Annotated in this window: 59 protein-coding genes (2 of these 59 running past the window's edge); 29 read left to right on the forward strand and 30 right to left on the reverse strand. The window is 70.4% G+C overall.

From position 1 onward, the window contains the following. Positions 1–1,181: the 3' portion of an MFS transporter gene (locus DEI97_RS14115; RefSeq protein WP_111074460.1), read on the forward strand. The gene continues 112 nt to the left of window position 1, outside the view; 1,181 of the gene's 1,293 nt are visible here — the last part of the coding sequence; its start codon lies beyond the left edge, outside the window; the stop codon is at positions 1,179–1,181. Here DEI97_RS14115 and DEI97_RS14120 read toward each other — a convergent pair. Next, positions 1,081–1,413 (reverse strand): hypothetical protein, encoded by a 333-nt coding sequence (locus DEI97_RS14120; protein ID WP_111074459.1) that lies wholly within the window; start codon positions 1,411–1,413, stop codon positions 1,081–1,083. The genes DEI97_RS14115 and DEI97_RS14120 overlap by 101 nt on opposite strands. A gap of 82 nt (positions 1,414–1,495) precedes the next feature. Here DEI97_RS14120 and DEI97_RS14125 point away from each other — a divergent pair, with 82 nt between their 5' ends. After that, entirely contained in the window at positions 1,496–1,810 is a 315-nt protein-coding gene (locus DEI97_RS14125) for a DUF7882 family protein (protein ID WP_110904197.1), read from the forward strand. Beyond that, a complete protein-coding gene (locus DEI97_RS14130) occupies positions 1,807–2,106 on the forward strand; it encodes a hypothetical protein (RefSeq protein ID WP_111074458.1) in 300 nt (99 codons plus the stop codon). Before DEI97_RS14125 ends, DEI97_RS14130 begins: the two co-directional genes overlap by 4 nt. 23 nt (positions 2,107–2,129) lie before the next feature. Here DEI97_RS14130 and DEI97_RS14135 read toward each other — a convergent pair whose 3' ends face one another. Further along, positions 2,130–2,822 (reverse strand): alpha/beta hydrolase, encoded by a 693-nt coding sequence (locus tag DEI97_RS14135; RefSeq protein WP_111074457.1) that lies wholly within the window; start codon positions 2,820–2,822, stop codon positions 2,130–2,132. Between the two features lie 57 nt (positions 2,823–2,879). Further along, positions 2,880–3,458: a TetR/AcrR family transcriptional regulator gene (locus DEI97_RS14140; protein ID WP_111074456.1), complete on the reverse strand. Its 579-nt coding sequence runs from the start codon at positions 3,456–3,458 to the stop codon at positions 2,880–2,882. A 161-nt stretch (positions 3,459–3,619) separates the two neighbouring features. On the opposite strand from DEI97_RS14140, the gene DEI97_RS14145 reads away from it, so the two are divergent. Then, complete coding sequence (locus DEI97_RS14145; RefSeq protein WP_111074455.1) at positions 3,620–5,098, forward strand: MFS transporter; 1,479 nt, start codon at positions 3,620–3,622, stop codon at positions 5,096–5,098. Positions 5,099–5,594: 496 nt separating this feature from the next. Here DEI97_RS14145 and DEI97_RS14150 read toward each other — a convergent pair whose 3' ends face one another. Continuing rightward, positions 5,595–5,951 (reverse strand): hypothetical protein, encoded by a 357-nt coding sequence (locus tag DEI97_RS14150; RefSeq protein ID WP_146248100.1) that lies wholly within the window; start codon positions 5,949–5,951, stop codon positions 5,595–5,597. Between the two features lie 167 nt (positions 5,952–6,118). Beyond that, positions 6,119–6,877: a type 1 periplasmic-binding domain-containing protein gene (locus tag DEI97_RS14155; RefSeq protein WP_111074453.1), complete on the reverse strand. Its 759-nt coding sequence runs from the start codon at positions 6,875–6,877 to the stop codon at positions 6,119–6,121. A 176-nt stretch (positions 6,878–7,053) separates the two neighbouring features. On the opposite strand from DEI97_RS14155, the gene DEI97_RS14160 reads away from it, so the two are divergent. Both DEI97_RS14160 and DEI97_RS14165 read left to right on the forward strand, forming a co-directional pair. Next, the gene (locus DEI97_RS14160) at positions 7,054–8,289 is read left to right on the forward strand and encodes a HupE/UreJ family protein (RefSeq protein ID WP_258376669.1); all 1,236 of its coding nucleotides are present in this window, start codon (positions 7,054–7,056) and stop codon (positions 8,287–8,289) included. Positions 8,290–8,434: 145 nt separating this feature from the next. Beyond that, positions 8,435–10,567: an Ig-like domain repeat protein gene (locus tag DEI97_RS14165; RefSeq protein WP_111074452.1), complete on the forward strand. Its 2,133-nt coding sequence runs from the start codon at positions 8,435–8,437 to the stop codon at positions 10,565–10,567. Positions 10,568–10,646: 79 nt separating this feature from the next. On the opposite strand, the gene DEI97_RS14170 is transcribed toward DEI97_RS14165, so the two are convergent. Together DEI97_RS14170 and DEI97_RS14175 are read right to left on the reverse strand one after the other, a co-directional pair. Next, complete coding sequence (locus DEI97_RS14170) at positions 10,647–11,522, reverse strand: glycoside hydrolase family 16 protein (RefSeq protein WP_258376668.1); 876 nt, start codon at positions 11,520–11,522, stop codon at positions 10,647–10,649. A gap of 218 nt (positions 11,523–11,740) precedes the next feature. Further along, positions 11,741–13,282: an MFS transporter gene (locus DEI97_RS14175; RefSeq protein WP_220039188.1), complete on the reverse strand. Its 1,542-nt coding sequence runs from the start codon at positions 13,280–13,282 to the stop codon at positions 11,741–11,743. A gap of 285 nt (positions 13,283–13,567) precedes the next feature. Between DEI97_RS14175 and DEI97_RS14180 the strand changes: the two genes are divergently transcribed. Further along, positions 13,568–14,296 (forward strand): hypothetical protein, encoded by a 729-nt coding sequence (locus tag DEI97_RS14180; protein ID WP_111074450.1) that lies wholly within the window; start codon positions 13,568–13,570, stop codon positions 14,294–14,296. Positions 14,297–14,383: 87 nt separating this feature from the next. On the opposite strand, the gene DEI97_RS14185 is transcribed toward DEI97_RS14180, so the two are convergent. Continuing rightward, positions 14,384–14,905 carry a GNAT family N-acetyltransferase gene (locus tag DEI97_RS14185; protein WP_111074449.1) on the reverse strand — a complete coding sequence of 174 codons (522 nt, stop codon included), beginning with the start codon at positions 14,903–14,905 and terminating at the stop codon, positions 14,384–14,386. Between the two features lie 89 nt (positions 14,906–14,994). On the opposite strand from DEI97_RS14185, the gene DEI97_RS14190 reads away from it, so the two are divergent. The 4 genes from DEI97_RS14190 (at position 14,995) to DEI97_RS14205 (ending at position 17,747) form a co-directional block, all read left to right on the forward strand. After that, entirely contained in the window at positions 14,995–15,783 is a 789-nt protein-coding gene (locus DEI97_RS14190; protein WP_111074448.1) for a LamB/YcsF family protein, read from the forward strand. After that, the gene (locus tag DEI97_RS14195; protein WP_111074447.1) at positions 15,780–16,427 is read left to right on the forward strand and encodes a 5-oxoprolinase subunit B family protein; all 648 of its coding nucleotides are present in this window, start codon (positions 15,780–15,782) and stop codon (positions 16,425–16,427) included. The genes DEI97_RS14190 and DEI97_RS14195 overlap by 4 nt, the downstream gene beginning before the upstream one ends. Beyond that, positions 16,424–17,338 carry a 5-oxoprolinase subunit C family protein gene (locus DEI97_RS14200; protein ID WP_111074446.1) on the forward strand — a complete coding sequence of 305 codons (915 nt, stop codon included), beginning with the start codon at positions 16,424–16,426 and terminating at the stop codon, positions 17,336–17,338. Before DEI97_RS14195 ends, DEI97_RS14200 begins: the two co-directional genes overlap by 4 nt. Before the next feature lie 103 nt (positions 17,339–17,441). Continuing rightward, complete coding sequence (locus tag DEI97_RS14205) at positions 17,442–17,747, forward strand: putative quinol monooxygenase (protein WP_111074445.1); 306 nt, start codon at positions 17,442–17,444, stop codon at positions 17,745–17,747. A 13-nt stretch (positions 17,748–17,760) separates the two neighbouring features. Here DEI97_RS14205 and DEI97_RS14210 read toward each other — a convergent pair whose 3' ends face one another. The 3 genes from DEI97_RS14210 to DEI97_RS14220 are packed head-to-tail and all read right to left on the reverse strand — an operon-like array spanning position 17,761 to position 20,586. Continuing rightward, positions 17,761–18,834 carry a DUF2891 family protein gene (locus DEI97_RS14210; protein WP_258376667.1) on the reverse strand — a complete coding sequence of 358 codons (1,074 nt, stop codon included), beginning with the start codon at positions 18,832–18,834 and terminating at the stop codon, positions 17,761–17,763. Continuing rightward, positions 18,821–19,891 carry a DUF979 domain-containing protein gene (locus DEI97_RS14215; RefSeq protein WP_111074444.1) on the reverse strand — a complete coding sequence of 357 codons (1,071 nt, stop codon included), beginning with the start codon at positions 19,889–19,891 and terminating at the stop codon, positions 18,821–18,823. Before DEI97_RS14215 ends, DEI97_RS14210 begins: the two co-directional genes overlap by 14 nt. Further along, positions 19,888–20,586 carry a DUF969 domain-containing protein gene (locus DEI97_RS14220; protein WP_111074443.1) on the reverse strand — a complete coding sequence of 233 codons (699 nt, stop codon included), beginning with the start codon at positions 20,584–20,586 and terminating at the stop codon, positions 19,888–19,890. The genes DEI97_RS14215 and DEI97_RS14220 overlap by 4 nt, the downstream gene beginning before the upstream one ends. 106 nt (positions 20,587–20,692) lie before the next feature. On the opposite strand from DEI97_RS14220, the gene DEI97_RS14225 reads away from it, so the two are divergent. Further along, complete coding sequence (locus tag DEI97_RS14225; RefSeq protein ID WP_181439195.1) at positions 20,693–21,337, forward strand: GntR family transcriptional regulator; 645 nt, start codon at positions 20,693–20,695, stop codon at positions 21,335–21,337. A 107-nt stretch (positions 21,338–21,444) separates the two neighbouring features. After that, positions 21,445–21,696, forward strand: a complete 252-nt coding sequence (locus DEI97_RS14230; protein ID WP_111074441.1) for a hypothetical protein — start codon at positions 21,445–21,447, stop codon at positions 21,694–21,696. A 10-nt stretch (positions 21,697–21,706) separates the two neighbouring features. On the opposite strand, the gene DEI97_RS14235 is transcribed toward DEI97_RS14230, so the two are convergent. After that, on the reverse strand, positions 21,707–22,057 hold the full coding sequence (locus DEI97_RS14235; protein WP_111074440.1) for a hypothetical protein: 351 nt from the start codon (positions 22,055–22,057) through the stop codon (positions 21,707–21,709). A 215-nt stretch (positions 22,058–22,272) separates the two neighbouring features. Here DEI97_RS14235 and DEI97_RS14240 point away from each other — a divergent pair, with 215 nt between their 5' ends. Further along, positions 22,273–23,844 carry a phospholipase D family protein gene (locus DEI97_RS14240; RefSeq protein ID WP_111074439.1) on the forward strand — a complete coding sequence of 524 codons (1,572 nt, stop codon included), beginning with the start codon at positions 22,273–22,275 and terminating at the stop codon, positions 23,842–23,844. Between the two features lie 76 nt (positions 23,845–23,920). Here DEI97_RS14240 and DEI97_RS14245 read toward each other — a convergent pair whose 3' ends face one another. The 3 genes from DEI97_RS14245 to DEI97_RS14255 form a co-directional block, all read right to left on the reverse strand. Continuing rightward, the gene (locus tag DEI97_RS14245) at positions 23,921–24,739 is read right to left on the reverse strand and encodes an SDR family oxidoreductase (protein ID WP_111074438.1); all 819 of its coding nucleotides are present in this window, start codon (positions 24,737–24,739) and stop codon (positions 23,921–23,923) included. Between the two features lie 76 nt (positions 24,740–24,815). Then, complete coding sequence (locus DEI97_RS14250) at positions 24,816–26,369, reverse strand: MFS transporter (protein WP_111074618.1); 1,554 nt, start codon at positions 26,367–26,369, stop codon at positions 24,816–24,818. Positions 26,370–26,469: 100 nt separating this feature from the next. Beyond that, complete coding sequence (locus DEI97_RS14255) at positions 26,470–27,030, reverse strand: MOSC domain-containing protein (protein ID WP_111074437.1); 561 nt, start codon at positions 27,028–27,030, stop codon at positions 26,470–26,472. A 171-nt stretch (positions 27,031–27,201) separates the two neighbouring features. Between DEI97_RS14255 and DEI97_RS14260 the strand changes: the two genes are divergently transcribed. Beyond that, positions 27,202–27,816 (forward strand): NUDIX hydrolase, encoded by a 615-nt coding sequence (locus DEI97_RS14260; protein WP_111074617.1) that lies wholly within the window; start codon positions 27,202–27,204, stop codon positions 27,814–27,816. A gap of 50 nt (positions 27,817–27,866) precedes the next feature. On the opposite strand, the gene DEI97_RS14265 is transcribed toward DEI97_RS14260, so the two are convergent. After that, positions 27,867–29,387 (reverse strand): CitMHS family transporter, encoded by a 1,521-nt coding sequence (locus tag DEI97_RS14265; RefSeq protein ID WP_111074436.1) that lies wholly within the window; start codon positions 29,385–29,387, stop codon positions 27,867–27,869. A 153-nt stretch (positions 29,388–29,540) separates the two neighbouring features. On the opposite strand from DEI97_RS14265, the gene DEI97_RS14270 reads away from it, so the two are divergent. Then, the gene (locus DEI97_RS14270) at positions 29,541–31,295 is read left to right on the forward strand and encodes a sensor histidine kinase (protein WP_111074435.1); all 1,755 of its coding nucleotides are present in this window, start codon (positions 29,541–29,543) and stop codon (positions 31,293–31,295) included. Further along, a complete protein-coding gene (locus DEI97_RS14275) occupies positions 31,292–31,945 on the forward strand; it encodes a response regulator (protein WP_111074434.1) in 654 nt (217 codons plus the stop codon). Before DEI97_RS14270 ends, DEI97_RS14275 begins: the two co-directional genes overlap by 4 nt. A gap of 118 nt (positions 31,946–32,063) precedes the next feature. Here DEI97_RS14275 and DEI97_RS14280 read toward each other — a convergent pair whose 3' ends face one another. Further along, a complete protein-coding gene (locus DEI97_RS14280) occupies positions 32,064–32,819 on the reverse strand; it encodes a hypothetical protein (protein WP_146248098.1) in 756 nt (251 codons plus the stop codon). After that, on the reverse strand, positions 32,809–33,348 hold the full coding sequence (locus DEI97_RS14285) for an RNA polymerase sigma factor (RefSeq protein WP_111074432.1): 540 nt from the start codon (positions 33,346–33,348) through the stop codon (positions 32,809–32,811). Before DEI97_RS14285 ends, DEI97_RS14280 begins: the two co-directional genes overlap by 11 nt. Positions 33,349–33,634: 286 nt before the next feature. On the opposite strand from DEI97_RS14285, the gene DEI97_RS14290 reads away from it, so the two are divergent. After that, the gene (locus tag DEI97_RS14290) at positions 33,635–35,119 is read left to right on the forward strand and encodes an LCP family protein (protein WP_111074431.1); all 1,485 of its coding nucleotides are present in this window, start codon (positions 33,635–33,637) and stop codon (positions 35,117–35,119) included. A 90-nt stretch (positions 35,120–35,209) separates the two neighbouring features. After that, complete coding sequence (locus DEI97_RS14295) at positions 35,210–35,728, forward strand: hypothetical protein (RefSeq protein ID WP_146248097.1); 519 nt, start codon at positions 35,210–35,212, stop codon at positions 35,726–35,728. A 255-nt stretch (positions 35,729–35,983) separates the two neighbouring features. Here the strand turns inward: DEI97_RS14295 and DEI97_RS14300 are convergent, their stop codons facing one another. After that, complete coding sequence (locus DEI97_RS14300) at positions 35,984–36,397, reverse strand: DUF3592 domain-containing protein (RefSeq protein WP_181439194.1); 414 nt, start codon at positions 36,395–36,397, stop codon at positions 35,984–35,986. A 404-nt stretch (positions 36,398–36,801) separates the two neighbouring features. Between DEI97_RS14300 and DEI97_RS14305 the strand changes: the two genes are divergently transcribed. Next, the gene (locus DEI97_RS14305; RefSeq protein WP_111076503.1) at positions 36,802–37,485 is read left to right on the forward strand and encodes a hypothetical protein; all 684 of its coding nucleotides are present in this window, start codon (positions 36,802–36,804) and stop codon (positions 37,483–37,485) included. A 184-nt stretch (positions 37,486–37,669) separates the two neighbouring features. Here the strand turns inward: DEI97_RS14305 and DEI97_RS14310 are convergent, their stop codons facing one another. Further along, positions 37,670–38,611 carry a LysR family transcriptional regulator gene (locus DEI97_RS14310; protein ID WP_111076194.1) on the reverse strand — a complete coding sequence of 314 codons (942 nt, stop codon included), beginning with the start codon at positions 38,609–38,611 and terminating at the stop codon, positions 37,670–37,672. Between the two features lie 72 nt (positions 38,612–38,683). Here DEI97_RS14310 and DEI97_RS14315 point away from each other — a divergent pair, with 72 nt between their 5' ends. Then, the gene (locus DEI97_RS14315; RefSeq protein ID WP_111076193.1) at positions 38,684–39,643 is read left to right on the forward strand and encodes a putative oxygenase MesX; all 960 of its coding nucleotides are present in this window, start codon (positions 38,684–38,686) and stop codon (positions 39,641–39,643) included. 20 nt (positions 39,644–39,663) lie between these two features. Continuing rightward, positions 39,664–40,713 carry a methionine synthase gene (locus tag DEI97_RS14320; RefSeq protein ID WP_111076192.1) on the forward strand — a complete coding sequence of 350 codons (1,050 nt, stop codon included), beginning with the start codon at positions 39,664–39,666 and terminating at the stop codon, positions 40,711–40,713. Between the two features lie 136 nt (positions 40,714–40,849). Here the strand turns inward: DEI97_RS14320 and DEI97_RS14325 are convergent, their stop codons facing one another. Together DEI97_RS14325 and DEI97_RS17755 are read right to left on the reverse strand one after the other, a co-directional pair. Next, positions 40,850–41,680 (reverse strand): CPBP family intramembrane glutamic endopeptidase, encoded by an 831-nt coding sequence (locus DEI97_RS14325; RefSeq protein WP_111076191.1) that lies wholly within the window; start codon positions 41,678–41,680, stop codon positions 40,850–40,852. Between the two features lie 118 nt (positions 41,681–41,798). Beyond that, positions 41,799–42,014 (reverse strand): SdpI family protein, encoded by a 216-nt coding sequence (locus DEI97_RS17755; protein WP_349814973.1) that lies wholly within the window; start codon positions 42,012–42,014, stop codon positions 41,799–41,801. A 722-nt stretch (positions 42,015–42,736) separates the two neighbouring features. Here DEI97_RS17755 and DEI97_RS14330 point away from each other — a divergent pair. Together DEI97_RS14330 and DEI97_RS14335 are read left to right on the forward strand one after the other, a co-directional pair. Then, a complete protein-coding gene (locus DEI97_RS14330; RefSeq protein ID WP_111076189.1) occupies positions 42,737–43,090 on the forward strand; it encodes an SdpI family protein in 354 nt (117 codons plus the stop codon). Between the two features lie 94 nt (positions 43,091–43,184). After that, entirely contained in the window at positions 43,185–43,607 is a 423-nt protein-coding gene (locus DEI97_RS14335; RefSeq protein ID WP_111076188.1) for a PRC-barrel domain-containing protein, read from the forward strand. Between the two features lie 144 nt (positions 43,608–43,751). Here DEI97_RS14335 and DEI97_RS14340 read toward each other — a convergent pair whose 3' ends face one another. The 3 genes from DEI97_RS14340 to DEI97_RS14350 form a co-directional block, all read right to left on the reverse strand. Then, positions 43,752–44,213, reverse strand: coding sequence for a hypothetical protein (locus DEI97_RS14340; RefSeq protein WP_146248242.1), 462 nt, complete (start codon positions 44,211–44,213; stop codon positions 43,752–43,754). Continuing rightward, a complete protein-coding gene (locus DEI97_RS14345) occupies positions 44,210–44,719 on the reverse strand; it encodes a hypothetical protein (RefSeq protein WP_146248241.1) in 510 nt (169 codons plus the stop codon). The genes DEI97_RS14340 and DEI97_RS14345 overlap by 4 nt, the downstream gene beginning before the upstream one ends. 174 nt (positions 44,720–44,893) lie before the next feature. After that, positions 44,894–45,787 (reverse strand): serine hydrolase domain-containing protein, encoded by an 894-nt coding sequence (locus tag DEI97_RS14350; protein ID WP_111076185.1) that lies wholly within the window; start codon positions 45,785–45,787, stop codon positions 44,894–44,896. Between the two features lie 93 nt (positions 45,788–45,880). Between DEI97_RS14350 and DEI97_RS14355 the strand changes: the two genes are divergently transcribed. From DEI97_RS14355 to DEI97_RS14365, 3 genes are all read left to right on the forward strand, one after another. Next, entirely contained in the window at positions 45,881–46,366 is a 486-nt protein-coding gene (locus DEI97_RS14355; RefSeq protein WP_111076184.1) for a hypothetical protein, read from the forward strand. Between the two features lie 164 nt (positions 46,367–46,530). Beyond that, complete coding sequence (locus tag DEI97_RS14360; protein WP_111076183.1) at positions 46,531–47,157, forward strand: hypothetical protein; 627 nt, start codon at positions 46,531–46,533, stop codon at positions 47,155–47,157. After that, complete coding sequence (locus DEI97_RS14365) at positions 47,154–47,732, forward strand: hypothetical protein (RefSeq protein WP_111076182.1); 579 nt, start codon at positions 47,154–47,156, stop codon at positions 47,730–47,732. Before DEI97_RS14360 ends, DEI97_RS14365 begins: the two co-directional genes overlap by 4 nt. A gap of 210 nt (positions 47,733–47,942) precedes the next feature. Here the strand turns inward: DEI97_RS14365 and DEI97_RS14370 are convergent, their stop codons facing one another. Next, a complete protein-coding gene (locus DEI97_RS14370; protein ID WP_284158278.1) occupies positions 47,943–48,392 on the reverse strand; it encodes a hypothetical protein in 450 nt (149 codons plus the stop codon). A gap of 223 nt (positions 48,393–48,615) precedes the next feature. Here DEI97_RS14370 and DEI97_RS14375 point away from each other — a divergent pair, with 223 nt between their 5' ends. Continuing rightward, complete coding sequence (locus DEI97_RS14375) at positions 48,616–49,161, forward strand: GNAT family N-acetyltransferase (protein ID WP_181439358.1); 546 nt, start codon at positions 48,616–48,618, stop codon at positions 49,159–49,161. A 6-nt stretch (positions 49,162–49,167) separates the two neighbouring features. Here the strand turns inward: DEI97_RS14375 and nrdF are convergent, their stop codons facing one another. From nrdF to nrdH, 4 genes are all read right to left on the reverse strand, one after another. Continuing rightward, entirely contained in the window at positions 49,168–50,169 is a 1,002-nt protein-coding gene (nrdF, locus tag DEI97_RS14380) for a class 1b ribonucleoside-diphosphate reductase subunit beta (RefSeq protein WP_056119980.1), read from the reverse strand. A gap of 112 nt (positions 50,170–50,281) precedes the next feature. Beyond that, the gene (nrdE, locus tag DEI97_RS14385) at positions 50,282–52,387 is read right to left on the reverse strand and encodes a class 1b ribonucleoside-diphosphate reductase subunit alpha (RefSeq protein ID WP_111076179.1); all 2,106 of its coding nucleotides are present in this window, start codon (positions 52,385–52,387) and stop codon (positions 50,282–50,284) included. 17 nt (positions 52,388–52,404) lie between these two features. Further along, on the reverse strand, positions 52,405–52,821 hold the full coding sequence (gene nrdI, locus DEI97_RS14390; RefSeq protein ID WP_111076178.1) for a class Ib ribonucleoside-diphosphate reductase assembly flavoprotein NrdI: 417 nt from the start codon (positions 52,819–52,821) through the stop codon (positions 52,405–52,407). 116 nt (positions 52,822–52,937) lie between these two features. Further along, positions 52,938–53,171 carry a glutaredoxin-like protein NrdH gene (gene nrdH / locus DEI97_RS14395; RefSeq protein ID WP_017886897.1) on the reverse strand — a complete coding sequence of 78 codons (234 nt, stop codon included), beginning with the start codon at positions 53,169–53,171 and terminating at the stop codon, positions 52,938–52,940. A gap of 412 nt (positions 53,172–53,583) precedes the next feature. On the opposite strand from nrdH, the gene DEI97_RS14400 reads away from it, so the two are divergent. Further along, a protein-coding gene (locus tag DEI97_RS14400) for an MFS transporter (RefSeq protein WP_111076177.1) crosses the window boundary here: on the forward strand, positions 53,584–54,431 show its 5' portion. It continues 358 nt past the right edge of the window; only the first 848 of its 1,206 coding nucleotides appear in the window; the start codon lies at positions 53,584–53,586; the stop codon falls past the right edge of the window.

Raw genomic sequence — 54,431 nt, forward strand, 5'->3', positions numbered from 1 at the left:
CCGCGGGCTGGATCGCCTCGGGGTCCTCGGTCGTCTACTGCATCGGCGCGCTGGTCGGCTTCGTGCTGGCTCCGGCGCGCCCACGTACCGCGGTCGTCCTCGCTGCGCTGACGGCCGGACTCGGAGTCGCCGGGATGGCAGCGAGCACCACCCCACTCGTGTTCGGCACCGCCGCGGTCGTCAGCTCGGCGGGTGCCGGACTGGCGTCGCCCGCACTCGTCCGGCTCGTGCAGCGGGACCTGTCGGCCGAGCGGGTGAACGGGGCGCAGGCGGTGGTCAACTCCGGCACCGGGCCCGGCCTCGTCGCCGCGGGCGTCCTCGCCCTGGTGCTGCTGCCGGACTGGCGGGTGGCCTGGGCGGTGGCCGCCGTCGTCACGGTCACCGCCGGGGCCGCCGTCCTGCTCGCCGACCGAGCCGCGGCACCGGTGCCGACGGGGACCGGGCCCACGACGGGGACGGGGAGGGCAACGGACACGGAGCGCCGCCCGAGCCCCGTCCCACCCCGGGCGTGGTTCGCCGCCCACCGCGGCCCGGTCCTGGTCGCACTGCTCCTCGGTGCCGGCTCGGCCGCGGTCTGGACCTACGGCCGCACCCTGCTCGTCGACGCCGGCGCCCCGACGGTCCTGTCGGTGGTGGCGTGGATCGCCCTGGGCACCGGAGGCGCGACTGTCGGCCTCACCTCGCGGTGGCTCGGACGCCTGCCGGCCCACACGGCGTGGGCCCGCACGGCGGCGGCGGTCGCCCTCGCCACCCTCGGCCTCGGTCTGGCCGCGCAGCTGCACGGCATCACACTGGCCGCGGTCGCCCTGGTCAGCTGTGCGCTGTTCGGCTGGGGCTACACCGCGGCGACGGGCGCCCTGATCTCGTGGACGACCGAACTCGACCGGGACCGCGCGGCATCGGGTACCTCGGTGCTCTTCGTGGTCCTCGTCCTCGGGCAGGCGCTCGGTGCGGCCGTAGCGGGCAGCGCGCTCCCCGCCGTCGGCGCGGGCCCGGTGTTCGTCGTCGCAGCGGTGGTCGTCGCACTCGGGGTGGTCCCGGCGCTCGCGGTGGTCCCGGCGCTCAGGGGGCTCCCGGCACTCAGAAGTCCTCGCCGATGTCCGGCACGTCGGTCATCTCCGCGTTCCACGCCGGCCGAGCCGGCTGGAGACGCAGCGTCTCCGCCTCGAGGTACTCGATGACCTGCTGGTCGAACGGCTCGTCGGCACTGTCCGGCACCGGCGTGGAGAAGATCTCGCTCGCCGGCCCGATGAGCAGGTGCGCGTAGACCGTGCCGCCGCCCTCGGTGAGCACCGGGATCTGCACGACGTCGGACGTCCCCGCCACAGCCAGGGCACGGCAGTAACGGAGGAGGGCCTTGCAGGTGCGGTCCCCGGTGAGGATGTGACTGTCCACGTAGTGGATACGGCGCATGTCGGCCAGGCTGTCGGACGGCTCCTGGGGGACGTTTAAGATCGGCCGGAGCCGGACAGACGGCGCGGAAGGACACACCACCATGGGCAAACTCGTCTACGACTCCACGTTCACCGCCGAGTTCGACGACCGCCTGCTGACGCACCTGCAGATCGTCATCGGGATGAAGCTCCGGCGTGGTGAGTCCTTCATGTTCTCGTGGAAGGACGACGTCGAGCTCGGGGACGGCCGGACCGCGATCTGGCTCGACCGCTCGATGCCCCTGGTCTTCCGGTACTCCGGCAGCCGCATCCCCGCCGTGAACCGTGCCTGGGTCGAAGCGCTCGGCCTGACCGCCGGGTCGTCCGCGGGCCTCCGCATCGTGCCGGAACCGACCGACTCCGGAGACACCCTGTGAAGCGCACGGTCCTGACCTACGGCGGCACCCAGTACACGATCGCGAACGAGGACACCGAGACCGTCCAGGCGCGCATCGACGCGGGCCTCCGGGAGCACCCGTTCATGTGGCTGCAGGTGAACTACGGCGACGGCCGGGCGACCCCCGCCATGCTGCTCATCTCCCCCGCGACGCCGGTGGCGATCATCACCGAGCGCGACGTCGACGAGCAGGACGAGGACGGCTCCGTCGCCCGCTACCTGCTGCCGGAGCAGACCCGCCCGGCGTCGATCGAGATCGGCCCCACCGAGCACTAGCGGCTCCCGAGCCGAACGGCGCGTCAGGCGACGAGGGGCGACAGCACGTCGACCACCAGGTCGGGTCGGGTGATGAACGGGTGGTGCCCGGTCGGCAGGTCGACCGACCGGGAGGCCCGCCTCGCGTGGTCCCGCTGCAAGCCGATCGAGGTGCTCCGGTCCGCCGTGCACACCAGGTAGGTGGAGTCGACGCCCTGCCAGCCCGCGGCCGTCGTCGGAGTGCCGAGGGCCACAACGGACTGGGCCGCCACCCGCTCCCAGGCCGCGCGCTGCACGGCGTCGCTGGCGTCCTGCAGGAAGCGCGCGCCGAACCGCGCCGCGTCGCACCCGTCGACGGCGACGAGGCCGTTCCCCACGTCGGCCACCGCGACCGGGTCCGGCTCGCCGGCCATGATCTGCGCCTGCGCCAGCCCGACGTCCGGCAGGTACGACGAGACGAGCACGAGGTACCGGACCGCCGGGTGCGCCCCCGCTTCCGCGATCACCGTGCCGCCGTAGGAGTGCCCGACGAGGACCGCGTCGTCGACCTCGTCGAGGACCGCGCGGAGTGCTGCGGCATCGGCTGCGAGACCGCCGCGCTCCTCGGTCTCACCGCAGGACGGCAGGTGGACCGATCGGCTGCGGACACCGGTTCGTTCCTCGAGGAGGGCAGCGGTCGGCTGCCACCACCACTGCCCGTCGCGCACGAGTGCGCCGTGGACGAAGACGACTTCCATCGATGACTCCGTTCGTGGTCGACCACGTGGCCGCCCGTGCCGCCATCCAACGCCGGTTCAGCCCCGCCCGCCGCCGAGCAGCGCCCGCAGGGCGTCCTCGAGCGGCCGGGCCACCGCCTCGACGTCCGCGGAGGCCAGCGGCTCCACCTTCGTCGAGGTCCGCAGCATCGTCATGCCGAGCACCACAGAGAGGGCAATCTCGGCACGGACGAGCAGGTCGTCGTCGTCGTCGGACGAGCTGCCGGCACGGGCTGCACCGGCGAGCCGTTCGGCGTAGCCGCGGAGGGTCTCCCGCCGGATCCGGTCCACGGCCTCGTCCCCGGAGCCACGCAGCAGCAGGAGCAGCTGCATCGAGTCCTCGTCCGTCGGCGACCGGATGATGTGCCGGATGAGCCCGCCGAGCACCCGCTCGAGATCGGACCCCGACGGCGCGGCCTCCTGCTCGGGGGTCGCCCGGTCGAGACAGGCGCGGAACAGCCCCTCCTTCGACCCGAAGTACCGGTTGATGAGCGCCACGTTCACCCCGGCGTCGGCGGCGATGTCCCGCACCGTGGTGGCCCGGTAGCCGTCGAAGGCGAACCGATGCCGAGCGGCCTGCACGAGGGCCAGGCGGGTGGCAGCGGCGTCCTTGCTCATGGCCCGAGCGTAGCGGGCGCGGCCGGGCGCTCGACAGCGATGTAATCAGGTGTTGACATCGATAGGGGAACGCGTACCCTCATGAAGTCAGCAGTTGTTGACATCGACAGCGTCGTCGGTCCCCCACCCCGCACACACCCGATCCGACCAGACGGAGCACGATGTCCACCGCCACCGCGAGCCCCCGCACGGGCTCCACCCCCACCGCCGACCACGGCCGTCGTCCGAACAGCACCGCGATCATCGTCTACCTGTCCCTCGGTGGCCTGTCGTTCGCGGTCCTGCAGTCCCTCGTCGCCCCCGCACTCTCCACGATCGGCACGGACCTCGGCGCCTCGACCAGCGCCGCCAGCTGGGTCCTCACCGCCTACCTGCTCTCGGCATCGGTGCTCACCCCGATCCTCGGCCGCCTGGGTGACATGGTCGGCAAGCGCAAGGTGCTCATCGTGGTCCTCACGATCCTCCTGGCCGGCGCCGTCCTCGCCGCCCTCGCCCCGAACCTCGGCGTCCTCATCGTGGCGCGTGCCCTGCAGGGTGCCGCCGGCGCGGTGATGCCGCTGTCCATCGGCATCGTCCGCGACGAACTGCCGAAGGAGAAGGTGAGCGTCACCATCGGGCTGCTCTCCGCCATCTTCGGCATCGGCGCCGGCGTCGGCATCGTGGCCGCCGGCCCGATCGTCGAGCACCTGTCCTGGCACTGGCTGTTCTGGCTGCCCGCCGTCCTCGTCGTGATCGCCCTGCTCGGCGCCGTGTTCGGCATGCCCGAGTCGCCGGTCCGGAAGCCCGGCCGCCTGGACGTCGCCGGCACCGCGGTCCTCGCCGTGTCGCTCGTCGCGATCCTGCTCGCCGTCAGCGAGGGCCAGACCTGGGGCTGGGCTGACGTGAAGACCGTCGGCCTGCTCGTCATCGGCGCCGTCGCGCTCGTCGCGTTCGTGTTCGTCGAACTCCGCGTCGCCGAGCCCCTCATCGACGTGCGGCTCTTCGCCGTCCGCGGGGTCTGGACCGCCCACGTCGTCGCGCTCGTCTTCGGCTTCGCGATGTTCGGCACGTTCGTCCTCGTCCCGACGATCCTGCAGCTGCCCAGCGCGCTCGGCTACGGCTTCGGCAAGGACGTCACCCAGGCCGGCCTGTTCCTGCTGCCGACCGTCGTGATGATGGTCATCGCGGGCCCGATCGCCGGCATCCTGGTCCGCAAGGTCGGCCCGAAGCCGCCGATGCTCATCGGTGGGGTCGCGATCGTCGCCGCGTTCCTGATCCCGGCGATCTCGCACGCGTCGATCGTCGAGATCGTGGTGTCCGGCATCCTCACCGGCGTCGGGATCGGCATGGCACTGGCCGCCTGCTCGAACGCCATCATCGAGAGCGTCCCGGCGAACCAGACCGGCGAGGCGATCAGCGCGAACACCGTCGTGCGGACCATCGGGTCGAGCGTCGGGACCGCCGTGATCGCCGCGCTCATCACCTCCCACAGCACTCCGCAGGGCCTGCCCACCGACGACGCGTTCACCATCGGCTTCTGGGCCTGCACGGCGGTGGCCGTCCTCGCGGTGGTCGCGGCCCTCGCGGCACCGTCGATGCGAGCACGCCGTGCCGCCGCCCTGGCCGCGGGTGTCGACGACTTCGACGCGGTCACGCGCTGACCCGCTGAACGGGCCCGTCTCGCCGAGACGCCGCCGGATGCGGAGGACGCCGCCGAACTCGGCGGCGTCTCGCGGGCTCGCCGGCGTCCCGGACTGACGCCGGCGTCATCCGCCGGCGCAGCCGCACCGGACGGGAGGCCCGGATCAGGTGAGCAGACCGCTCACCGGATCCGGGCCTCCCGTCCGTCAGCGCGGTCACGCCCCTGGACACGGCCCCCGCGGCGCCGAGAGCCCGCGGGCCGCTCGGAACGCCGCCGGGATGCGCGGTGCCGTGCTGACCCGTGCGGACCCGTGCGGCCGTGCGGACCCGCTGAACGGGCCCGTCTCGCCGAGACGCCGCCGGATGCGTGGGACGCCGCCGAACTCGGCGGCGTCTCGCGGGCTCGGCGGCGTATCGGACTGACGCCGGCGTCTCGCGGGCCCGGCGGCGTCCCGCGGGCCCGGCGGCGTCCCGTACTGACGCCGGCGTCATCCGCCGACGCAGCCGCACCGGAACTCAGGCGCGGTGGTGGTCCCGACCGAAGAGGGACGTGAGCGTCGCGACGATCGCCATCCGGAGCCGGACCCCCGCGGGCGGCGCCGGCGGCAGGGTCCGGATCGGCGCCGTGAACGCCAGGTCGTGCAGGTTGTTGCGCTTCGACCCGTCCCAGTTCGCGAACAGGTACGGCGTGCCGAGCGCCATCAGGCTGCGGACCGGTGCCGGACGCGTGCCGGAGGCGGCGACCGCGTAACCGGAGTGGCCGGCCGTGATCGCCTGGATGACGGTGTCCGCGTCGGTGACACCGTTGGCGGTCACCACGGTGGTGATGCCCGTGCGGTCGCGGGCGACGAATTCGATGATGTGTTCAGTCACGAGGTACTCAGGGTCGCGAGTCTCCGTCTCGGCGTGGGTGAGACGCACGAGGCTTGGCCGGAACCGACGTTGCTTCCGTCGTCGAGGATACGTCGCACCTGGCGGGACGGCGCACGGACGATCCCGATTGCGTACCCGCGTCGGGCACCACCGACCGCCGGCACGAGTCAGGCGACCCAGACGACGATGCCGTTGTACCCGTTCAGCAAGGCGGCGACCCCGGCGCGGAGCGCCCGGCCGGCCCGCTCGTCGGTGAACGTCGACGGGTCGTGGTGGCTCGAGGTGCCGAGACCCTCTCCTCGGAAGCCCGCGCCGGTCCAGTCCGCCGCGGTGACGTTGGCGGTCGGCTCCGCGATCTCGGCACCGAGCACCAGGAACTGCTGGTGGAGCGCCGAGGGCGAGATCGCGGCGATCGGGTCGACCAGCTCGTCCCCGACGCTGATCACCAGGTCGGCGCGCTCGCCGATCGCGGCGGCGACCGAGGGCAACCGGTCGTCGGCGCTGTCGGCCACGATCGGGACGACGGTGACGTCCTCGGCTCGTGCCCACGAGTCGACGGCGTCCACGAGGGTCTCGGTCTGCGCGTTCGGCTTCCCCGGCGAGAGGAGCACGACGCGGTACCCGGACGGCGGCGCGACGTCGTCCCACGAGTGCGGCGCCGGGGTGACGGTGGCCTCGGGGGCGGGCGGGGAGTCCGGGTCGACGAACCCCGGGCCGAGCGCGCCCTTCCCCCGCACCGGGGTGGGGGCGTCCGTCGGGACGGCCGCGGTCGCGGACCCGGTCCGGAGGCCCGTGGCCTGCTCCGTGCCGCCGGTCCGGCTGGTCTGCTCCGCACCGCTCGAGCACCCCGTGACGAGGACCGAGCCGGCCGCCACCAGGGCGGCGGCGGCGAGGACGGTGGTGGCGCGGCGGGTCAGACGGATCACGAGACGCCATGCAAGCACAGCCCACGGCCGCGACGGTCCGGTGCGGCCCGCTGTCCAGAGCCCGTCCAGACGCTGGTCACCTGCTGTTCGCCTGCGCGTCGATCTCGGCCGCGATGGTCAGCCCGGTGATGCACCGAACCACCCGTCCCGCTCGCAGCGGGCTCTCCCTCCTCTCCTTGCCCGCCCTCCCCCGGATCGCCACCCGGCTCGTCGCCCTGCTGGTGCTCGTCGGCACCGTCGTCGTCAGCCTGCTGACGGGGGCGTCCGCGGCGAGCGCCCACGGCTTCAGCTCCGTCGTCTACGCGGACGTCAGCGGGAAGGGGACGGGCGTGGTGCAGGCCCGGCTGGGGCTGGAGTACGACCTGATGCTCGTGTCGGTGGGGACGAGCGAGCACGACGACCGGCTCTACCGGCAGGGCCAGGCGGCCTGGGACGACGGCGACTACCCGGGCATGGTGCGGGCTGCGGAAGCGCACCACGACTCCATCAGCAAGTACCTGTTCGACCGGTTCTCGGTGACCTCGGGCGGGAAGGAGTGCACCGGCACCCTGCAGGACTCCCTGCGGGTCGACGTGCAGGACGAGGTCCCCTACGCCGAGGTCGTCGCGGACTTCGCGTGCCCGGCGCCGGGGCGGACCGACCCCGGTCACGTGGTGGAGTCGCGGCTCTTCCCGGACAGCGAGACGTTCGTCAAGGACACGAAGACGATCGTCACCTACGACGTCGACGCGAAGCAGGGCACCGCGACGCTCGACGCGTCCCAGCCGACGTTCTCGACGGAGCAGTCGGCGGGGCAGCGGTTCTGGGAGTTCTTCACCCTGGGGGCGGAGCACCTGCTCACCGGGATCGACCACATCCTGTTCCTCATCGCGTTGATCGCCGGCTCCCGACGGCTGCGCGAGGTCGTGTACACGGCGTCGGCGTTCACGATCGCGCACTCGATCACGTTCATCCTGGCGGCGCTCGGGGTGGTCAGTCCGCCGTCGATCGTCGTCGAGCCGCTGATCGCCCTGTCCATCGCCGCGGTGGCCGGTTGGTACCTCTGGCGGCTGGCGACCCGGCGGTCGCGGGCGGACGAGCTGGTGCTGACCGCCCAGGGGCGGTTCGCGCTGGACCGGTCGGGGTGGTCGCGTCTGGCGGTGGTGTTCGCGTTCGGGCTCATCCACGGGCTCGGGTTCGCCGGGGCCCTCGGCATCCACGAGGCGTTCTCGTGGCAGCTGCTCGTGTCGCTGCTCATCTTCAACGTCGGCATCGAGGCCGTGCAGCTGGCGATCATCGTGATCGTGTTCCCGCCGCTGTCCCTGCTCCGCCGGAAGGCCCACCGGGCGTCGCTGTGGGTGACCGGCGTCGTCACGGCCGGGGTGTTCGTGATGGGGATGATCTGGTTCGTCCAGCGTCTGGTCGAGGGCTGACAGGCGCGTTCCTGTCCGCTGAGCGGCGGTTCCCGTAGCGCCTGATGGCTCCAAACCGTATGGACACACAGCGTTTACTCACGATCTACCAGGGCAATGCAGAGTCTGTCTGCTGCACCACCCCTCTCACTGAGAACGGAACCACATGAGTCTCCTGTCCGGCGCCCCCTCCCGGCGCAGAACCACCACCCTCCGCCTCGGCGGGGCCGTCATCGGCGCCGCCCTCATCGCCGGCGCCTGCCTGGTCGGCACCGGCTCCGCGAACGCGGCGACCGCCACCCCGACGACGAACATCTCGGCCGGTGGCCCGATCCACATCCTGCTCGGCGTCGGCGCGACCGAGAGCCAGCGCATCGCCTCGTGGTACTTCCCCGCCAACGTCGACCAGTCGGTCGAGATCCAGAAGACCGACTCGATGACCGGCGGCGTCTTCACCGACGCGAAGAAGACCATCGCTGCGACGAAGAGCGCCAACACCGCTGCCGACTCCAGCACCGTCGACAGCAGCACCAAGGCGATCCCGGGCATCACGAACGAGGCCGGCTACGTCAACGCACACGCCGTCATCGACGGCCTCGAGCCGAACACCACGTACACGTACCACGTGGGTGCCGCGGACGGTTCGGCCTGGTCGACGTCGTACACCTTCACCACGAAGAGCTTCAGCGGCGACTTCGACTTCCTGTTCTTCGGTGACCCGCAGATCGGGTCGTCGGGCTTCGTCGACGACGACGGTGCCGGCTGGGCCGACACCCTGAAGTACGCCACCACGAAGGAGAAGGACGCCGAACTCCTGGTCTCCGGTGGCGACCAGGTCGAGAACGCCAACAACGAGTACCAGTGGGGTGCGTTCGCCGACAGCAGCGACGTCCTGAAGCGTTACCCGTGGGCCTCCACCATCGGCAACCACGACGTCGGCGGCAAGTCGTACGAGCAGCACAACCAGCTGCCGAACTCACTCAAGGTGCCGGACTTCTACCCGGGTGGCAACACCACCACGAACTCGGGTGGCGACTACTGGTACATGTACAAGGGCGTCCTGTTCATCGACATCAACTCGAACGCCTACTCGGGTGGTTCGGACGCAGCGCACGTCAACTACGTGCGTGACGTGATCACCCGCCACGGCGACGACGCGAAGTGGACCGCGCTGGTCTACCACCACTCGATCTACTCGCCGGCCGACCACGCGAACGACAAGGACAACCAGCAGCGCCGGTTCGACTTCACCCGCGCGTTCTCGGACATGGGCGTCGACCTCGTCCTGCAGGGTCACGACCACTCGTACTCGCGCAGCTACGCGATCAAGAACGGCAAGAAGGCCAACCCGGCCGAGCAGCCGGGCGCCGACGAGGTCTTCGCCGGCCCCGGTGGCGTCATCTACCTGACCGCCAACACCGCGTCGGGCTCGAAGTACTACGACCTGACCACGCCGGACGCGACGCAGGGCGGCTACGGAGCCGACCCGCTCGACCCGACCGGTCAGCGCCACTTCGCCAACTCGGTGGAGAACCAGGAGCACGTCCGCACCTACGTCAAGGTCGGCGTCTCGAACGACAACCTCGCCGTCACCACCGTCCGCGCCGGTGACTGCACCACGCTGAACTCGGCCGTCCAGCACGGCAAGGTCGACAGCTGCGGTGTCACCCTCAAGCCGACGGCCTCGGCCGACCCGGCGCCGATCGGCTCGACGGTCGACAAGTTCACCCTCGACGCCGCGCTGCCGGCGACCACCACCACGCTGACCGCCTCGGCGGCCAAGCAGGTCTACAACACCGCCAAGCCCGTCACGATCACCGCCACCATCGGCGGCGGCGTCGGCGACAAGAGCGGCACCGTCACCTTCTCGGAGGCGGGCAAGCAGATCGGCACCGCTCCGGTGGCGAAGAGCACGGCGACGTTCACCCTGCCGAAGGGCCTGAAGGTCGGCAAGCACAGCATCACGGCGACGTTCACGAGCGACTCGGCCTACTCCGGCACGAACTCGAAGACCACCCGTGCGGTCGTCGTCACGGTCGACAAGGCATCGTCCACGTCGACCATCACCTACTCCGCCCCGAAGGCCGTCGTGCGGGTCACCTCACGCGGCATCGTGGTGAACGGTGAGGCGAAGATCTACGACGGCAAGAAGCACATCAAGACGATCAAGATCGAGCGCAACACCGCCAACACGCGGTTCACGCTCAAGAAGGGGACGCACCAGCTGAAGGTCGTCTTCAGCGGCAACTCCATCATCGCCGGCAGCACCAGCCAGACCCTCACGGTCCGGGTGCGCTGACCAACAGCGGACGAGTGTGGGCCCCGCGGCTTCGGCCGCGGGGCCCACATCCGTTCCGGGGTCAGGCGTTCTGCAAGGGTCAGGCGTTCTGCCAGACCCGCAGCCAGTCCACGGTCATCTGCTGGGGGAACTGCGTCGACGAGTCCGGGGAGCCCGGCCATCCCCCACCGACCGCCACGTTCAGGACCACGAAGAACGGCTTGTCGAACACCCACCGGTCGCCGCCCAGGTCGGCCGGCGCGACGGTCCGGTAGGTCGCACCGTCGACCGTCCAGCTGATCGACCCCGGCCGCCAGTCCACCCCGTACACGTGGAAGTCGTCGGCGAAGGCACCGCTCGGCAGGGTCGCGGTCCCGCTGATGCCCTCCGCGCCCGAGTACCCGGGGCCGTGGACGGTGCCGTGCACGGCGGCGGGCTCACGGCCGATGTTCTCCATCACGTCGATCTCGCCGCACGCCGGCCACCCGACCTGCGGCAGGTCCGCGCCGAGCATCCAGAAGGCCGGCCAGATCCCCTGTCCGCGCGGGATCCGGATGCGGGCCTCGATCCGGCCGTACCGGGCGGAGTAGGTGCCCTGCGAGGTGAGCCGCGCCGACGTGTACGACCCGTCGGCTTCGCGCCGCGCGGTGATGACGAGGTTCCCGTCGCCGTCGAGGGCCGAGTTCCGCCGCGAGTCCGTGTAGACCTCGAGCTCACCGTTGCCCCAACCGCCACCGCCCAGCTCGTACCGCCAGATGTCGGGGTTCGGGGCGCTGCCGGCCGGGCCGTCGAACTCGTCGGCCGCCAGGAGCGTGGGGCCGGTCGCCGCGTGTGCCGCCTCGGGACGGAGGCCCGCCACGCCCGCTGCTCCGAGGGCAGCCGCGGCGCCGAGTCCGAGCGTCAGCAGGCGACGACGATCGATCCCGACGGCCCCGTCGTCCGGGTGGTCGGTCTGCTGCTGGTCGTCGTGCTGCACGGTTCCTCCATCGGGTGCGGTCACTCCGCACGGAGGGTCAAGGCTCACCCGCGCGCGGCTCGGCCGCCAGCCCCCGTCCGGGCGGACCGCCTCGAGCGGCCAGGACGGGTGGCCGGAGCGAGCGGTCGGACCGCACCGGAGACGGACGGGAGGCCCGTGGCGGGTCCGCCACGTGCCTCCCGTCCGTCAGCCGCTCACCACCGCGACCGGCGGTCCGGTCAGGCGTGCCCTGCCGACGCCTCGACGGTCTCCTCGAGCACCTCGGCCGGCGCGTGCGTGGTCCGGGTGCGGACGAAGACGGCGGCGAGGACGGCGACGACGATCGCGACGACCCCGGCCACGACGAACGCGGTGTGCAGGCCGCCGAGGAAGGCGTCCCGGGCGGCAGCCGACGCCGCTGCGCCGAGCCCCTCCGGCACGATCCCCTGCACCAGACCCTGCCGCGCGGCCGTGGCGACCCCGAGGCCCGCCGTGCCGGAGAGCACCCCGGCGCTGACGACCGCGGAGAGCACCGACGTGCCGAGCGCGCCGCCGAGCTGCAGGGCCGTGGCCTGGAACCCACCGGCGACACCCGCGAGCTGGACCGGGGCACCGCCGACGACGGCCTCCGCCCCGGCGGTCATCGTGAAGCCCGCGCCCAGGGCGAAGACGACGAACGGGATCGCCATGCCGATGTAGGGCGAGTCCTGGGTGGTGCCGGTGAGCAGGAACAGGGCGACGCCGACCATGAGCAGGCCGATGGTCAGGGTGCGGCGGATGCCGAGCTTGGCGACCAGGGCGGCCCCGATCGGCGACGCGATGATCGAGACGCCGCTCAGCGGCAGCTGCATGAGCCCCGCCTGCAGCCCCGTGACCCCGCGGAGGTTGAGCATGTAGAGGGAGAGGAAGAACGTCACACCGAGCATCGCGAAGAAGTTCGCCCCGACGGCCAGCCCACCGATCGACAGCGACGACGACCGGAAGAGCGACATCGGCAGCAGCGGGTCGGTGACGCGCAGTTCGACGAGGACGAACACCACGAGCAGCGCGACCCCGGCGAGCAGGACGCCGAGGGTCAGCGGGCTCGTCCAGCCCCACGACTCGGACTGCACGACGGCGAGCACGATGCCGAACAGGCCGAGGGCGAGCAGCACCACGCCGGGGACGTCGAAGCGTCCGCGGTGCGGGGCGGTGGACTCAGCCAGGACCAGGCCGCCGAAGACCAGGCCGATGACGGCGATCGGGGCGTTCACGAAGAACACGGACTCCCAGCCGAGCGACGCGACGAGGACGCCGGCGACGATCGGTCCGGCGGCGATCGCGACCGAGGACGCACCACCCCAGACCCCGACGGCGACACCGAACTTCTCCTTCGGGAAGGTCGCACGGAGCAGCGCCAGGGTCTGCGGCATGAGCAGTGCGGCGCTGAGGCCCTGCACGGCGCGGAACACGATCACGCCGGTCGCGGTGCCGACCAGGCCGATGGCGACCGAGGACAGCGCGAACGCGACGACCCCGATGAGGTACATCCGGCGGCGGCCGAAGCGGTCCCCGAGCTTGCCGCCGAGGATCAGGAAGACGGCCAGGGCCAGCAGGTACGCGTTGGTGATCCACTGCAGCTGCGTGAAGGTGGTGCCGAGGTCGGCGGCGATCGCGGGGTTCGCGATCGAGACCACGGTGGCGTCGAGGCCGACCATGAACAGGCCGAAGCACACGGCGACGAGGGTGGCGATCGGGTTGCCGCGCAGGGTGCGGCGGGATCCGGGCATGGCTGTGGCCACGGGGAGCTCCTTCGGACGACACGGATCGTGCTCCGACGGACAGGGCCGTACGGCGAGGGGCACGAGGGGTGCGAACCGAAGGACGCGGGGGTGGCACCGACTCGAGCGGTACACGAGCCGTCCGTCGACCTCACGCGACGGGCAGCCCCCTTGGTTCTGAAACCATAACGATACCAGATGCGCGGCCGGGATCGGGGCCGAGGTGCGCACACTGCCGTCCGACTCGGTCGCCGGGTAGCGTCGACGCGGACGGCCGAGGGGGCCGTCAACACGAGGGGGAACACGATGCGCACCACCACCATGTCCGTCGCCGCGGCCGCGGTCGTCCTGGCACTGACCCTGGCGGGCTGCTCCGGCGGGGACGACTCCGTCAGCGACGCGGGGACGCGGACGTCGGCACCCGTCACGAGCGCCCCCGCCGCGAGCGCGACGCCCACCGCGTCCGCACCGTCGGGCACCAGCGCCGCCGCGGCGCACACCGACGCCGAGCTGACGAGCGTCTTCCAGCGCATCCAGTTCAAGCCCGCCGAGTTCAGCTCGACGGACGCGATGCTCGACTCCGTCTACCCGGGGCTGACGGTGTCCGACGCCAGGTGCCTCGCCCCGTTCGGAGTCGGCTGGGAGAAGTCCGACGACGCCGGCACCGTGGTGTTCGGTACGAGCAACGACCGGTCGATGACCGCCGTGGTCGCCAGCACCGGTGACACCGCTGCGGCGACGGACCTGGTCGGGGACGCCCGTGACGCGCTGAGCCGGTGCGCTGACGGCGCGGCACTGTTCTCGATGCAGGGCACGCCGGTCGAGACCACGGTCGAGACGACGAAGCCGACCCTCACCGGTACGGATGACGCGCTCGGCTGGCGGGTGCGCGGCACGGTCGGTGGGAACGTGTTCACGCTCGTCGGGCTCACCGCGCGGGTCGGCGGCGACGTCGTCGCGCTGGTCGGGTGGGACCCGGCGTCGAACACCACGAACGTGCCGCTCGCGACGCAGATGTTCGTCGACGCGCTCTAGTCGGTTCGACGCGCTGGCTCGCCGGACGGGAGGCGCGTGGCTGCCTGGCCACGGGCCTCCCGTCCCGCAGGCGGCCCGCTCCGGCGCTCAGGCCGGCGTCGCCCCGTCGAGCTGCTCGACCATCTCGATCTCGGACCGCGTCGGGTCGAGCGCGTAGGGCTCGGTGTGGCCGGTGCGGACGAAGCCGCGGCGCTCGTAGAAGGCCAGGGCGCGGGCGTTGTCCTCGTGGACGTGCAGCCGCAGGGTCGTCCCGTGTCCGGCCGCCCAGCGTTCCACGGCGTCCAGGAGCGCGTCGGCCACGCCCGCACCCCGACCGCGGTGCCCCGGCGCGACGTACACGCCGACCAGCAGCGGGCCGGTCGCCGCGTCGGGCACGTAGCCGTTCATCATCCCGACCCACTCGCCCGCGGCGTCGATCGCCACGAGCGAGGTGCTGCCCGGGGTCTGGCCACGACGACCGCGGGAGCGCCACTCGGCCTCGTCGTACCGCTCGGCGTCCGCGCGGTGCTCGCCGTAGGCGATGGGGGTGTCCTCGAGCATCGCCAGGCGGAGGGCACGGACCCGCCGCCAGTCACCCTCGGTCGTGGTCCGGATCGTCAGCTCGTCCATCTCCCGACCCTACGGCCGAACGGGACCCGGACGGTGACACGGTCGGCGACGCGCGCTAAGTTGTTGAACAATCCCGACAGGAGGTCCGCATGCCCACGATCGACCTGAACAGCGACCTCGGCGAGGGCTTCGGCGCCTGGACCGCGGGCGACGACCGCGCCGTGCTCGACCTGGTGTCCAGCGCGAACATCGCGTGCGGGGCCCATGCCGGCGACCCGACGATCATGCTCGACACCTGTCGGGCCGCGGCCGAGCGGGGTGTCGCGATCGGGGCGCACGTCGCCTACCGCGACCTCGCCGGCTTCGGCCGCCGACCCGTGCACATGACCACGGACGAGCTGTACGCCGACGTCGTCCACCAGATCGGTGCCCTGGCCGCCGCCGCACACGTCGCCGGCACCCGGGTCACCTACGTCAAGCCGCACGGCGCCCTCTACAACACGGCCTGCGCCGACCCGGTACCGGCGGAGGCCGTCGTCCGTGCGGTGGCGGACGTCGACCCGTCGCTGGCGGTCCTGGCGCTGCCCGGGTCGGAGCTGCTCCTCGCGGCAGAGCGGCACGGGCTCCGAGCGGTGAGCGAGTCCTTCGCGGACCGCGCGTACGAGCGCGACGGCTCCCTGGTGTCGCGCAGCCGCCCGGGCTCGGTGCTGCACGACCCGGACGAGGTGGCGGCCCGGGTGCTCCGGATGGTGACCGAGGGCGTCGCCACCTCGGTCGACGGCACCGACATCAGCGTCCGCGCCGACTCGGTCTGTGTGCACGGCGACTCCCCCGACGCGGTCGCGATGGCCCGGGCGATCCGTGCGCTGCTGACCGAGCAGGGCATCGGCATCACGGCGTTCGCACCGGCGTCGTCAACGTCGTCGTCGTCGGCATGAGCCTGGACCTCCGCTCCGCCGGCACCTCGGCGGTGCTGGCGACGTTCGACTCCCTCGCCGAGGTCGTGGCGTTCCGCGCCGGACTGGCGGAACCCGGACTGGCCGACGCCGCTCCGCCGGGCGTGACCGAGGTCGTCTCCGGCGCTCGGACGCTGCTGTTCCGGTTCGATCCCGACGTGACCGACGCCGGACGGGTCCGCTCCCTGCTGACCGAGGTCCGGCCCTCCCGTCCGGCCGACGACCGCCACGAGCGGGAACCCGTCGTCGTCCCGGTCACCTACGACGGCGCGGACCTCGACGCCGTCGGCGACCTGACCGGCATGTCCCGCGAGGACCTCGTCGCCTGGCACACCGGCCAGGTGTGGACGAGCGCGTTCTGCGGCTTCGCCCCCGGCTTCAGCTACCTGACCGGCACGGCGCCGTCGCTCGACCTGCCCCGCCGCGACACCGCACGCACCGCGGTCCCGAGCGGCGCCGTCGCCCTGGCCGGCGAGTTCAGCGCCGTGTACCCGCGGACCTCCCCCGGCGGCTGGCAGCTCATCGGCCGGACCGAGGTGCCGATGTGGTCGCTCGACCGCACGCCGCCGGCCCTCGCCCCGGCCGGTGTCCGCCTGCGCTTCGTCGATGCCGGAGCGCGCTCGTGAGCACCTTGACCGTCGTGCAGGTCGGGTACGGCGTGACGACGCAGGACCTCGGCCGGCCCGGCCTCAGCGACATGGGGCTCGGTGCCGCGGGAGCTGCCGATCGGGGCTCGGCAGCACTGGCGAACCGGATGGTCGGCAACCGTCCGGACGCGGCCGTCCTGGAGGCCCTGCTCGGCTCCGTCACGCTCCGCACCGACGCGTACACGGTCGCCGCCGTCACCGGTGCACCGTGCCCGGTGACGATCGAACGGGCGGACGGGCGGGCGCACGGGGCGGCCGCCTACGAGGTACTGCTGCTCGAGCCGGGTGACACCCTCCGCGTCGGGCTGGCCGAGGAGCGGCTGCGTGCCTACGTCGCTGTCCGCGGGGGCGTCGGCGTCGACCCGGTGCTCGGCAGTCGGTCGTGGGACTCGCTCGCGCAGCTCGGTCCCGCGCCGCTGACCGTCGGGGACGTGCTGCCGGTCGGCGCCGGGCCCGGCCAGGGCGCCGGCGCTGAGGTCATGGTCGGGGCCTGGCCGGTCGTCGATGCCGTGCCACCGCCGCTGCTGCCGTGGCCCGGGGACCCGGTGGTGCTCGACGTGGTGCCCGGCCCCCGTGACGACTGGTTCACCCCGGACTGGCGGACGACCCTGACCGGCCAGGACTTCCACGTCAGCCCGGACAGCGACCGGGTCGGGGTCCGCACCACCGCGGCCGCTCCGTTGGTCCGAGCGGTCACCCACGAGCTCCCCAGCGAGGGCGTCGAGACCGGGTCGCTGCAGGTGCCGCCGGCCGGGTTCCCGGTGCTGTTCCTGGCGGACCACCCGGTCACCGGCGGCTACCCGGTCGTGGCCGTCCTGACGCCGGAGTCGGTCGACCGTGCCGCCCAGCTGCGCCCGGGTGACACGCTGCGCTTCCGCACCGCCCGCTGAACGCTGGCCGCTGGACACGGAGCCGGAACAACGACCCCTCGCCCGTGGTTGGCGTCACCGGGCACCGTCAGCGGACGGGGTCCGACGACGAAAGGTGCACACCATGACGATGACCGTCTTCCTCGAGGTCCAGATCCGTGACGACGTCGCAGCCGACACGGTCGAGGCCGCGATCCGCGAGACCCTGGCCCAGACCACAGCCCGGCAGGGCAACGAGTCGCTCGAGGTCCTGGTCGACGACGATGACCCGACGCGCATGGTCGTGCTCGAGCGCTGGACCACCGCCGAGGACCACGACGCCTACGTCGCCTGGCGCGCCACCCCCGAGGGTGCCGCGGAAGCGCTCGGCGCGGTCCTCGCCGCCCCGCCCGTCACGAAGACCTTCGGCCGCACGATCTCCCTGGCCTAGCCCCCGCGGAAGGTCAGCCGGCGGCGTGCTCGCGCGCCTCCATGGCGTCCCAGGCGAAGCTCGCCAGCCAGTGGGTGGAGTAGTACTCCTCGCCGACACTCGCCGCGAGCCCCGAGGCGAGCAGTCGGTCAGCCGCGCCGTCGAGCAGGTCCGCCAGCGCGGTGTCCTCGGCGTCCGCAGCACGCAGGGCGTCCGCGATGCGCCGTGCGGAACCGGCCCGCGACAGGTCGAGCCCGAAGAGGTGCACCTGCTGCGGGTCGTTCTCGTCGCGGACCGTCGTCGGGGTCAGGATCGTGTCCCCGGCGGCGACCTCGGCGAAGAACGCCCGCGCCCAGGGGCCGAACTCGGCCGCGGGCAGCACGGCGCGCATCAGGTCGGCCTCGGCGAGCCCGGCGGACAGGAAGTCGTGCCCGCTGCGCTCCCATGTGAAGGGCCATCCGGCGTCGTCGCCGAACCACGACCGCGCAGCCCGTCCGACCGTGGCGACGAGGTCGGACCGCCCGAGTGACCGGGCCCCCTCGAGCACGAGCAGCAGTCCGAACGCAGAGTTCGAGTGCACCCCGTGCCGGACCGGGTGCGCGGCGCCGTCGACCCAGCGGGTGACGAGGTCCTCGAGCACGGTGACGACCGGGGTGAAGCCCGGTGCGAGTGCGCGGATCGCCTGGACCTCGGACGCGGACACCTCGGCGGCGAGACGCATCAGCCACGCCCATCCGTACGGGCGCTCGTAGTGCGGGGTCTCGCGGAGGTACGCCGCCTCGGTGGCCAGGTGCTCCGTCGACAGGTGGGCCTGCAGGACCGAGGTGATCCGTGCCTCCAGGTCGGCCGGCACCCCGAACGCCAGCAGGCGGGTGGCGAGCCAGTGCATGTGCACCGACGAGTGCCAGTCGTAGGACGTGGCGAAGGCGGGGTGCAACTCGACCGGCAGTGCGCGGTCGTCCGGACCCGAGGTGGTGTGGTGCGCGGCGTACGGGTACTCGCGCGTGACGTTGTCGAGCGCGACGGCCGCGAAGCCCTGCGCCCAGGCAGCACGTTCCAGGTCCGGCGCGGACGGCGACCCGACGGGGGCGGGCTCAGAATGCGACAAGGTACATCACTCCCATGTTGACGACGAGCAGGATCCCGGCGGTCGGGAGCTGCGCCTTGATCGGCCCGTACTTGTCCCGCATCTCGAGCAGGGCGGCGGGCACGAGGTTGAAGTTCGCGGCCATCGGGGTGACCAGGGTGCCGCAGAAGCCGGCGAGCATGCCGATCGCGAAGATCGCGGCCGGGTTGCCGTCGAAGCCCTGCACGAGCACCGGCCAGCCGATCGCCGCGGTCATGATCGGGAACGCAGCGAACGCGTTGCCCATGATCGCCGTGAACAGCGCCATGCCGAGGCAGTAGACGACGACCGCTGCGAGCAGTGAGCCGTCGGGCAGCACCGCCTTGATGATCGTGCCGACGGCATCGCCGACCCCGGCCTGGGTGAAGACGATGCCGAGCGTGGAGAGCATCTGCGGCAGGAGTGCTGCCCAGCCGATCGCCTGCAGCAGGCGTGCACCCTCGCGCACGGGGGTGTCGAGGCGCGGCGGGCGGAGCACGAGGACGGCGACGACGACGGCGAGCACCGACCCGATGCCGAGCCCGGTCAGGGTCGCGCTGCCCTCGGCGAGCAGCGGCTCCCCACCGATCCGGACGAGCGGACCGAGGGTCGCGACGAGCACCGCGACGACGGGGATGACGAGCGCCGGGATGAACAGCCGGTTGCCGAACCGCTGCGCGAAGCCGGCGCGCTCGTCGGGGCTGGTCGTCGCGAGGACACTCGTGCTGGAGCTCGGACGGGTGGTCACCGCGGTCGGTTCAGCCGGCCCGGTCGCCGATCCGACCCCCGCGCCCGGGACGTTCGCGACCCGGGTGCGGCTCGTGGTGCCCGTGAAGCCGAGCCCGGCGAGCGCCACCATCACCAGGACGGCGATCCCGAGCGCCCAGGCGGGGAGCACGCCGGACACGACGAAGGTGCCGGCGAAGAAGGAGAGCCCGAGGATGCCCCAGAACGCCGCGTTGCCGACGCGCTTGGCGTGGGTGCGGTCGGTGAGGATGAACACGGAGACGGCGATGAAGAACGCGCCGATGAGCCAGTACAGCCACTCGCTGGTGATCACGCTGCGACCCCCTCGGTCTGGCGGACGTCGGCCGCCATCTTGTCGAGCTTGCGGTCGAGCAGCAGCAGCCGGGTGCCGTGCACGAGCAGGGCGGCGATGCCGGTGGGGATCGCCCACAGTGCCAGGTCGATCGGTTCGAGCGTCAGCTTGTAGGCCTCGTCCACGAAGGACGTGATGAGCAGGATCGACCCGACGGCGACGAAGACGTCCTCGCCGAAGAACACCCCGACGGTGTCGGACGACGCCGAGAAGCCCTTGATCTTCTCGCGCATCCGTTCGTCGATGCGGCCGTACTTCTTCGTCGCAGCGCCTTCGGCCATCGGGTGCACGAGCGGACGGACCGTCTGCGCGGGACCGCCGATGCTGGTGAGACCGACGGCTGCGGTGACCTGCCGCACCACCAGGTACCCGGCGAGGATGCGGCCCGTCGTGAGCCGGTCGAGCTTCGCGATGAGGCGCTTCGCCTGGTCCTGCAGGCCGTGGCGCTCGATGAGCCCGATGACCGGCAGCACGAGCGCGAAGGTCGTGACGCTGCGGCTGGACGCGAAGCCGCTGCCGAACGCGGTGAGGATGCCGACGGGGTCGATCCCGCCGATGGCCGCGGTGACGATGCCCGCGACGGTGACGACGAGCAGCGCGTTGACGCGCAACGCGAACCCGATGATCACGACGGCGACGCCGATGAGGACGAACATGCGGGACAGTCTGGCCCGCATTGTTCAACAATCTCAAGAGGGCACCCGGATCTGTAACACGGCGGTCACACGGGGCCGCGCTGTCGGGCTCTGCCAGGATCGGCTCATGACCCGAACCGTCAGCGGCGCAGAGTCCACCGCGGCACGCCTGCGGTCCTCGATCGCGGACGGTGGGTTCATGCCGGGGACGCAGCTGTCCGAGGAGCGCCTGAGCGACCAGCTCGGCGTCTCCCGGAACACGCTGCGCGAGGCGTTCCGACTGCTCGCCCGCGACCGACTGGTCGAGCACGTCTTCAACCGTGGTGTCTTCGTCCGACGGCTCTCGGCGGCGGACGTCACCGACCTCTACGCCGCCCGTCGGGTGCTCGAGGAGGCCGGCATCCGCGCCTGCACGCCGGACTCCCCCGCCCTCGCCGCCGCCTCGACCGCCGTCGCCGATGCCCGTGTCGCCGCCGCAGCGCACGACTGGCGAGCGGTGGGCACCGCGGACATCCGCTTCCACGCCGAGCTCGTCCGTGCCGTCCCGAGCGCGCGGCTGCACGGCCTGATGGACGCCCTGCTCGCCGAGATGCGGCTGGCGTTCCTCACCACCGACGACCCCGGAGCGTTCCACGGCGAGTTCGTCGAGCGGAACGAGGCGATCGTCGCCGCGCTCCGCTCCGGCGAGCAGGACCGCGCGTCGGCCCTGTTGGCCGACTACCTCGATGACGCGGAGCGGACCCTGCGGGCAGCAGCAGCGGCGACTGCCTGACGCGTGGCGGCTGGTGACGGCCGGGAGGCACGGCGGACCTCCGTCCCGCGGGCTTGCGCGGAAGGGACACCACCGGCACGATGGTCGTCACCGACCGGAGGGGGCCCATGCGGAAGACGTCGCTGATCATCCTCGGCCTCGCGGCTGCCGGACTGCTGCTGGTGCTCGGCGAGCCGCTGCCAGCCGCGGCGGCGGCCCTCGCCGGACTGTGGCTGGCCGACCGGACGCCGGTGATCGGCGACACCCCGATCCCGCCCGAGGCCGCCGCTGGCGTCGACGTCCGCGCCGTCCGGCAGTACCGGGAGCAGCACCCCGGAGTCACGATCACCGAGGCGGTGGCTGCCACCACCCGCCGCTGACGCGGCAGGGTCAGCCCGCCGTCGGCGGCTCCGTCTCGTCGTCACCAGCGGTCAGGTCCGACCGGGTGTCGGCGTGGATGACGGTGTCGTGTCCGAACGTCCGGGCAGCGGCACGGAGCCGCGCCACGAACTCGCCGTTCTCGAGCTCGAGTTCGTCCTCTTCGGCGTCCTCGACGACGACCTCGCTCGACGGCCCGATGAGGATCTTCGTGGTGGTCATCGTCCCGTCGTGGGCGACCGAGGGCACCGCCACGGTGTCGGCCCGGTCGCCGCCGGAGAGCGCGGCCGCGTACTCGATCACGGCGTCGGCCACGTCGTCGCTCGTCAGGATCGCGGTGTTGTCGTAGCGGATGGTCTTCATCAGGGGTGCTCCTCTCGCACCGCCATCCTGTCCCTCGCGTCCGACGCACGACCCAGTTCCTCCGGGAACCGCGAGCGGGGCGACGCAACCCCGCCACCGGACGGGAGGCACGGTGCCGGCCCGCCACGGGCCTCCCGTCCGTCAGCGTGAACACCTCCACAGGCCCCGGCGAGCCGAGCCGTCCTCACGGCAGGCGTGGCCCGTATCCTGCGACCGTGCCCACTGATGCGCGTCACTGGTTCCTCACCCGCGACGAACGCGGCAACACCGCGACCGAGGTGCACGCCGGTGGTGACGACCGCCCCGCGTGGTCCGAGGGCAACCTCGTGCGACCGCTGGTGCACGGGGCGTCGTACTTCGCCCGCATCGAGGCCGAGCTGTCGGCCCTGCAGCCCGGCGACCGCGTCTGGTTCACCGACTGGCGGGGGGACGCCGACGAGCGGCTGTCGCCGGACGGGCCGACGATCGGTGACCTGCTGGCCGACCGGGCACGGGCCGGGGTGGAGGTCCGCGGCCTCATCTGGCGCTCCCACGGCGAGCGGATCTCGGCGTCCCTCAGCGCGAAGGCCAACGAGTTGCTCGGGCGGAAGATCAACGAGGCCGGCGGCGAGGTCCTGCTCGACCAGCGCGTCCGGTTCTTCGGCTCGCACCACCAGAAGTTCTTCGTCATCCAGCACCGCGACGACCCGTCGCGGGACGTCGCCTACGTCGGTGGCATCGACCTGTGCCACAGCCGACGTGACGACGCCGCGCACGAGGGCGACCCGCAGGCGATCTCGATGGACCGTCGGTACGGCGACCGCCCCGCGTGGCACGACGCGTCGATGGAGCTCCGCGGGCCGGTCGTCGCGGACGTCCTCTCCGTGTTCGCCGAGCGGTGGGACGACCCGCACCCGCTGGACCGCAGCCTGCCCTACCGGATGCTGCTGCAACGCCTGGTCCGGATGCCGCGCCACCCGGAGCCCCTGCCGGAGCGGACCCCCGCGCCGCCGGTCGCGGGAGAGCACGCCGTCCAGCTCCTCCGCACCTACGGGGTGAAGCGCCCGCCGTTCCCCTTCGCGCCGGAGGGCGAGCGGAGCATCGCGCGGGCCTACGGCAAGGCGTTCCGGACGGCGCGGTCCCTGATCTGCATCGAGGACCAGTACCTGTGGTCCCGCGAGGTCGCGACCGGCATCGCGGAAGCCCTCGAGCGGAACCCCGACCTCCGGGTGATCGTCCTGGTGCCGCGGTACCCGAACTCCGACGGGGTGTTCAGCGGTCCGCCGGCCCGTCTGGGCCAGATCGACGCGTTGACCACCCTCCGCCGGACGGCCCCGGACCGCGTCGGGGTGTTCGACCTGGAGCACGAGTCCGGCCGACCGATCTACATCCACGCAAAGGTGTGCATCGTCGACGACGAGTGGTTCACGATCGGGTCGGACAACTTCAACCGCCGCTCGTGGACGTCGGACAGCGAGTTGACGTGTGCGGTCGTCGACACCTCGGACAGCTCACTCGCCCGCGACCTGCGGCACGAACTGTGGGCGGAGCACCTGGCGACGACGCCCGACGACCCGCAGCTCGACGGCACCGGCGCCGAGCTCCTCGCCCGGTGGCGCGCGCACGCCCGCGCGCTCGACCACTGGTACGAGGACGGCCGGCCCGGACCGCGTCCGCGGGGACGCATCCGCCAGCACGAGCCGGAGCCGGTGTCGGCGCTGCAGCGGCTCTGGGCGGCCCCGGTCGCGAAGCTCGCCGTCGACCCGGACGGGCGGCCACGAGCGCTGCGGGGCACGACCCGGTTCTAGCGCGGCGACCGACGGACGGACGGGAGGCGCGGTGCCAGCTGGCACCGCGCCTCCCGTCCGTCTGCCCCAGGGCTGACTACGCGCCGTGCGCCTCCTCGGCGACCGGCTGCCACTCGCGCCACGTCGCGAGGCGGGACTCGTAGTCCTTCTCCGCGATGCCGAGCGGCGCCTTGCCGAAGAAGACGCGCAGCGGCGGCTGCTCGGCGTCGACGACCGTGAGGATCGCGCTCCGCGTCGCCTCGGGCTTGCCGGGGTCGGCCGCGGAGGGACGCTTGGACGCGGCGTCGCGGACCTCGGCGTAGGCCGGGTTCTCGTCACTGTGCTTCGAGGACGGGCCGGACCAGTCAGTGGAGAACCCGCCCGGCTCGATCAGGGTGACGTGGATGCCGAAGCCGGCGACCTCCTGGGCGAGCGACTGCGACAGCCCCTCGAGCGCCCACTTCGACGCGTGGTAGGCGCCGACGGTCGGGAACGCGCTGATGCCGCCGATGCTCGACACCTGGATGACGTGTCCCGAGCCCTGCTCGCGCATGATCGGCAGGGCCGCCTGGGTGACCCAGACCGCGCCGAACAGGTTCGTCTCGAGCTGGGCGCGGAGCTCGTCCTCGGTGAGTTCCTCGACCATGCCGAAGTGGCCGAAGCCGGCGTTGTTGACGACGACGTCGAGCGAGCCGAAGTGTTCGGCGGCCTGCTGCACCGCAGCGAAGTCCGCTGCCCGGTCGGTGACGTCGAGCCGCAGCCCGAGGAACGTGTCCGGGTACTGCTCGACGAGGTCCTGGACGTCGTCGGTGTTGCGGGCGGTGCCGGCGACGGAGTCACCGCGTTCGAGGGCGGCCTCCGTCCACTCGCGGCCGAAGCCCTTGGATGCTCCGGTGATGAACCAGGTCTTGCTCATGTGTCCTCCTGTGGTTGCCGCGCCCCAGCCAACGCCGTGGCCGGTCCGCGGGGACGGATGTTCGCGCTGGGCGAGGTCAGACCGACGCTTCGGTGTGCCGCACCTTGCCGACGACGACGTCGACGATCCCGGCGACCAGTGCGGCGCCGACGAACGCCAGGGACACGCCCAGCCCGAGCGGCAGGCCCTTCGCGTAGTCGCCGTGGGAGCTGGCGAGCGTCGAGTAGAAGACGCTGCCGACCGCGGCGATCCCGACCGCCGAGCCGACGCGCGCGCCGACCTGGATGAGCCCACCGGCCGAGCCGCCCTGTTCGACGGGCACCTCGGACAGCGTCAGGGTCTGGTTCGGCGAGATCGTCAGGCCGGAGCCGACGCCGGCGACGAGCAGCGGCAGGACCAGCCACCAGCCCAGGTCCGACTCGTAGTGGTTCGCGACGACCCAGATGACGACGCCCAGGCCGATGAGCACCAGGATCGTGCCGACGACGATGAGCTGTCGGCCCAAGCGGTGCACGATCCGTCCGCCCAGGGTCGAGGCGATGCCGGACCCGATCGCGAACGGCACGGTCGCCAGGCCCGCGGTCAGCGCCGAGTAGTGCAGCCCGGACTGCAGGGCGAGGGTCAGGACGAAGAACAGCGGGGTGAAGCCGGCGAAGTACACCGTCGCCAGGCCGACACCGAGCGAGAACGACCGGCGACGGAACAGCCGCAGGTCGACCACGGGCTCCTTCGTCCGCTCGTAGTGCCGCTCCCACAGGACGAACAGCACGGCGAACACGACGGCGACGACGATCAGCCACCACTTCGTGCTGCCCTTCCACACCTGCGACTGCACGAACGGCAGCAGCAGGGCGACGACCGCGGCACCCAGCAGGACGATGCCGACCGGGTCGAAGTCGTGCTTCTTCCTGCGCTCGGCACCGGACGGTGCCGGCAGGTAGCGGAAGGCCAGGAGGATCGTGACGAGTCCCACGGGCAGGTTCACGAAGAAGACGAACCGCCACCCGTTCTCGGTGCCGAAGGCCGTGATGAGCAGACCGCCGATCAGCGGGCCGATGGCGGTGGCGATGCCGACGGTGGCGCCGAACAGGCCGAACGCCTTCCCGCGCTCCCGGCCGCGGAAGAGCTGCTGGATGAGCGCGGTGACCTGCGGGGTGAGCAGACCGCCGGCGAGACCCTGCACCAGGCGGGCGACCACCAGGACGATGCCGTTCGGGGCGAAGCCGCAGAGGGCACTGGCGAGCGTGAACAGGCCGACGCCGATGACGAACATCCGGCGCCGTCCGGTGGCGTCACCGAGTCGGCCGCCGGGGACGAGCAGCAGGCCGAACGACAGGGCGTACCCGGAGAGGATCCACTGGACCGCCTCGGGCGTCGTGCCCGGCAGGCCGGTCGAGATCGACTGCAGGGCGACGTTGACGATCGACACGTCGAGCAGGACGATGCCACCGCCGAGCAGGTCGATGACGAGGGCCTTCCAGCGGTTCGGGTCCGGCTGGTCACCGTCCGACTGCGCTGCCTGGTCGGGCCGTGCCGGCGCGTGCTCGTCGCTCTCGACGTGGTGGGCGTCGTGGTGCGGGACGGTGGGAGCCGCATCGGGCTCGACGGGTCTGCGGTGTTCAGCTGTCATGGCCACTTCACGCTAGGCTCGCCGACCCCCGGAGCCGGCCACGATCCTCCCGTCCCCGCACGGCAGTGTGAGGGAACGCACAGGAGCAGCGGGCGGGCGCTCACACCGGACTGAGCGGCTCCAGGTCACCCTCGGGCAGTTCGACCCGCACGCCGTCGCCGGGACGGACGACTCCCCCGCTGACGACGACGCCCATCACGCCGCCCTTCCGCGAGACCGACCCGTCCTCGGCGCGGCCGAGCACCTCGCGGAGCAGTCCGGGCTCGAAGTCGTTGATCTGCTGGCACGGGTTCCGGAGGCCCGTGATGCGCACGCAGGCGTCCTCGCCCAGGTGGAGCAACGCCCCGGTCGGCAGCCCGAGCAGGTCCACCCCGCGCGTGGTGACGTTCTCGCCGAGCAGTCCCGGCGCGACGGAGTGGCCGGCGGCCTCGAGCTCGTCGAAGAGCTCGGCGTGGATCAGGTGCACCTGCCGCAGGTTCGGCTGCGACGGGTCCCGGGCGACGCGGGAGCGGTGCTGCACGGTGGTGCCCGCGTGCGCGTCACCCTCGATGCCCCACCCCTCGACGAGCGTGACCGCATCGACGACGGGCTTGCTGAAGTGGTGGTCGTGGTCACGGCTGACGGCCACGACCTCGGATCGGTCGGTTCCCTGGTTCCCCATGACGCGAGTCTCGTGCACCGACCCCGCCGGCGGCAACGGTCGGCGTGCCTAGGCTGGCGTGGTGCTCCCGCTCCGTCCGTCGTCCGTCCGCTCCGACCGGCGTATGCCGTGACCGCCAGCAGCCAGCTCGCGGCGGCCGTCGCGCCGGGAGCGCCGCCGCTCGCGACCGACATGCCGTCCGCGCCGACGCCACGGCAGGCGGCGGTGCTCATGCTGTTCGGCCCGCTCGACGACGTGCCGAGCGACCGTCCGGCGCGCTCCGCCGACGTCCCGCGGGACCTCGACGTACTCCTGCTCGCCCGCGCCAGCACGCTCCGCTCCCACGCCGGCGAGGTCGCCTTCCCCGGTGGCCGCGTCGACCCAGGTGACGCCGATGTGGTCGCCGCGGCACTTCGGGAGGCGCGTGAGGAGACCGGCCTGGACCTGGCGGGCATCGACGTGCTCGGCACTGCGCCGGCCGTGCCGCTCGCCCACTCGCGGCACCTGGTGACGCCGGTCCTCGGCTGGTGGCGTGCGCCGTCGCCGGTCCGGGTGGTGGACGAGGCCGAGTCGGCAGCCGTCTTCCGCGCTCCCGTGGCCGACCTGCTGGACCCGGCGAACCGCGGCATCACGGAGTTCCGGCGCGAGGGCCAGACCTGGCGCGGGCCGGCGTTCACCGTCCGGGCCGACTCGGGGTCCTACGTGGTGTGGGGCTTCACCGCCACGCTGCTCGACGGGTTGTTCGACCGGGTCGGGTGGACCGAGCCGTGGGACCACGAGCGGGTGGTGGCCATCCCCGGGCAGTGAGCGCCGGGCCTGCCGCTCGAGCGCCGACCCAGGCGGCGCGTGCCGGCGTGTCAGCCGAACGGGATCACCCGCACCACGATCCCGACGACGAGCATCGCCGCAGCCACCACCGCCGCACGCCACAGCACCTTCTTGTGGTGGTCGCCGAGGTTCACGTTCGCCAGGGACACGAGCAGCAGGATCGCCGGCACGAGCGGGCTCTGCATGTGCACCGGCTGCCCCACCACCGAGGCCCGCGCCATCTCGGCGGGCGTGATGCCGAACGCCGAGGCGCTCTCCGCCAGGACGGGCAGGATGCCGAAGTAGAAGGCGTCGTTGCTCATGAAGAACGTCAGCGGCATGCTCAGCACGCCGGTGATGGCCGCCAGGTAGGGGCCCATCGAGTCGGGGATCACCGCGACCAGCCAGTCGGCCATCGCGGCGACCATCCCGGTGCCGTCGAGCACCCCGATGAGCACTCCGGCGGCGAACACCATCGACACGACGCCGACGATGCTCGGCGCGTGGGCCACGATCTGCGCGCTCTGCTGCTTGAGCTGTGGGAAGTTGACGAGCAGCGCGACGGCCGTGCCGACCATGAACACGTACGCCAGGGGCAGCACGCCGAGCACCAGGACGACCATGACCGCGACGGTGAGCACGAGGTTGAACCAGATGCGCTTCGGGCGGAGCGTCGGACGGTCCGGGTCGAGCATCGTCGACGCCATCGTCGCGCCGGAGCCGGAGCCCGAGCCGGACGCCCCGCCGACGTCGTCTGCGCCGTCGACGCCATCGCCGTCCGCCCGGCGGCCGTCGGCCTTGCCCCCGCGCAGCCCGAGCGCGACGGTCGGGCTGGTGAACATCCCGCCGCCGGTCCCACCGGCCGCCGCGAGCATCCGCGAACCGACACCCGCACCGGCCCCGGCCTTCTGCCGAGTCGGAGCCCGGGACGCCCGGGTCGCGGAGGTGAACTCGATGAGCCCGAGGCGCTTCCGCTCCGCCAGCCCCATCGTCCACGCGAACCCGAAGCACAGCAGCAGGCCGACGATCAGCGACGGCACGAGCGGCACGAAGACGTCCGTCGGGTCGATCTTCAGCGCGGCGGCGGCGCGGGCGGTCGGGCCACCCCAGGGCACGATGTTCAGCGTTCCGTTGGTGAGCCCGGCGACGCACGTCAACACGACCGGGCTCATGCCGAGCTTGAGGTAGATCGGCAGCATCGCCGCGGTCACCACGATGAACGTCGTCGACCCGTCACCGTCGAGCGACACCGCACCCGCCAGCAGGGCCGTGCCGAGGACGATCTTCGCCGGGTCGTTGCCGGTCACCCGCAGGATGAACCGGACGAGCGGGTCGAACAGACCGACGTCGATCATCAGGCCGAAGTACATGATCGCGAACATCAGCAGTGCGGCCGTCGGCGCGAGCGTCCCGATCGCCTTCATGACCATGTCGCCGAGGCCCAGGCCGGCACCGGCGAAGAGCCCGAAGACCGTCGGCACGATGATCAGGGCGAGCATCGGTGACATCCGCTTGGTCATGATCATCACCATGAAGACCACGACCATCGCGTACCCGAGGATGACGAGCATCAGGACTCCTTCGTCCGTGTCTGGCAGTCCGGGCACGCTACGACCCGGCCGGGAGGCGCGGCGCGCTTCTGCGCGTTGGCGCACCATCGCGCATTGACCGTGTTGTGCGCATTCTGCGCACGACGAGCGCTGCGCGCTCCGTACGCTGGTGTCGTGACCGACGACCGTTCACGGCGCCGCAGGCTCCGCTTCGCCACCGAGGTACTGGTGCTGCAGCTCGTCGTGGTCGTCGCCGTCGTCGTCCTCACCAGCGCCGTGTTCGTCCGGATCGAGGTCACCAGGCTCGAACGAGCCGCCGAGGGGACCGCCCTCGCGATCGCCCAGAGCGTCGCCGCGCAGGACGACCTCCGCACCGAGGTCACACGCCTCAGCGTCGACGGGACCGACCTCGACCGCGCCCACCTCGCCGACGGTCCCGTGCAGCAGGCCGCCCTCGACGCACAGCGGCGGACCGGGGCACTGTTCGTGGTGGTGACCGACGACCGCGGGATCCGTCTGGCGCACCCGGACGCGGACCGCATCGGTCGGATGGTGAGCACCTCCCCCGACGCCGCACTCAGCGGACGCGAGAGCGTGTCGTGGGCGCGCGGCACCCTCGGCGAGTCCGCGCGGGCGAAGGTACCCGTCTACGGAACCGGTGCCGACGGGACGGGCGTGGGGCGGGCCTCCCGACCGGACGTGGTGGGCGAGGTCAGCGTCGGGTTCGCGCGGGACCGCGTGTACGACACCCTGGTCGAGGACAGCGTGCCCGTCATCGGTGCCGGGCTCGTGGCGGTGCTGCTGGCGGTGATCGCCTCCGTGCTCATCCGTCGGCGACTCGTCCGGTTGACGCTCGGCGTGCAGCCCGAGGAGCTCGTGACGCTCGTGCAGAACCAGCGGGCCGTCCTCGGCGGGGTCGGCGAGGGCGTCATCGCGACCAGCCCCACCGGCACCGTGACCGTCTGCAACGCCGAGGCCGCACGGTTGCTCGCGCTGACCCGACCGGTCGGACGGGCGCTCACCGACCTGGACCTGCCCGACGCCCTGGCCGCCATGCTGGACCGTGCCGCGCCGACCCCGGCGAGCGCCACCGTCGTCGCCGGCCCGCAGGTGCTGCTCGTCGACGTGCGGAGCGTGTTCCGCGACGGCCTCGACCTCGGCCGTGTCGCCGTGCTGCGGGACCGGACCGACGTGGAGGCCCTCAGCCGACGACTCGACGCCGTCGGTTCGCTGACCCAGGCGCTCCGGGCCCAGCGGCACGAGTTCGCCAACCGGTTGCATGCGATCGCCGGACTGCTCGACGTCGGGGAGACCACGCGGGCCCGCGCCTACCTGGCGGACGTGCAGGAGCGGGGGCCGTTGCGGTACCCGGTGCAGCACGCCGACCGGTTGACCGAGCCGTTCCTGCAGGCGTTCCTCGGGGCGAAGGGCGTCGAGGCGGCCGAGCGCGGGGTACTGCTGCGGATCGGACCGGAGACGCTGGTGCAGGGGACGATCACCGAGCCGGGGGACGTGACGACGGTGCTCGGGAACCTGGTGGACAACGCGGTGACGGCGGCCCTGTCCGGGGCTCGGTCGTCGCCGGACCAGCCGCAGCCGTGGGTGGAGGTCGAGGTGCTCGACGAGGGCACGACGCTGCACCTGTCGGTGATGGACTCCGGGCCGGGCGTCCCCGGGGACCGGGACCTGTTCGCCCGCCGCTCCCCCGGGCCACGTGCTGCCGGCGACGACGGGTCCGGAGAGCCCGGTCCGGGCGACCCCGGGCAGGTGCACGGGCTCGGCATCGGCCTGCCGCTGTCGCGGGAGATCGCCCGGCGGAACGGTGGGGACGTGTGGCTCGCCGACCACGGTGGGCCGGGCGACGGCGGCGCGGACGACACGACGCACGGCGCGGTGTTCTGCGCACGACTCGGAGGAGCGGTGGGATGACGGACCTGATCGTGCTGGTGGTCGACGACGACTTCCACGTCGCGGACCTGCACCGACGGCAGGTCGACCAGGTGCCCGGGTTCCGGGCGCTCGACCCCGTCGGCACCGTGGCGCTCGCCCGCCAGGTGCTGGCGACGACCCCGGTCGACCTGGTGCTCGTCGACGTCTACCTGCCGGACGGCAGCGGCCTCGACCTGCTCCGCGCGGTCGACACCGACGCGTTCGTGCTGAGTGCCGCCTCCGACTCGGGGACCGTGCGGCGGGCGATGCGGCACGGTGCCCTGGCGTACCTGATCAAGCCCTTCGACTCGGGGGTGCTCGCCGAGCGGCTGCGGGCGTACGCGCGCTCCCGGAACGTGCTCGACGAACGGGCGACGCTCGACCAGGAGGCCGTCGAGCGGGCGTTCCGGATCCTGCACGCCGGGGACAGCGGTGGCGCTTCCCCCTCGCGCGCGGCCACGGCGGCGCTGGTGCTCGAGCAGCTGTCGGGGTCCGAGGAGCGCTCGGCGGCCGAGGTCGCGGCGGCGATCGGGGTCTCGCGGGCGACGGCGCAGCGCTACCTGGCGCAGCTCGCGGCCGACGGGTCCGCGACCATGCAGCTGCGCTACGGCGCGGCGGGGCGGCCGGAGCACCGGTACACGCGGCGCTGACGTCCGGCGCCGACGTCGCGGCGGTCTGGTGGTACGACGACGGGCGGGAAACACCCCCCAAGGCTGCTTCCCGCCCGCTCGTCGCCCCCGGCCCCGCTCGTGGCCGGGCCGCTCCCCGCTACCCCCAGACCTGCTGCTGGATCGCGGACAGCAAGCCGTTCGTCGGGAAGTTGGTCTGCCGGACGATCAACCAGGTCGACCCTTCCGAGTAGTAGGTCAACGTGGTGTCCACCGGGTACGCCTGCTCCGTGACGGTCATCCGGCAGAGCCGACCGGCACCGCTGTCGGCGCAGGTGTAACCGCTCCGCACCAGCAGGGCCTCGTGGTCCGCGATCACCTCGGCAGTGTCCGAGCCGAGGGAGACGCTGAGGCCGCTGACGTCCGCTCGCGGGTCACGCCAGATGCACGAGAGGTCCACGGGCGGCCCGTCTCCGTCGCTGCCTGCTTCACTCCCCAACGGGTCCGCGAGGGGTGTGCCGCCGAACAACCGGTCGTACTCGGATGCCGGAACGAGCTGCCGGCAGTCCGTCGGCAGTGTGCCCGCCCGCCCGACCGACGTCGGTGTCGGGGTCGGCACCGGGACCGGCGTCTCCTGGACGGGCGCCGACTCGGGTGTGCTCGGCGCCACCGGCTCGGAGGGACTGGGCGTCGGCGCCGGGGCGGACGCGGTGAACGGCTGCGGGATCATCCCGAGCGCGACACCACCGCTCGTGGCACCGAGGCCGAGCAGGGCGATCACGCCGATGACGATGCCGGCACGGCGGCCGCGTCGGCGGGGTGCGGGGCGGCGGTCCTCGGCACGGTCGAGGACCGTCTGCTTCATCGAGACGAGCATGCGCTGCAGGTCGTCTCCGGTGGGAGGCTCAGTGTTCATCGTGCATCACCGCCTTCTTCAGTCGTGCGCGCGAGCGGGAGACCCGCTGGGTGACCGCCCCGACACTGAGGCCGAGCATCTGTGCGGCTTCCGCGTACGAGTGCCCTTCGAGCAGGCAGAGCTCGCAGATGCGCTGGTCCGTCGGGGGCAGGGTCGCGATCTCGTCGCGGACCCAGCGCAGACGCTCGCGGGCCTCGTCGGCGTCGGGCGGTGCGGGCAGGTCCTCGGGGAGTTCGTCGGCCGCGCCCTTCGCCAGCCGCCGGGACTGGTTGCGGGCGTGGTTCCGGCACACCACGAGCAGCCACGGCAGCAGGGCGCTGGTGGCGAGGTCGAGCTCGCCGGACTTCTGCCAGAGCGTCAGGAACGTGTCCTGCACGAGCTCTTCGACGTCCTGCTTGCTGCCGGCCAGCGCCCACGCGTACCGGGTCAGTGTCGGCGCGAACCGGTCGAACGCGTCGGCCAGCGCCGCGCGGTCCCCGTTCGCGAGCCGACGAGTCAGTGCTGCGTCGGCTTCGGTGTCCTCGTCCACGGATGCCCCCTCTCACCTCAGAAGTGTCGGGTGCGCGCTGATCCTGACGAAGGCTCCACGATCGGGCGTGTCGCGCGGCGCCGGGTCGCGCGGCGCCGGGTCGGGCCGCGCCAAGTCGGTTCTGGCCTGGGCGTGACGGACGGGAGGCACGGTGCCAGCTGGCTCCGCGCCTCCCGTCCGTCAGGTGTGAGCACTCGCACACGGCACCAGTGGTCCCACGGAGGTCCTCCGGTCCGCCCGGTGTGAGACTGCTCCTCCTGCCACCGAACACGATCGAGGACACCCGATGCCCGCAGACGACCACGAGACGTCCCCCGCCCCCGCCGGCGGTCCGGTCCGGCACGGCCGCCAGCGCCGCCGGAGACTCGTCCTGCCGACGATCGGTGGCGTGCTCGCGATGGCGCTCGTCCTGACCGGCGGCTACGCGGCATGGTCCTACGAGCAGCTCGACTCGAGTCTCACCAAGGTCCACATCACCCGTTCGGCACCCTCCGGAGCGCCGAGCGGGGGCGCGGTCGCCGACACCGACGGGAAGGCGCAGAACATCCTCCTGGTCGGGGACGACCACCGTCCGGCCGACGCGACACCGCAGGAGCTCGACGAGCTGGGCACCCAGCTCGACGACGGTGCGACCAACACCGACACAATGATCGTGCTGCACATCCCCGCCGGCGGCGGCAGCGCCACGATGATCTCGTTCCCGCGCGACTCGTGGGTGCCGATCCCCGGGCACGGCACCTTCAAGCTCAACAGCGCCTACTCAGACGGTGCGGCGCACGGCGGTGGTGACGCGGGCGGCATGGGCCTGCTCATCCAGACCATCGAGAACATCAGCGGCCTCACCATCGACCACTTCGTGCGGGTGTCGCTCCTCGGCTTCTACCAGCTCGTCAAGGCGCTGGGGCCGATCACCGTCTGCCTCAACCACCCCGCCCACGACCCGAACTCGGACGTCGACCTACCCGCCGGCACGTCGACGCTGAACGCCTCCCAGGCGCTGTCCTTCGTCCGCCAACGCGACGGGCTGCCGCGCGGCGACCTGGACCGTGAGGTCCGACAGCAGTACTTCCTCTCCCAGGAGGCGCGGGAGGCCCTGTCCGCGCGCACACTCCTCAACCCGGTGAAGGTCGCGGACCTGCTGCACGGCGTCGGTGACGCGGTGCAGATCGACGACACCCTGAGCATCCCTGACCTGGTCTCGACCTTCAGCGACATCGACCTGTCCGCGATCCGGTCGGCCACGATCCCCACCTCCGGCACGCCGACCATCGACGGGTACTCCACCGTGGCCGTCGACTTCGCCGCCCTGCCCGCCTTCTTCCAGGACATCGTCGGCCCGCCCGCCGCGTACGTCGCCGCGCGGGCCGCCGCCCCCTCGGCCGTGCACGTCGCCGTCCTGAACGGTGCACAGACGCCCGGCGCTGCCGGGACGGCGTCGGCAGCCCTGACGGCGAAGGGCTTCGTCGTCGGAGCACCGGGCGACACCACGACGACCGGTACGACCGTCGTCGAGTACCCCGCGGGGTCGGAGGCGCAGGCGAAGGCGGTCGTCGCAGTCGTCCCCGGAGCGCTGGCGGTCGAGTCCGCAACGGTCAGCGGTGTGACACTCGTGCTCGGTACCGACGGCCACACGGTGGCGGCGGCAGCGGCTCCCGGTGCGACGAGCACCGCGCCGTCCCCCGCGGCGAGGAGCCACGCAGCCGCACCGGCACCGGCACCCGCGAAGCCCGTCGGCAACGCCTACGGCGCGCAGGGCACCTGCATCAACTGACCCCACCCGTGGCGGACGCGAGGTCTCCGTTCGGTCTCGTTCTCTCCCGTGGGTCCGGCTCTGCAGGGACGACGCCCCAGAGTGGAGGGCATGGACTCCTGGGGCATGGGCGACACCGGACGGCTGATCGGCAGCAGCTACGGGTGGATGGTCACCGTCACGACCCCTGCCAGCGCCGTGGCGGCCACGGCGCTCGTCGCGATCACGAGCGGCACCCTCCCCGACCTCATGTCGTTCGTGTGGTTCACCGGCCTGTTCCTGGTCGCCACCCTCGTCCTGGCGCTGGCCGGCGCCCTGATCTCGGTCCCCTTCACCTACCTGCTCGGACGGGCGCTCAACCGGGTGCGGTCGCGAGGGATCCACACCGCAGCACACTCGGTCCTGGCCGGCGTACTCGCAGCAGGGGCCTCGTCGCTCACCACCTCACTGTGGCTGAACGGTCTGCTGCCGTCCATCGCGATCACGATCGCCGTCGCCGCGGGAGCCGCTGCGGCCATCGCCACCTGGCGGCAGCTCCGTCCCGCGCCTGTCGTCGCCGTCGTCCCCGTCGTCCCCGGGGACGAGCAGCACGACGAGACGCAGCGCGTCGACGCCCAGCGGTCGTTGTGACGGACGGGAGGCGCGGTGCCGGCTGGCACCGTGCCTCCCGTCCGACACCCGCGCACGCTCGTGCGCCGGCGGCACCGCGGTCAGGGCAGCAGGACCACCTTGCCGTTGATGGTCCGTGACTCGGCGCACCTCGGGGCGATGGGGATCGGAGCGGACGTGTTGTACGCGTCGGAGGTCGCGGCGATCCGGGCGCAGGCGAGTGGGCTGTCCGCGGCCGGGTCAGGGTCCGACGGTTGAACACGGAAGAGGACCAGCTCAGCTCCGCTTCCTCCTCCCCCTGCGGGAAGCGACGAGCATGGTGACAGCCGCGCCACCCACGATGACGGTGAAGACGACGCCCAGCCCCCGGACCGACTCACCAGGCGTGCCGTACCCCGCGATGACCGCTGAACCAGGATCGTCCTGGCGGTAGACGACGGTGACGGTGTCACGGACCTCGGGCTTCGCCTGGGAGACCCAGTCCGCCCAGATCACATGACGCGACGAGCCGGAAGAGAAGTACTCCGCCCCGAAACGTCGGTCCGATGACTCGGGGCCGTCGTCCACGTCGATGACCGTTCCGGAGACCCGTGTACCCGTCGCGAGCAGGTCGTTGTTCCCGGCGATCAGGACACTGCCGATCGTGACGAGCAGTGGACCGATGAGCAGCATCGCAGCGATCAGGAGCACGAGCGGTGCTCGCCCTCGCTTCGGCGCGGCAGGGCTTCCCGCTCCCGTCGGTTTCATCATCGTTGCTCCTCGTGACGGCACATCAGACGACGTCCTGTTCCCGGCTCGGGCCACAGGCGCCGGAAGCGTCGCGGCAGGGCTTCAGCTCGGGGCCACGACATGGACCGAGCTTCGCAGATCCACCGATCACCCGTCGGGTGCAGGCCCGGAATGTAACGACGAGGTAACAACCACAACGATCACCAAACGGTTGCGCCGGGTGCCCCGAATCACTGTCACAAGCCGGGAAACACCCGCAAGCGCTCACCAGCAGCTCACCGCTGGTTCTCCACCCCCACCGCCGGGGTGTGTTCGGCGCGCTGTCACCAACCGCGCCGAGCGCGTTCAAGCAAAGGAATGAAGACATGCGCAAGTCCCTGAAGAACACGATCACCCTCGCCACCGCCGGCGCGATCGTCCTGGGCGGTGCCGGCTTCGGCATCACCGCCGCCAACGCCTCCACCCCGACCGTGCACACCGTCTCCTCCAGCTCCGCGTCGAAGATCCCCGCACCGGTCGCCTCGGTCCCCGAGGTCCTCGGCGGCAACACCTCCGTCGCCCTCGACAAGGGCTTCACCGACGCCCTCACCTCGCTGAAGCTGACCCCGGGTGTCTCCGGCAACGCCAAGCTCGCCGACGGCGCCGTGTCGTTCCCGATCACCTCCGGCTCGGTCACGTACTGGAGCCCGGACGGCAAGTACCGCCCCTACGTGCAGGGCCTGCTGAACCACGACGACTCCGGCCTGACCCTCAAGGCCGGCGACACCACCGTCACCCTCGAGAACTTCGTCGTGAACCCGGGCTCCTCGAAGCTCTCCGGTGACGTCCTCGTCAACGGCAAGGTCGCCGTCGCCAACGCCTACCTCTTCTCCCTCCACGGCGGGACGCTGAAGCCGCTCCAGCTCGAGGGCGACAACGCGATCCTCACCGGCACCACCGTCCACATCTCCGACGACGCCGCGAAGCTGCTCAACAGCACCTTCAAGACCGACGCCGTCAAGGGCGGCCTGCTCGTCGGCACCGCCACCATCACCGCCCAGATCAAGTAACACCCGACGCGTCACCAGACGCACCACCACCACGAGAACGCCGCCCCGGCACACACCGGAGCGGCGTTCTCGCGTTCTCCCACCATGTGCCCGTGCGAGCGCGCCGACGTGACGGACACGTGTCGCGCCTCCAGGCCGGTCACCGGCAGGAACGGTCAGCGCACCTCCGTCGACTCCCGGCCGCCTACCCGAGCGGCTCGACGCCGTAGCTGGTGACCACCGCGCGGAGCTCCTCCAGGTACGTCTGCGCCTGCACGGTCAGCGGGACCGAGGCGTGGGCGATCCACCCGATCTCGATGCGTTCGTCGACGTCGAGCGGGATGGCGACGATCTCGGGGTCCAGGTCGTCGCTGATGAGCCCGGTGGAGATCGTGTACCCACCCAGGCCGATCATGAGGTTGAAGATCGTCGCCCGGTCCGAGACGCGGATCTCCCGCTTGCTCGACATCGTCGACAGGATCTCCTCCGCCAGGTAGAAGGAGTTGTTCGCACCCTGGTCGAAGGTCAGCCGGGGCAGGTCCGCCAGGTCGGCGAGGGTCGCGCGCTTCCGGGACGCGAGCGGGTTCCGCCGGGCGACGAAGATGTGCGGCTGGGCGACGAACAGCGGGGTGAAGACGACGCCGGCGTCCCGCATCAGCTTGCCGAGGACCTGTCGGTTGAAGTCGTTCCGGTAGAGGATGCCGACCTCGCTGCGCAGCGTGCGGACGTCCTCGATGATGTCCCAGGTGCGGGTCTCACGGAGCGAGAACTCGTACTCGTCCGCGGCCGCCGCCTCGACCATGCGGACGAAGGCCTCCACGGCGAACGAGTAGTGCTGCGCCGACACCCCGAGCAGCCGACGTGACGGCTGCCCGCCGACGTAGCGCTGCTCGAGCAGCGAGACCTGTTCGACGACCTGCCGGGCGTACCCGAGGAACTCGACCCCGTCGACGGTGAGCACGACCCCACGGGCCGAGCGGGTGAACAGGGGGCGGCCGATCCGCGTCTCGAGGTCCTTCATCGCCGCAGAAAGGGTCGGCTGGGCGACGTAGAGCAGGTCGGCCGCTGCACTGATCGACCCCTCGGTCGCGACCTCGATGAAGTAGCGGAGCTGCTGCAGGGTGATGTCGTTCGAGACCCGGGCCATAGGCGCAGGCTATACCGGCGCATAGCGTCTCGGTATTACCTGATGACCCGGGCCTCCCGTCATGCTCATGGGATGGCGAATGACCTGACCTTCAGCATCACGCGGACGCGGTTCGACGAGGACTACTCCCCCGCCGACAGCTCCCGGCTGACCACGAACTTCGCCAACCTGGCGCGCGGCGAGCACCGTCAGCAGAACCTCCGTGCTGCGCTGGCGATGATCGACGGGCGCGCGAACGACCTCGCCGGGGTCCATGACCGCTACCGCCTGGAACTCGACATCGTCTCCGCCGCACTGGCGTTCTCCGACGGTGGATCGGACGCCGAGTTTGCGCTGCTCGAGATGCTCGACGTCACGATCGTCGACCAGCACACCGGCGAGCGCCACCACGGCATCCTCGGCAACAACTTCTCGTCGTACCTGCGCGACTACGACTTCTCGGTGCTGCTGCCGTCATCGCCGGGCGTGCCGTCCGACTTCGGGGCGCTGCACGGGGCGCTCTTCCAGCGCTTCTTGGAGTCGTCCGCGTTCCACTCGGATTTCAGTGCCGAGCCCGTCGTCTGCATCAGCGTCTCGACGAGCCAGACCTACCGCCGGACCGGGTACGTCCACCCCGTCCTCGGCGCCGAGTACGAGCACGAGCACTCCTCGCTCACCGACGACTACTTCGGTCGGATGGGCATGCAGGTCCGGTACTTCCAGCCCGCCGGAGCGTCGGCCCCGCTCGCGTTCTACACGCGCGGCGACCTGACCGGCGACTACACGGACCTCCAGCTCATCGGCACGATCGCCACCATGGAGACGTTCCAGAAGATCTACCGCCCGGAGATCTACGCCGCGAACACCCCGGCGGGCAGCGTCTACAAGCCGACCCTCGACCACACCGACTTCACGCCCACTCCGGTCACCTACGACCGTGAGGAGCGCAGCCACCTCGGGATCACCCAGGGCCGGTGGACCGAGGAGCACCTCGTCAAGCCGCACCACGCGCTCCTCTCGCGGTTCGCTGCCGACTCCGTACCCGCCCGCTGACCGACTGGACCATCACCTCCATGAGCTCGCTCCTCCCCACCTCGATCGTCGGCAGCCTGCCGAAACCCTCCTGGCTCGCCGAGCCCGAACGTCTCTGGAGCCCGTGGGAGCTCGAGGGCGCAGCGCTGACCGAGGGCAAGCAGGACGCACTCCGCTCCGCCGTGCACGAGCAGGAGCGCCGCGGCATCGACATCGTCAGCGACGGCGAGCAGACCCGCCAGCACTTCGTCACGACGTTCATCGAGCACCTGGACGGTGTCGACCTCGACCGCAAGGAGACCGTCCGGATCCGTGACCGGTACGACGCCGCCGTCCCGACCGTCGTCGGTGCCGTCAGCCGTCGAGCGCCCGTGTTCGTGGACGACGCCCGCTTCCTGCGCGCGCAGACCGACCGCCCGATCAAGTGGGCGCTCCCCGGCCCGATGACCATGATCGACACCCTCTCCGACCAGCACTACAAGTCACGCGAGAAGCTGGCGTGGGAGTTCGCCACGATCCTCAACCAAGAGGCACGCGAGCTGCAGGACGCCGGCGTCGACGTCATCCAGTTCGATGAGCCCGCCTTCACCGTCTTCCACGACGAGGTGCAGGACTGGGGCGTGGCCGCACTCGAACGCGCGGCCGAGGGCCTCCGCGTCGAGACCGCCGTGCACATCTGTTACGGGTACGGCATCGAGGCGAACAACAGGTGGAAGGAGACGCTCGGGGCCGAGTGGCGCCAGTACGAGCGGTCGTTCCCGCTCCTGCAGCAGTCGTCGATCGACATCGTGTCGCTGGAGTGCATCCATTCACACGTGCCGCTCGAGCTCGTCGAACTCATCCGCGGCAAGAAGGTCATGCTCGGCGCGATCGACGTCGCCACCGAGACCGTCGAGACCCCGGAGGAGGTTGCCGAGGTGCTCCGCCGTGCGCTGGAGTTCGTCGATGCGGACAAGCTCATCCCCAGCTCCAACTGCGGGATGGCTCCGCTGGCGCGGGGTGCGGCGCTGGACAAGCTCGGTGCCCTGGCAGCGGGCGCGGACATCGTCCGCGACGAGCTCGTCGGCGCCGACGTCCCGTCGGGACGCTAGACGCTACCGGTCACAGGGCGGCTCCCTCCGGAAGATGGAGAGCCGCCCTGTTCGTTGCGTCCGCGAGATGCTTGGCTCTCGATCCGGCCTGGAGGCGCGGCTGCCGTTCGACTGACAGGTCGCGTTGGTGCTGGTGTCACCCCTCACCGCATCCGCGAACCGGATCGCCGTCGGAGCGGCGAGTGGATCGACGCGAGCAAACGATGACGATCGTCGCGAACACTGCAGCGGCGATCCAGGTCCCGACGCCGACCGGCCCCGCGAGGGCGAGGTCCGGCGGGTACTTCGCAGAGGAGAACAGCAGCACCAGACCGCCCGCTGCGTTGAACGCGCCGTGCCCGAGCACGGCGGGCCAGACCGAACCACTCCAGATCCGGAGCCAGCCGATGAACGTGCCGACGGCGGTGGCTCCGACGATCATCAGGAAGACCCCCCACAGGTCTGGACGATCGAAGTTGTAGCCCAGCAAGACGATCGGAGCGTGCCAGACGCCCCACACGACGCCGGTGATGAGAACGGCCGGCCAGTCGCCGAGAGGTCGTAGGGCAGGGAGCAGAAGACCTCGCCACCCGACTTCCTCTCCGAATGCGAGTACCCCGTTCAGAGGCGCAGCGATCGGGATCGAGATGACCTGCACGAGGACGAGTACTCCGATCGGCAGGAGGTCCCGCGCTTCTTCGGGAAGCATCGCGGCAAACCCGCTGAACGTCTCGAGGTCGAGGCGGACGAGATGCAGGAGCGCGGCGACTGCGATGCCGGCGATGACGACGAGTGGCAGCAGGACAATGCCGCCCAATGAGAAGCGCAGGAGCTTTCCGACCGGTCGAAGCGGGACGATTCCGAGCTGCCGGACAGCCTGCCGCACCGGAACGCGTTGCTGCAGCAGCACGACGATCGCTGCTGCAGCGCAGGGTGTGAACATCATCGTCGGCAGGACCCACAGCGCGTGCACCGACGCCAAGCCCATCGGATCGATCCACAGCGGCAGGCTGACGAGCCATCCGAAGCCCTAGGCCAGGACCGTGAAGATCAGGATCGGCTTCCAGCGGACCTCCGCTGCCACTGGCTCGGGAACGACAAGGCCATCAACGCGAAGCATGAGGTGCCTTCCGGACTGCTCGTTGCGCAGCGGCGACGCTGCACAACCCACCGGCCGGCAGCACAGCAGCCTGGTGCCCTCGGCGCCACGCTGCAGCATCGTGCATCGTCGCTCGCGTACGAACACCGACGAACGAGTTCCGGCCGATGACACCCCCTGCGGGCAGCACGACGAAGACCGCTGTCACCACCGCCGCAACCATCTCGACGAAGACCACCGTCTACCCCTTCTCCAGAACGACCGAGCGCGCGCCTGGCCGTTGAACGTTGATACTGAACACCGCAGCGTTCTGCAGCGCGCGGCAGACGAGGAGCGCCCTGCCCGACGGACTCTTCGATCAAGACGCCTGGCCAGGAACTGATCTTTCACCGTACAGATGTTGCACGCCAGAAGGAGCCAGTGCAAGCTGCTCTTCGTGAAGAGGTGGATCCGCATCCTCGTCGTCGTCGCTGCAGCCACGGCGCACGGGTGCCGGTACCCGAGCCCGCTGCTGACCGGCGGATGGGAGCAGCCACACTCTGGATGGCGCCGACGCGCTGGAGCTCCGGCGAGCCGATCGAGCTCCCTGTCGGCACAGAGATCGATCCCGCAGACGTCCGCTCGCCGGTCCGCGTGGGCTTCGACGGCCGAGCGCGCCGTCGGACGCGAAACCACATGGCAGGTCCGACGAACGGACGATCAGGACGACGACCGCCCATGCCAGCAGACGCCATCCGGAAGGCGGCGCAGAGCGAATCGACAAGATGACGGCCGCGAGATCCAGGAGTAGCGCGACCAGCGCGACGGCGAGCACTGTCGGGACGAGTGGGTTCACGTGCCCCGCCTCGGTCGACGGCGTCACTCCGTCGTTCCGCAACGCCAGACAATCGGTAGTACATTGCCGTTTCTATCCCGTGACGTTAAGTTGTTTGTGTGGTTGGAGCAATGGTGTTCGCGCTGGCACTCGTGATCGGCGGCGCCGTAATCGTGACCTGGCTGACCTGGAGGGCTGCCAACGGATCTCTGGCTCGGAACGATCTCGCTGGCGTCCGGACGCGGGTCACGATGTCCAGCGATGAAGCCTGGCGAATCGGGCACCGAGCAGCACTACGCCCGACGGTCATTGCCGGAATCCTGACCGTGCTGTGGAGCCTGGCGAGCATCGGTCTCGCGCCGCTCCGCAATCCGGTCTCGGTCCTCGTGGCCACGGCGGTGCTCCTCGGCGGCGCGCTTCTGTCCATCCCGGTGGCGCATCGCGCGGTGCGCCGCTGCAACACGGAGAATGACGCCTCAGCCTGACTCGAGCGTCCGATCGCCTCGTCGATCGAGGCCGTCCGAAGACGGACGAGCGCTTCGCCGCGAAGTGTCAACCGGAAGGGCGTTGACTACCCCCATGATCACCAAGAGCATGATCCACGAGGTCGAGAACGCGACCGTCCGAGACCGCGAGGGTGCCTCGGTCGGCAAGGTCGCGCAGGTGTTCCCCGCCGAGGACGGCAGCGCTGCGTTCGTCAGCGTCGCGACAGGACTCTTCGGGGGTCACACCGCGCTCGTCCCGATCGAGGACGCCACGTTCGACGGCACGGACCTGCACGTCGGGTACGCGAAGAGCGCGATCAAGGGAGCACCCTCCCCCGGAGTCGGAAACGCTCTGTCCGCCACCGAGGCGAACGCCGCCCGCAAGCACTTCGGGCTGTCCCCCACCGGCAAGGCCACCGGAGACATGGGCGACCCGCACGAGAACCTCGACCAGGCTGGTACCGGTCCGGCGGGCGCAGACGACACCGAGGGCGCGGGCACGACGCCGCCGGCGTGAGCAGCGCCGGGGAGTGACCCGACCCGTTGGGATGGAGCTGACGGTTCTGCTCCGTCTGGTCGGCCGGGAGGCGCGGTGCCAGCTGGCACCGCGCCTCCAGTCAGGCACACGGTCGCGAACACGCGACGCCGATGCCGCTACCACTCACATGTCGGCGATGAGTCGGAGCGTGTAGCCGTCGGGAACCGCCTGGTGCTCGACGTAGTGCATGAACACCGGTGCTGCCTGGTCGGCCGTGAAGAGTTCCTCCGGGTGGCGCGGTTCGTGGGCCGCCTGCACGTCGATGGCCTCAGTGAGCGGTTCCCCGAGGTCGTGGTCACGGCCGACGATGTAGAAGCGGTACTCGCCGTCGTCCTCAAGGCGGCGGAGCTCGACGCTCATCTTCTCCGCGGTGCCGCCAGCCTGCAGGTACGAGCCGCTGTACTGCTCCTCGACGGGTTTCGGGTTGAACATCCAGTCGGCGTCGTCGGGGCACCACCAGATCTGCCACGCGAATTGCTCGTCGTTGTCGAGCAACCCCAGCATGCGGCGTACTTGATCAGGTATCGGCCGGTACGTGTCCCGCAGGATGCTGCTGACGCTGCTGTTGGTCTCTTCAATGATCATGTGCTGCATCGTTCGTTGATGGTCGACTGCCCTAACACGTCGGCGATGAGACGGAGCGTGTAGCCGACGGGAACCGTCTGGTGTTCGACGTAGTGCAGGAACACCGGCGCTGCTTGGTCGGCCGTGAAGAGTTCCGCCGGGTGCCGCGGCTCGTGCGCAGCCTGCACGTCGATCATCTCCGTGATGGGTTCCGCGAGGTCGTGGTCACGACCGACGATGGTGAAGCGGTACTCGCCGTCGTCCTCACGCCTGCGGAGCTCGACGCTCATCTTCTCTGCGGTGCCGCCAGCCTGGAGGTACGAGCCTCCGTACTCATCGATGACCGACTGCGGACCAGCGCGCCAGGTCCGGTCGTCGATCGGCGCGGCGAAGACGAGCCACGCGAACTGGTCGTCGTTGTCGAGCAAGCCGAGGCAGAGGCGTACCTGGTCGAGGAGCGGGCGGAACGTGTCGTTGAGCACGCTGCTGACGGAACCGTTGGTCTTCATGATGATCACGGCGGGCAAGTCCCCTCGATCGTCGGCGGCGGGTTCTGGGTCTTTCGACTTCCTCGCCAGCAGAAGGAACCCTACAAGGGACACATGCCCAGGGGCGCGCTCCCGCGAAGGAACGCCATGCTGAGACCCCGGGGATCGCGACCTCGACGACGAGGGGACACGCAGCAGCGACGATCGCGATCGTCAGTCGTCACGGGGCCGCCGCACCTCCTGCTCGACGAGCGCCGTGGCGATCCGGTCAGCTGCGTACGGAGCCTTCGCGAGCGTGTGGACGACGGCGGTCACGCCGGCCGCATCGACGATGACCGCTCCTGCCGCTCGGACCTCTCCGTTGATCCAGGTCGAGACCCCTTCGCGCTGCCAACTCACCGTGCGGGATGGTCCGGCACCAGGCTCGAGGGCCCAGTCGGCGTAGCGACAGAGGTCGTCGAACGTGGCCCAGATACCGCCTGCCGCTGCAAAGGAGGACTCACCGAGTGCCCAAGGCTTGATCGGGCGCCCGAAGAACGTCGGCATCACGCGCTCTGTCGGAGCGGGCACGAGCGTGGCGGAGACGATCCCCGCCGGCTCGAGCACATGGTGGCGGGCGGCGGCGAACCAGTCGCCGTGCGCTGCGTCGAGGACCGAACCGAGGAGCGCGTACCCGAGATTCGAGTAGACGAACTGGCCCCGAGGTGTGACAGGTACCGCCGATGCCGGATCCAAGGGAACGCCGACGGCCCTCCGGTACGGGTCGACGAACAGGTTGCCGCCCATCGTGACCGGCATCCGCGGCAAGCCGGAAGTGTGATGGACGAGGTCGGCGACGGTCATCTCGGTATCGGGCACCTGCGGGAGGTAGTGCGCGACCGACCGATCGACCTCGAGTGTGAGCCAGGCCGTCGTACCGACGACACCTTTCGTGATGCTCCCCCACTCGAGCAGCGATGCGGCGGCGTACGGTCCGCGAGGCTCCCGAACGGCGCGCCAGCTCTCAGCCGTGCGAACACTCGCACGCCAGTCCCCGGAGCTTGTCAGCGGATTCCGCACCGTGTCCCTCTCTCTGATGAGGGGCGATCGTGGCGGCGCAGCCGTCACGTATCCCTCACGCTTGCCAGGTTGTGCACCTCAGTGACATGTAGCACTCTAGGTGATCGCACCACGCCCGTGGTGATGACGAGGGGGAAGACCATGAAGAAGACGATTCCGGTCGTGTCGGCGACCATGACCACCGCGATCGCGGCAGCACTCCTGATCGCTGCGCCTGCACAAGCCCAGAGCGCGACCCGCGTCGAGGTTCCGTCGAACGTCGTGATCGACGAGAGCTTCGATCCCACCGGGGAGGTCGTCGTCGCCGGCGACGGACGGTCCGCCCGGTCGGGGAACTGCAAGGACCGAGCGTTCGCAGTCGTGGCGAAGATGACGCAGTCCCTGAACGGCTGCAGCGTCATCGGCTCGAAGGCATCGACCCAGGTGCAGTACAAGTGGTTCAAGCACCAGGGCAATTCGAGCCCCTGCATCTGGGGGAAGTCGTTCAACTCGAAGCACGCGCCGACTTGGACGACCTTGGACTGCGGAACCGGTCGCTCGAAGTCCGTCCCGTGGGGGAATGTGGCTGCCACCAAGAAGATGAAGGGCCTCACCGGCGTCGGCTGGGCCGGAGTGCAGTGGCAGTGATCCCAGAGCGATCGCGGCGACGCAGCGTCGAGGCCCTGGCCTCGACCTGCGTCGCCGCAGCCGTCCTGTCCGGGTGCTCGACGGGCTCCGACGAGCACGACCGTGGCCTGCCGCCGGCGCAAGCTCCTGCGCGCCTGCCAGGACCGGCTCTCGACGCGTCGGCGATGGAGAACTTAGCCGATGAGCTTCGCGCAACGGTGCCGTGCACGCGGGCAGATGCTCTGCTGGACGACCTCGCGTTCTGGGACACCATGCGCGGCTTCGACTGCCTCGATGGTGACGCACCGACGTTCATCCGCGTCTACGCGCACACAGCGTCAGTGCCCCAGACCCTCGTGGAATGGGACGGCACGTTCGGGCCAGAGCGGGCAGTCACCAGGGGAGCGAATTGGTACGTGATCGGCACTCCCGCAACCGTCTCGGCCGTGAAGCCTCCTGGCGAGGCACCTCGAACGGCGAACGATCTCGGGTCGCCGGTTCCCCTGACGGCGGAGCAGGACTACCTGACGACCTGCATGCTGTACGTCTCGAGCGAGAGCCAGCGGTACGTCCGGCATCCGGAGCAGCGAAGCGCGTCCGCCGACCAGTACGGCGCGCTCTTCCCTGGCATCACCGCCGCCGTCCACGCGGCGGTCGACGATCTCGGGCGGAGCAAGGTGACGCAGATCACGGACGAGGATCGATGGATCGCGGCCTTGTCGGTCATCGGACCGCAGCTCAAGGAGCAGTGCGGCGCTGCGTACCGAATGGTCGGAGACTCCGTCCGCCCGGTTGACGGGGGCCGAGGATGACCACGTCGCGATCCTCCCACTCGGCCATCACCCTGACCGCCTCCGCGTTGATCCTCAGTACCGCTGGCGCGGCCTTCCTCTCGATCGACAACTTGCTCGGATTCGTCGACACCCATGCGATCGGCACGGCTTCGGTCCCGATGGTCGCATGGTTCATCCTCTTCGCGGGTTCGGTGGCGGCTCTCGGTGGCATGCTCACTCGCGACCTAACGCGTGCGCTCGTCGCCATCGCCATCGTCGGCTTCGTGGCGACGCGTTCCCCCGCGACCAGCCTCCATCTGTCGCTCCCCATCGCGATCGCGCTCCAGGCCCTCGTCCCACTGACCTTCGCCGCGGCAGGAGCATCCGTCCTGCGCCGTCCTCGAGACCTCGTGATCGTGCAAGTCCTCGCGGCGCTGCTCATGGGGCTCGCCCTTGCTTGGACGGCGACTGCCTTCATTCCGGTTGCGCTCGGAGCGTTCCTCATCGCGCAGGCCGGCACGCTGCTCGTCGCGCTCAGCCTGAGCCTGCGACCGGTCCTCCGCCTGAGTCGGGATGTCGCACGCGACCTCTGGTCGAGCGCCGACGTCCGATGACGGCTCGATCCGGACGGCCACCCCATCCTGAGCCCAGAGACCTCGGCGACGTCACGTATCGATCATCTCGTGTGTCGTCCGGAGGCATGACCGCTCGCCGGAGCGCACAAGTCCGGTACATCTCGTCGGACTGGAGGCGCGCTACCAGCTGGCACCGCGCCTCCCGTCCGGAACAGGGTCGCGGACACGCCGAGGCGATGCCGCCACCACTCACATGTTCGCGATGAGCCGGAGCGTGTAACCGTCGGGAACCGTTTGGTGTTCGACGTAGTGCATGAACACCGGCGCCGCCTGGTCGGCGGTGAACAGCTCCGCCGGGTGCCGCGGCTCGTGCGCAGCCTGCACGTCGATCGTCTCCGTGAGCGGTTCCGACAGGTCGTGGTCACGGCCGACGATGTAGAAGCGGTACTCGCCGTCGTCCTCACGTCGGCGAAGCTCGACGCTCATCTTCTCCGCGGTGCCCCCAGCCTGGAGGTACGAGCCGCTGTACTGCTCCTCAGCGGGTTTGGGGTTGAACATCCAGTCAGCATCGTCCGGACACCACCAGATCAGCCACGCGAACTGCTCGTCGTTGTCGAGCAACCCCAGCCTGCGGCGTACCTGATCAGGCATCGGCCGGAAGGTGTCCTGCAAGATGCTGCTGACACTGCTGTTGCTCATTGTGATGATCATTCGCTGGCGCGGCCGTTCGCTACCGCGAGGATCGACTTGCCGCTGTTCGACCGTGCCGGGATGCAGGTCTGGTTGCCGAGGTCGTCGAGGGCCATCTGGCGATTCTCGCAGGGGCGAATCGATGACCACCACCTCGTCCGCGTCGACCGGTAGCGGATCATGGTCCGGACGTTCGCGAGGAAGCGCATTCGGAGTGCGTCAGACTCGACACGTGGATGGCGAGCTTGGTCGGATCCTCGTCCGTGCGGCGACCGGTGACGACGTGGAGGCGGTGCTCGACGTTCAGCTCCGCTCACCGGGACGGTCCGCATCGGCACACTTCAGGCAGCACGTCAGCGCGGGGATCGCTGACGAGTCGGTACTCGTCCTGATCGCCACTGTCGGCCCCGAGACTGTGGCGTGGGCGATGACCACCCACTTCGACGAGTCTGAAGGCCTGGCGCCCGCCGGGTACTACCTGACGGGCGTGACCGTTGCACCGGAGTGGCGTCGCAAGGGCGTGGGCGGGCTCCTGGTGCAAGCACGGTTGAACTGGATCGGAGAGCGCGACACGAAGGCGTTCTTCTTCACGAATGCCTGTAACGACGGATCGATCAAGTTGCACGAGCGATACGGATTCCGACCCGTCGCTCACGGAGCGCGGTTCCGCGGGGTGTCCTTCGAAGGAGGCCGGGGAATCCTGTTCGAGGCCGATCTGACGCACCGCGACAGCAGAACGCCCCGCCGGCCGAAGCCAGCGGGGCGTCCCCACAAGTGACCAGACTCAGAAGTCCCAGTCCTCGTCCTCAGTGCTCTCCGCCTTGCCGATGACGTACGACGAGCCCGACCCCGAGAAGAAGTCGTGGTTCTCGTCCGCGTTGGGCGACAGCGCCGACAGGATCGCCGGGTTCACGTCCGTCGTCTCCTTGGGGAACATCGGCTCGTAGCCCAGGTTCATCAGCGCCTTGTTGGCGTTGTAGTGCAGGAACTTCTTGACGTCCTCGGTCAGCCCGACCTGGTCGTAGAGGTCCTGCGTGTACTGGATCTCGTTCTCGTACAGCTCGAACAGCAGGCTGAACGTGTAGTCCTTGATCTCCTGCTTGCGCTCCTCGGAGGCGCCCTCGAGCCCCTTCTGGAACTTGTACCCGATGTAGTACCCGTGGACGGCTTCGTCGCGGATGATCAGGCGGATCAGGTCAGCGGTGTTCGTGAGCTTCGCGCGTGAGGACCAGTACATCGGCAGGTAGAAGCCGGAGTAGAACAGGAACGACTCGAGCAGGGTCGACGCGACCTTGCGCTTCAGGGGGTCGTCACCGGTGTAGTAGTCGAGGACGATCTGTGCCTTCTTCTGCAGGTTCACGTTCTCCGTGGACCAGCGGAAGGCGTCGTCGATCTCGGGCGTCGACGCCAGGGTCGAGAAGATCGACGAGTAGCTCTTGGCGTGCACCGACTCCATGAACGCGATGTTCGTGTAGACGGACTCCTCGTGCGGGGTGATCGCGTCGGGGATCAGGCTGATCGCGCCGACGGTGCCCTGGATGGTGTCCAGGAGCGTCAGACCCGTGAACACGCGCATGGTGAGCTGCTGCTCTTCGGGCGTGAGGGTGTTCCACGACTGCACGTCGTTCGACAGCGGCACCTTCTCGGGCAGCCAGAAGTTGTTGACGAGGCGGTTCCAGACCTCGACGTCCTTCTCGTCCTGGATGCGGTTCCAGTTGATCGCGCTGACCGAACGGATCAGCGGGACGGCTTTGCCGGTGGCGTGGACCGGGTCGGTGAGAGTCATTGCGTTCTTCCGGAAGTCATTGATCGGAACGGGAGTCGGACTGGAGGCGCGGTGCGGGCGGGCACCGCGCCTCCAGGCCGGGGGGGGGGGTGATCGCGTCAGCGACCGGAGGTCACAGCATGCAGCTGACGCAGCCCTCGACCTCGGTGCCCTCGAGTGCGAGCTGGCGCAGACGGATGTAGTAGATCGTCTTGATGCCCTTGCGCCATGCGTAGATCTGGGCCTTGTTGATGTCACGCGTGGTGGCGGTGTCCTTGAAGAACAGCGTCAAGGACAGGCCCTGGTCCACGTGCTGCGTCGCCGCGGCGTACGTGTCGATGATCTTCTCGGCACCGATCTCGTACGCGTCCTGGTAGTAGTCCAGGTTGTCGTTCGTCATGAACGGCGCCGGGTAGTAGACGCGGCCGAGCTTGCCTTCCTTGCGGATCTCGATCTTCGACGCGATCGGGTGGATCGACGACGTCGAGTGGTTGATGTACGAGATCGAACCGGTCGGCGGGACGGCCTGCAGGTTCTGGTTGTAGATGCCGTGCTCCTGGACGGACGCCTTCAGCGCCTTCCAGTCGTCCTGCGTCGGGATGGTGATGTTCGCGTTGTCGAACAGCGACGCGACGCGGGCGGTGGCCGGCGTCCAGACCTGGTCGGTGTACTTGTCGAAGAACTCACCCGACGCGTACTTCGAGTCGCGGAAGCCGTCGAAGGTCTCCCCGGTCTCGATCGCGATGTTGTTCGAGGCGCGCAGGGCGTGGAACAGCACCGTGTAGAAGTAGATGTTCGTGAAGTCGATGCCCTCTTCGGAGCCGTAGAACACACGCTCACGAGCCAGGTAGCCGTGCAGGTTCATCTGGCCGAGGCCGATGGCGTGCGACTTGTCGTTGCCGTCCTCGACACTGCGGACCGAGGTGATGTGCGACATCTGCGAGACCGAGGTCAGGCCGCGGATGGCGGTCTCGATGGTCTTGCCGAAGTCCGGCGAGTCCATCGTCAGCGCGATGTTCAGCGAGCCGAGGTTGCAGGAGATGTCCTTGCCGATCTCCTTGTACGAGAGGTCCTCGTTGAAGGTGGTCGGGGTGTTGACCTGCAGGATCTCTGAGCACAGGTTCGACATGTTGATCCGGCCCTTGATCGGGTTGGCCTTGTTCACCGTGTCCTCGAACACGATGTACGGGTAGCCCGACTCGAACTGGATCTCCGCGATGGTCTGGAAGAACTCGCGCGCCTTGATCTTCGTCTTCTTGATGCGCGAGTCGTCGACCATCGCGCGGTAGTTCTCGGAGATCGGGACGTCACCGAAGGGGACGCCGTAGACCTTCTCGACGTCGTACGGCGAGAACAGGTACATGTCCTCGTTGTTCTTCGCGAGCTCGAACGTGATGTCCGGCACGACGACGCCGAGCGACAGCGTCTTGATGCGGATCTTCTCGTCGGCGTTCTCGCGCTTGGTGTCGAGGAACTTCATGATGTCCGGGTGGTGGGCGCTGAGGTAGACCGCGCCGGCACCCTGACGCGCACCGAGCTGGTTCGCGTAGGAGAAGGAGTCTTCCAGCAGCTTCATCACGGGGATGATGCCCGAGGACTGGTTCTCGATCTGCTTGATCGGGGCGCCGGCCTCGCGGATGTTGGAGAGCAGCAGGGCCACGCCGCCGCCGCGCTTCGAGAGCTGCAGCGAGGAGTTGATCCCGCGCGAGATCGACTCCATGTTGTCCTCGATGCGGAGGAGGAAGCAGGAGACGAGTTCGCCGCGCTGGGCCTTCGCGGTGTTGAGGAACGTCGGGGTCGCGGGCTGGAAGCGGCCGGCGATGATCTCCTCGACGAGGTCGATCGCGAGCTGCTCGTTGCCCTGCGCCAGGCCGAGGGCCGTCATCACGACGCGGTCCTCGAAGCGCTCGAGGTAGCGCTTGCCGTCGAACGTCTTGAGCGTGTAGCTCGTGTAGTACTTGAACGCACCGAGGAACGTCTGGAACCGGAACTTCTTCGAGTACGCCAGGTCGTTGAGCCTCTGGATGAAGTCCATCGAGTACTGGTCGATGGTCGCCTGCTCGTAGTACTCGTTCTCGACCAGGTAGTCCAGCCGCTCCTTCAGGTTGTGGAAGAAGACGGTGTTCTGGTTGACGTGCTGCAGGAAGAACTGCTTGGCCGCCTCACGATCCTTGTCGAACTGGATGTTCCCGTCCGCGTCGTAGAGGTTGAGCATCGCGTTGAGGGAGTGGTAGTCCATCCCCGTCTGCGGCGACGTCAGATCGACGTCTGCAACTGCTGCGTCCAAAATGCTTCCAATCCTGAGTTGACCGCCACCACGTCGTCGGGGGTCCCGAAGACTTCGAAGCGGTAGAGAACGGGGACTCCGCACTTGCGCGCGACGATGTCCCCGGCGAGGCCGAACGCCTCACCGAAGTTGGTGTTCCCACCGACGACGACGCCCCGGATCAGAGCCCGGTTGTGTTCGTCGTTGAGGAACTTGATGACCTGCTTGGGGACCGCTCCGTGTCCGTTGCCGCCACCGTAGGTGGGGAGGACCAGGACGTAGGGCTCGTCCACACGGAGGGGTTCCTCACTCGCGTGCAGCGGGATCCGGTCGGCGTCCTGGCCGAGCTTCTCCACGAACCGGGCTGTGTTGCCCGAGACACTCGAGAAGTAGACGAGGCGGCTCATGGTGCGCTCCCTGACGAGGTGCGGACTGCGGACCGGAGGGGTGTGGCGGAGGCGGGACGAGCCTCCAGGCTGTCCTTCTGCCGCCGGGCGACGCGGGCCGGACGGCCCGCGAGGCGTCAGGCCAGTTCGGCGCTGAGGGTGGCGATCTTGTCGGGGCGGAAGCCCGACCAGTGGTCGTCGTCGGTCACGACGACGGGGGCCTGCATGTAGCCCAGGCTCTTGACGTGCTCGAGCGCTGCTTCGTCCGTGGAGACGTCGTGCACTTCGTACTCGATGCCCTTGTTGTCGAGGGCGCGGTACGTCGCAGTGCACTGGACGCAAGACGGCTTGGTGTACACGGTGACGGCCATGATCTCCCCTGGTTCTGGGCCCGGTTGGAGGCCCGTCGTTCTGGTGCTGTGTTGTCGATGACGCTACTACATGTAGTGCCCGATGGACGGGTGGACCACTAGAGGAAGTGTTACACCCCTGTAGTTTCCACAACGTCATCCACAGTCTGTGGATTCCCGCGAGGCCCGGTTTTCCGCCACTCTGCCACCGCCCACCGACACTTCCCACACCCTGTTGGGGGGACCTGTCCACGGATGTGGAAACTGCACGCCCGGCGTGTCTGAGAACGTCCAGCGGACAGCGGTCCGACACCCCGTCGACAGCCGCTCCCCCGCTCGGGGGCCACCACTCTCCGCCTCGGGGGCCACCGCTCTCCGGGTCGGAGGAGAGCGCTCTCCACACCCGCCGCAACGCGGTCCGTACACTCGTCACGTGAGCGCGTACGGGTCCCTGCTGAAGACTCCCGGGGTCGGCCGGGTCATCGCCGCGCAACTCACCGCGCGTTTCCCGTTCGGCATGCTGTCGCTGGCGTATCTGCTGCACGTCGAGCACATCTTCGACTCGTACGGCGCCGCTGGCCTCGTCCTCGCGACGACGAGCATCGGCCAGGCCCTCGCCGGTCCGCTGACCAGCCGGTGGATGGGCCGCTGGGGCATGCGCCCCGTGCTGATCCTGACAAGCATCGTGGCGTTCCTGACCATGGGCGTCATCGCCTTCTTCGTGATGCCGCTCTGGGCGTACGTCGTGATCGGCTTCGTCGGCGGCCTGGCGGTCCCGCCGGTGCAGCCCGCGGTCCGCACCATCTACCCGAAGATGGTCACGTCCTCGCAGCTCACCCCGCTGTTCTCCCTCGACGCCAGTGCGCAGGAGCTGATCTGGGTCGCCGGTCCGGTCATCACCACGTTCGTGGCGACGCAGATCGGCACGGTCGAGGCGATCGTCGTCGCAATGGTGTTCCTGCTCATCGGCTGCACGTGGTTCATCGCCTCCCCCGAGCTCGGCCGCGTCCGCATCCCCCGCTCGAAGCGCGCCTTCGGTGTCGTCATGAAGCGGCCGTCGGTCGTCGTCGCCACCGTCACGGGCCTGCTGCTCATCGGCGCGTGCTCCGCGGTGGAGGCCAGCGTCACCAGCGTCTTCGGCGAGGGCAGCCCGAACGCCGGCATCGTCCTCGCCGTGTTCGCGGTCGGGTCACTCGCGGGCGGGTTGGCGCTCGGCCACCGTCCGATCTCGCAGAACGCCCTCTGGCTGCGCATGACGATCGTGTTCGTCGGACTCGTGCT

Origin of the sequence: Curtobacterium sp. MCLR17_032 (genome assembly GCF_003234795.2) — a bacterium.
Taxonomy (GTDB): Bacteria; Actinomycetota; Actinomycetes; order Actinomycetales; family Microbacteriaceae; genus Curtobacterium.

Bases quoted from the DNA above. Each gene is read 5' to 3' on its own strand.
- DEI97_RS14120 (WP_111074459.1), bottom strand. From the start codon at position 1,413: ATGCGCCGTATCCACTACGTGGACAGTCACATCCTCACCGGGGACCGC.
- DEI97_RS14125 (WP_110904197.1), top strand. From the start codon at position 1,496: ATGGGCAAACTCGTCTACGACTCCACGTTCACCGCCGAGTTCGACGAC.
- DEI97_RS14135 (WP_111074457.1), bottom strand. From the start codon at position 2,822: ATGGAAGTCGTCTTCGTCCACGGCGCACTCGTGCGCGACGGGCAGTGG.
- DEI97_RS14140 (WP_111074456.1), bottom strand. From the start codon at position 3,458: ATGAGCAAGGACGCCGCTGCCACCCGCCTGGCCCTCGTGCAGGCCGCT.
- DEI97_RS14145 (WP_111074455.1), top strand. From the start codon at position 3,620: ATGTCCACCGCCACCGCGAGCCCCCGCACGGGCTCCACCCCCACCGCC.
- DEI97_RS14165 (WP_111074452.1), top strand. From the start codon at position 8,435: ATGAGTCTCCTGTCCGGCGCCCCCTCCCGGCGCAGAACCACCACCCTC.
- DEI97_RS14180 (WP_111074450.1), top strand. From the start codon at position 13,568: ATGCGCACCACCACCATGTCCGTCGCCGCGGCCGCGGTCGTCCTGGCA.
- DEI97_RS14185 (WP_111074449.1), bottom strand. From the start codon at position 14,905: ATGGACGAGCTGACGATCCGGACCACGACCGAGGGTGACTGGCGGCGG.
- DEI97_RS14190 (WP_111074448.1), top strand. From the start codon at position 14,995: ATGCCCACGATCGACCTGAACAGCGACCTCGGCGAGGGCTTCGGCGCC.
- DEI97_RS14195 (WP_111074447.1), top strand. From the start codon at position 15,780: ATGAGCCTGGACCTCCGCTCCGCCGGCACCTCGGCGGTGCTGGCGACG.
- DEI97_RS14205 (WP_111074445.1), top strand. From the start codon at position 17,442: ATGACGATGACCGTCTTCCTCGAGGTCCAGATCCGTGACGACGTCGCA.
- DEI97_RS14220 (WP_111074443.1), bottom strand. From the start codon at position 20,586: ATGTTCGTCCTCATCGGCGTCGCCGTCGTGATCATCGGGTTCGCGTTG.
- DEI97_RS14225 (WP_181439195.1), top strand. From the start codon at position 20,693: ATGACCCGAACCGTCAGCGGCGCAGAGTCCACCGCGGCACGCCTGCGG.
- DEI97_RS14230 (WP_111074441.1), top strand. From the start codon at position 21,445: ATGCGGAAGACGTCGCTGATCATCCTCGGCCTCGCGGCTGCCGGACTG.
- DEI97_RS14235 (WP_111074440.1), bottom strand. From the start codon at position 22,057: ATGAAGACCATCCGCTACGACAACACCGCGATCCTGACGAGCGACGAC.
- DEI97_RS14245 (WP_111074438.1), bottom strand. From the start codon at position 24,739: ATGAGCAAGACCTGGTTCATCACCGGAGCATCCAAGGGCTTCGGCCGC.
- DEI97_RS14250 (WP_111074618.1), bottom strand. From the start codon at position 26,369: ATGACAGCTGAACACCGCAGACCCGTCGAGCCCGATGCGGCTCCCACC.
- DEI97_RS14255 (WP_111074437.1), bottom strand. From the start codon at position 27,030: ATGGGGAACCAGGGAACCGACCGATCCGAGGTCGTGGCCGTCAGCCGT.
- DEI97_RS14260 (WP_111074617.1), top strand. From the start codon at position 27,202: ATGCCGTCCGCGCCGACGCCACGGCAGGCGGCGGTGCTCATGCTGTTC.
- DEI97_RS14265 (WP_111074436.1), bottom strand. From the start codon at position 29,387: ATGCTCGTCATCCTCGGGTACGCGATGGTCGTGGTCTTCATGGTGATG.
- DEI97_RS14275 (WP_111074434.1), top strand. From the start codon at position 31,292: ATGACGGACCTGATCGTGCTGGTGGTCGACGACGACTTCCACGTCGCG.
- DEI97_RS14280 (WP_146248098.1), bottom strand. From the start codon at position 32,819: ATGAACACTGAGCCTCCCACCGGAGACGACCTGCAGCGCATGCTCGTC.
- DEI97_RS14290 (WP_111074431.1), top strand. From the start codon at position 33,635: ATGCCCGCAGACGACCACGAGACGTCCCCCGCCCCCGCCGGCGGTCCG.
- DEI97_RS14295 (WP_146248097.1), top strand. From the start codon at position 35,210: ATGGACTCCTGGGGCATGGGCGACACCGGACGGCTGATCGGCAGCAGC.
- DEI97_RS14305 (WP_111076503.1), top strand. From the start codon at position 36,802: ATGCGCAAGTCCCTGAAGAACACGATCACCCTCGCCACCGCCGGCGCG.
- DEI97_RS14310 (WP_111076194.1), bottom strand. From the start codon at position 38,611: ATGGCCCGGGTCTCGAACGACATCACCCTGCAGCAGCTCCGCTACTTC.
- DEI97_RS14315 (WP_111076193.1), top strand. From the start codon at position 38,684: ATGGCGAATGACCTGACCTTCAGCATCACGCGGACGCGGTTCGACGAG.
- DEI97_RS14320 (WP_111076192.1), top strand. From the start codon at position 39,664: ATGAGCTCGCTCCTCCCCACCTCGATCGTCGGCAGCCTGCCGAAACCC.
- DEI97_RS14325 (WP_111076191.1), bottom strand. From the start codon at position 41,680: ATGGGCTTGGCGTCGGTGCACGCGCTGTGGGTCCTGCCGACGATGATG.
- DEI97_RS17755 (WP_349814973.1), bottom strand. From the start codon at position 42,014: ATGGTTGCGGCGGTGGTGACAGCGGTCTTCGTCGTGCTGCCCGCAGGG.
- DEI97_RS14330 (WP_111076189.1), top strand. From the start codon at position 42,737: ATGGTGTTCGCGCTGGCACTCGTGATCGGCGGCGCCGTAATCGTGACC.
- DEI97_RS14335 (WP_111076188.1), top strand. From the start codon at position 43,185: ATGATCACCAAGAGCATGATCCACGAGGTCGAGAACGCGACCGTCCGA.
- DEI97_RS14340 (WP_146248242.1), bottom strand. From the start codon at position 44,213: ATGATCATTGAAGAGACCAACAGCAGCGTCAGCAGCATCCTGCGGGAC.
- DEI97_RS14355 (WP_111076184.1), top strand. From the start codon at position 45,881: ATGAAGAAGACGATTCCGGTCGTGTCGGCGACCATGACCACCGCGATC.
- DEI97_RS14360 (WP_111076183.1), top strand. From the start codon at position 46,531: ATGGAGAACTTAGCCGATGAGCTTCGCGCAACGGTGCCGTGCACGCGG.
- DEI97_RS14365 (WP_111076182.1), top strand. From the start codon at position 47,154: ATGACCACGTCGCGATCCTCCCACTCGGCCATCACCCTGACCGCCTCC.
- DEI97_RS14370 (WP_284158278.1), bottom strand. From the start codon at position 48,392: ATGAGCAACAGCAGTGTCAGCAGCATCTTGCAGGACACCTTCCGGCCG.
- nrdF (WP_056119980.1), bottom strand. From the start codon at position 50,169: ATGACTCTCACCGACCCGGTCCACGCCACCGGCAAAGCCGTCCCGCTG.
- nrdE (WP_111076179.1), bottom strand. From the start codon at position 52,387: ATGGACTACCACTCCCTCAACGCGATGCTCAACCTCTACGACGCGGAC.
- nrdI (WP_111076178.1), bottom strand. From the start codon at position 52,821: ATGAGCCGCCTCGTCTACTTCTCGAGTGTCTCGGGCAACACAGCCCGG.
- nrdH (WP_017886897.1), bottom strand. From the start codon at position 53,171: ATGGCCGTCACCGTGTACACCAAGCCGTCTTGCGTCCAGTGCACTGCG.